The sequence below is a fragment of the Pseudomonas sp. MLB6B genome, assembly GCF_054508135.1.
The window spans coordinates 1,771,369-1,826,402 of record NZ_CP199313.1; the positions used below are offsets into that span (position 1 = coordinate 1,771,369).

Consider the following 55,034-nt stretch of genomic DNA (forward strand, 5'->3'; position numbering starts at 1 on the left):
GAGAAGCCGAGGTCGGCGGTGGTTTCGGTGAGCACGTCGGGGGTGTTGGTCAGGGCGATGCCGCGCTCATTGAAGTAGTCCACGTCGTAGTTGTCATAACCGACCGACACGCTCGACACCACCTCCAGCTTGGCCGCGCCTTCGAGCTGGCTGCGGCCCAGCTTGCGCCCTGCGCCGATCAGGCCATGGGCTTGGGGCAACGCTTCGTTGAACTGCGCCGCGATGTCGCCGCGTTTGGGGTCGGGCACGATCACGTTGAAATCGGACTGCAGGCGTTCGGCCATGGCGGGCGTGATGCGGCTGAAGGCCAGGACGGTTTTTTTCATGGGCGGCTTCTCTGCGGGGTGATTGGTTAGCAACCTAACATCGTCCGCCACCCCGATGCAGCCGCTTTTTCAATGGGCCACGTGCAACTCGTGGATCTTCAGGTCCGCGTCGTGGGCGGCGAGGATTTCCGGCAGGGAATTGCGCAGGTACTCCACCCAGGTCTTGATCTTGGCATCCAGGTACTGCCGCGACGGGTAGATCGCGTACAGGTTCAGCTCCTGCAAGCGGTAGTCGGGTACCACCCGCACCAGGCTGCCGTCGCGCAGGCCATCGATTGCGGTGTAGATCGGCAGCACGCCCACGCCCATGCCGCTGCGGATCGCGGTTTTCATGGCGTCGGCGGAATTGACCTGGAACGGCGAGGACGGCACGTTGATCACTTCCTGGCCTTCCGGGCCGTTGAACAGCCACTTCTCCAGCGCGATCACCGGGCTGACCATGCGCAGACAGGCGTGCTTGGCGAGTTCCGCCGGCTTTTGCGCGATGCCGTGGCGGGCCACGTAGTCGGGAGAGGCGCAGACGATGCTGTAGGTGATGCCCAAGCGCTGCGAAACGAAGCCCGAATCGGGCAGCTCGCTGGCCAGCACGATGGACACGTCGTAGCCCTCGTCGAGCAGGTCCGGCACGCGGTTGGCCATGGTCAGGTCGAAGGTCACGTCCGGGTGGGTTTCCCGATAGCGGGCGATGGCATCGACCACGAAGTGCTGGCCCACCCCGGTCATCGAATGCACCTTGAGCTGCCCGGCCGGGCGCGCATGGGCGTCGCTGGCTTCGGCTTCGGCCTCTTCGACGTAGGTGAGGATCTGCTCGCAGCGTGTCAGGTAGCGCTTGCCGGCTTCGGTCAGGGCGATGCGCCGGGTGGTGCGGTTGAGCAAGCGCGTTTGCAGGTGCGCTTCGAGGTTGGAGACGGCGCGCGACACGTTCGCAGTGGTGGTGTCCAGTTGGGCGGCGGCGGCGGTAAAGCTGCCCAGCTGCGCCACGCAGCTGAACGCGCGCATGTTTTGCAAGGTGTCCATGGGTCACTCTCGGGGTTGAGGGCGAAATTGTGACATGAAGCAACGGCGGAGGCGCTTCGACCAAAGCCGGATTATCGCTCTTTTGGTAACAAAGATTCGCACGAATATACGCTTATCGGCGTTCGCGCCGCCCCCTAGAATGGCGCCGCCCACCCCCCATGCCCCGGAAATCGCCGCTGTGCAGCGTCGCCTCGTTAGCGCACTTCGTGTGCTCAGTTGTTGTGTCATCAGCCTGAACATGTCGGGCTGTATCAATACCGCCGGTATCGCCCCGCACCAGCGCCCCGTGCAGCCCGACGCCTTGGCCATCGACGCGGCCATCCGCAGCGCCGAGCAGGATGCGCACTGGCCCCGCCAGCGCTGGTGGCAAGCCTATGGCGACCCGCAGCTCGACCGTCTGATCGACCAGGCCCTGGCCGGCAGCCCCAGCCTGGCCGCCGCCGTGGCGCGCCTGCACCAGGCCCAGGCGCTGGCCGGTGTTGCCGAGTCGGCCGAGCGGGTGCAGGGCAACGCCGAAGCCGCGCTGAACCGCCACGGCTGGCCGCAGGATCAGTTCTACGGCCCCGGCGGATTGTCCGGCGCCAGCACCTGGGACACCCACGCCGGCCTTGGCCTGAGCTATTCCCTCGACCTCTGGGGCCGTGAGCGCAATGCCAGCGAACAGGCCCTCGACGTCGCCCACCAGCGCGCCGCCCAAGCCCGACAGGCGCAGCTGGAATTGCAGAACAACGTGGCCAAAACCTATATCCAGCTGGCGCTGCACTATGCGCAGCGCGACATCGTCGAGCGCCAGCTAGCCCGCCAGGAACAGATCCTGGCCCTGACCCAGCGCCGCCTTGACGCTGGCATGGGTACCCACCTGGAAGTCAGCCAGGCGCAGGCGCCGCTGCCGGAAATCCACCGTCAGCTCGACGACCTCGACGAAGCCATGGCCCTGACCCGCAATCAGTTGATGGCTCTGGCTGGCCTCGGTCCGGGGCAGGGCGCCCGCCTGCAACGGCCGACCCTGGCTCTGGCCGCGCCCTTGCCGCTGCCGTCGCGGGTGCCGGCCGAACTGCTCGGCCAGCGCCCGGACGTGGTCGCCAGCCGTTGGCAGGTGGCCGCGCAAGCGCGAGGCATCGACGTGGCCCATGCAGATTTCCTGCCCAACATCGACCTGCTCGCCAACCTCGGCTTCATGGCCACCGGCGGCGCCGCCCTGAGCCTGTTCGACGCGCGCAAGCGCACCTATCAGGCAGGGCCCGCGCTGAGCCTGCCGGTGTTCGACGGCGGCCGCCTGCGCGCGCAGCTTGGCGCGGCGGCGGCCGGCTACGACCTGGCCGTGGCGCACTACGACCAGACCTTGGTGGAGGCGTTGAAAGCCATTTCCGACCAGCTGATCCGCCGCGAGTCGATGCAGGCCCAGGCGCGTTTGGCCGGCGAATCGGTGGCCGCCGCCCAGCGCACCTACGACATCGCCACCGTGGCCTTCCAGCGCGGGCTCACCGGTTACCAGGACGTACTCGACGCGCAGACCTTGCTGTTGCACCAGCAGCAGATCGAACAGCAGGTCTGGGCCGCGCGCCTGACCGTGCACGCCGAACTGGCCACGGCCTTGGGCGGCGGGCTGAACGCTGGCGAAGACACCCCCGACCCCTCGCGCGAAGCGGCGCCCTCTTTACCGGCCGCCCTGGCGTTGGGGCAACGCGGCGGGCCCGCGCGATGAGCACCGTGGGCCTGGCCTGGCACCGCCTCCAGGGCCTGGAGTGGCGACGCGGTTTCTTCACTTGGGCACGCACCGACGGCGTGACCTGGGTGTACATCCTCAAGGTGCTGATGGCGGCCTTCCTGACTCTGTGGCTGGCCATGCGCCTGGAGCTGCCGCAGCCGCGTACGGCGATGATCACCGTGTTCATCGTCATGCAGCCGCAGAGCGGGCACGTGTTCGCCAAGAGCTTCTACCGTGTGCTCGGCACCCTGGCCGGCTCGGCGATGATGGTGCTGCTGATGGCGCTGTTCCCACAGAACACCGAGCTGTTTCTGCCCAGCCTGGCGCTGTGGGTGGGCCTGTGCGCGGCCGGCGCCATGCGCTACCGCACCTTCCAGGCCTACGGCTTCGTGCTGGCCGGCTACACCGCGGCCATGACCGGTCTGCCAGTGCTCGAACACCCCGACCAGGCCTTTCTGGCGGCGGTGTGGCGGGTGCTGGAAATCGGCCTGGGCATCCTCGTCTCCACGGCGGTCAGCGCCGCGATCCTGCCGCAGTCGTCCAGCGCGGCCCTGCGCAACGCCCTGTACCAGCGCTTCGGCGTATTCGCCGGGGTGGCCGTGCAAGCGTTGCGCGGCGGCAACGCACCGGCCGACTTCGAAGCCAACAGCGTGCGCCTGGTGGCCGAAGCCGTGGGCCTGGAGAGCCTGCGCAACGTCACCGCCTTCGAAGACCCACACATGCGCCGGCGCAGCGGCCGGCTGGTGCGCATGAACAGCGAGTTCATGGGCGTGACCACGCGCTTCAACGCCCTCTACCGCCTGCTCGAACGCCTGCGCGCGCAGGGCTCGGCACCGATCAACGCGGCGCTCGCGCCGGGTGTGGCGAGCCTGATCGAGCTGTTCGAACCTTATGTGAACCGCTTGCTGACCGATGCCGACGCGCTGCGCCTGACCCTGGAGCTGGCCGCCTACCGCGACGGCCTGCAACAGCAGGTGCGCGAGCTGCGCGCCGCGTTCCTGGCCAGTGCGCCCAGCGAAGCCGAGCTGCTGGATTTCCATACCGCCTTCGAGCTGCTCTACCGCTTGATCGATGACCTCTACAACTACGCCCAGACCCACGCCTCGCTGGCGGCCCACAAGCACGCCCGCGAGCAGTGGCGCGAACCCTTCGTGGCCCGTACCACCTGGTGGGTCTCGGCGGCGGCCGGGGTACGTTCGGCGGTGGTGCTGTTGCTGCTGGGCAGCTACTGGCTGCTCAGCGACTGGCCCAGCGGCGCGATGATGACCTTGATCGCCACGGTCACCGCCGGGCTCTCGGCGGCCTCGCCCAACCCCAAGCGCATGGCCTTTCAGATGGCCTGCGGCACCTTGCTCGGGGCGTTCATCGGTTTTTTCGAAACCTTCTTCGTATTTCCGTGGATCGACGGCTTCGCCTTGCTCTGCCTGGTGCTCGCGCCGGTGTTCGTGCTCGGCGCGTTCCTCTCCTCGCGCCCGGCCTATGCCGGCTATGGCATCGGCCTGCTGGTGTTCTTCGCCACAGGTTCGGTGCCGAACAACCTGACCCAGTACAACCCTTACGTGTTCGTCAACGACTACATCGCCATGGTCATCGGCATGCTGGTCTGCGCGGCGGCGGGGGCGATCGTTCTGCCGCCCAACAGCCGCTGGTTGTGGCTGCGCCTGGAGCACGACCTGCGCGGACAGGTGCTGTTCGCCCTCGGTGGGCGTCTGCGCGGGTTGGGCTCGGCCTTCGAAAGCGGCACCCGCGACCTGTTGCACCAAGCCTATGGCCTGGCCGCCGGCACGCCCAAGGTGCAGGGCGAGCTGGTGCGCTGGATGTTCGCAGTGCTGGAGATCGGCCACGCCATCATCGAGCTGCGCAAGGAACAGGCGCAGGCCCCGGTGCACCCGGCCTACGCCGAAACCCAGCCTTGGCGCCAGGCCATCCGCGTCATGGGCCGGGCCCTGGCGCGCCTGTTCCTGCAACCGAGCGCCAGCCACCACGCGCGGGCGCTGGTGGCCGTGGACCACGCCATCAGCCGCGTGCAGGCCACCGACGAGCCATTCGCTCGGCATTTCGACACCTCGGTGCTGCGGCGGGTGCAGAGCTACCTGCACTTCATCCGCACCTCGCTCCTCGACCCCCAATCGCCGCTGGCACCCGCCCCAGGACTCGACCATGCCCCGTGAAATCGCCTTCCACGGCCTGTACCTGCCGACCCTGACCCTGCTGTTCCTGCTCGCCGCAGGGCTGGCCTGGGGCCTGGACCGGTTCATCGCCAGCGTCGATGGCTACCGCTTCTTCTGGCATCCGGCGCTGCTGCGCCTGTCGCTGTTCGTCTGTCTCTTCGGCGCCCTGGCGCTGACCGTCTATGGGTAAGCACCTGCGATGAAAAAGTTCTACAGCCTGATCGCCACCCTGTTGGTGCTGGCCGCCGCCGTGTTCATCGGGCGGCAGTTGTGGGTCGACTACATGACCACGCCCTGGACCCGCGACGGCCGGGTACGCGCCGACATCATCAACGTCGCCGCCGACGTGCCGGGCTACGTGCTGGACGTGCCGGTGCGCGACAACCAGCGGGTGAAGAAAGGCGACCTGCTGATCCAGATCGATCCGGCCCATTACCAGGTGGCGGTGGACCAAGCCAGGGCACTGGTGGCCTCGCGCAAGGCCACCTGGCAGATGCGCCAGGTCAACGCCCGGCGCCGCGCCGACCTGGACAACCTGGTGATCTCCCAGGAGAACCGCGACGACGCCCGCGACATCGCCGGCGCCGCGCTGGCCGACTACCAGCAGGCCCAGGCCCAGCTCGCCGCCGCCGAGCTGAACCTGGCGCGCACGCGCATCCTGGCCACGGTCGACGGCTACGTGACCAACCTCAACGTGCACCGCGGCGACTACGCGCGCACGGGCGAGGCAGTGATGGCGGTGGTCGACGAGCAGTCGTTCTGGGTCTATGGCTTCTTCGAAGAGACCAAACTGCCGCACGTGAAGGTGGGCGATCCGGCCGAGTTGCAGATGATGAGCGGCGAGCGCCTGCGTGGGCACGTCGAGAGCATCGCCCGTGGCATCTACGATCGCGACAACCCGCAGAGCCGCGAGCTGGTGGCCGACGTCAACCCGACCTTCAACTGGGTGAGGTTGGCGCAGCGGGTCCCGGTGCGGATTCATATCGACCAGGTGCCGGAGGGGTATCTATTGGCGGCGGGGACCACCTGTACCGTGGTGGTCAAGGGGCTCGACGATTGACGCAGGCGCGGTCGACCGGCTCAGGGGGCCTGCATCGGTGCCACCAGCACCGGCCATTGCCCCTGGTCGATCACCTTTGCGCTGACCGACGGATCAAGCAGTCGGCCCAACCGCGACAGATGGCGATGGCCCATGACGATCAATTCGCAGTCCAGCGTCCGCGCTGTGTCGAGAATCGCCTCCACCGGCACGCCCGGCACGGTGCGCCCCTGGCACTCGAAGCTTGCCGCGCGCAAGGTTTCGACCGCCTCGGCCACGGCCTGTTCGGCCAGTCGCTGCTCTTCGCAGGCGGCCGGGTACTGGTCGCGCTCTTGTTCGGTGTAGCCGGCCGGCGCAGCGTGCACGGCAAAGCTGGGGTCGATCACCAGCAGGATGTGCAGCGTTTGCTCCGCAGGCCGGCAATAACGTTGGGCCAATTCGAGGATGGCGCGGCGGGCTGGGGAGGCGTCGATGGCGATCAGGACTGGGCGCGGCATGGGGATTTCCTCGGCGGTGGAAGGGCAGGCCTGCATTCTCGACGCTTGCCGGCCCGCGGATAAAGCCCCTGGCACGCACGAGCCGATTGCGTCTGGCGCACGGATGCCAGCTGTTAAGATCACCGTTTCCCACAGCCTTCGCGGACATTACCCGATGCCACTGCCGGACATGAACCTGTTGGTCGCCCTCGACGCTTTGCTTGACGAAGGCAGCGTGGTCGGCGCGGCCCAACGCATGAACCTGAGCCCTGCCGCCATGAGCCGTACCTTGGGGCGCATCCGCGAGGCGCTGGGCGACCCGATCCTGGTGCGTGCCGGGCGCGGCCTGGTGCCGACGCCACGGGCGCTGGCCCTGCGCGAGCAGGTCAGCCACTTGGTGGAGCAGGCCGGCCAGGTGTTTCGCAGTGCCGAGAGCGTCGATCTGGCCAACTTGGACCGCGCCTTCAACATCCGCACCAACGACCTGTTCATCGCCCTCTATGGCGCGCAATTGTTGCGCATGATGCACGAGCAGGCGCCGCGCACCGTGCTGCGCTTCGTACCCGAAGGCGGCCAGGACGACGACGCGGTGCTGCGCGACGGGCGCACCGATCTGCTGATCAGTTCGAGCATCGACCTGGGCCCGGAGATCAAGGTGCAGCGCCTGTTCCACACCCTCTACATCGGCTTGGCCCGGCGCGAGCACCCGATCTTCGACGGCCCGATCACCCCCGAACGCTTCGCCGCCTACCCGCAGATCAGCGTCTCGCGCCGCGGCCGCGCCAACGGTCCGATCGACGCGGAACTGGCGCTGCACAAGGTGCAACGGCATGTGGCGCTGATCACGCCGAGCTTTCATTCGGCGATGTTTTCCCTGCCCGATTCCGACTTGATCCTGCCGATGCCGGCCAACATTCTCGCCAGCGTCAACAAGCTCGACCTGCCGCTACGGGCCTTCGACATTCCGCTGCCGATGGAGCGGGTGACGGTGATGCAGGCCTGGCATCCTCGCTACCACAACGACCCGGCGCATCGCTGGCTGCGCCAGACCCTCAAGGCTTGTTGCCAGATGGAGATGGGTGACGAGGGCCAGTGGGTCTGAAACCAACGCTGGCCGATTGCGTCGTACGCAAAGTAAAACTGCCGATAAGTCAGTTTTCGTAAGCATTCGATCTTTCTAGACTGCCCAGCATCAAATTATTGCTGGAGATTTCAGGCATGGCGGTGTCGCTCAACCCACCGGCGGCGCTCGCCTCTGCGCCGCCAGCGGCCGCGCCGGCGCAATCGGCGTTCGGTCCGCGTGTGGTGACCGGGTTGTTCGGCGTGTTGCTGGCGGTGCTGTGCGCCGGCCTCAACGAAGCGGTGACCAAGCTGTCGCTGGCCGACATCCGTGGTGGCATGGGCATCGGCGCCGACGAGGGCGCCTGGCTGCTGGCGGTGTACAGCGCCGCTTCGGTATCGGCCATGGCCTTTTCGCCCTGGTTGGCCACCACTTTTTCCCTGCGCCGTTTCACCCTGTGCGCCATCGCCCTGTTCGCCGCGTTCGGTCTGCTGCAACCTCTCGCGCCGAACCTGCACAGCCTGATGCTGCTGCGCATTCTGCAAGGGCTGGCGGCCGGCGCCTTGCCGCCGATGCTGATGAGCGTGGCGCTGCGCTTCCTGCCGCCGGGCATCAAGATCTACGGCCTGGCCTGCTATGCGCTGACCGCCACCTTTGGTCCGAATCTGGGCACACCGCTGGCGGGGCTGTGGACCGAGTACGTCGGCTGGCAATGGGCGTTCTGGCAGATCATCGGCCCGTCGCTGCTGGCCATGGCCTGCGTGGCCTGGGGCTTGCCGCAAGACCCTTTGCGCCTGGAGCGCTTCGCCCAGTTCAACTGGCGCGGTGTGCTGCTCGGGCTGCCGGCCTTGAGCTGCCTGGTGCTGGGTTTGTCGTTGGGCGATCGCTGGGGCTGGTTCGACTCGCCGCTGATCGCGGCGCTGCTGGGCAGCGGTGGCTTGCTGCTGGTGCTGTTTCTGTACAACGAGTGGTCGGAGCCGGTGCCGTTCTTCCAGTTGCGGCTGCTGTCGCGGCGCAATCTGGCCTTCGCGCTGGTGACCCTGGCCGGCGTGCTGGTGGTGCTGTCCGGTTCGGGCAGCCTGCCGTCGGCGTACCTGGCGCAGATCCACGGCTACCGGCCGGCGCAGACCAGCCCGCTGATGCTGCTGGTGGCGCTGCCGCAGTTGCTCGCGCTGCCGCTGACCGCGGCGCTGTGCAACCTGCGCGCCGTCGATTGCCGCTGGGTGCTGGCCGCAGGCCTGGGCCTGCTGGTGCTGTCGTGCCTGGGCAGCAATGGGCTGACCAGCGCCTGGATTCGCGATGACTTCTACCCGATCTACCTGCTGCAGGTGTTCGGCCAGCCCATGGCGGTGCTGCCGCTCTTGATGCTCTCGACCAACGGCATGAGCCCCCAGGAAGGGCCGTTCGCCTCGGCCTGGTTCAACACCGTCAAGGGCCTGGCCGCGGTGGTGGCCACGGCCGTGCTGGAACTGCTGGGCACCTGGCGCCGGCATTTCCATTCCAACCACCTGGTCGACAGCCTGGGCAACGCGCCCCAGCTCGACGACCGCGCCGCCGGGCTCGCCCAGCGCATCCACGAACAGGCCCAGGTGCTGACCTCGGCCGACCTGTATCTGGTGATGGCAGGGATCGGCGTTGCGCTGATCTGCCTGATTCCTTTCGTACCTACCCGGGTCTACCCGCCACGCGCGGTGGCCTGAACCTGTGACCGAGAACCGCTGACATGAAGGACAACCGCAAGACCCTGATCATCGCCGGCGTGCTCGCCATGGCGGCGCTGGCCGTGCTCGCCGGCCGCTGGCTGCTGGGCAGCGACCACCGGCAAAGCACCGAAGACGCCTACGTGGTGGCCGACTACACCGTGGTCGCGCCGAAAGTGGCCGGCTTCATCAAGCAGGTGCTCGTCGAGGACAACCAGCAGGTCAAGACCGGACAACTGCTCGCCAGCCTCGACGACCGCGACTATCAAGCCGCGCTGGACGCCGCCCTGGCCCGGCAGAGCGTGGCCCAAGCACAGCGCGCCAACGCCCAGGCGACCCTCGAGCGCCAGGCCGCGCTGATCGCCCAGGCCGAAGCGGCGGTGCGAGCGGCCAAGGCCGAGACGGCCTTCGCCGAGCATGAGGTGGGCCGTTACGGGCGCCTGGCCGAGCAGGGCGCCGGCACCGTACAGAACGCCCAGCAGGCGCGCAGCCGGGTCGAACAGGCACGCGCACAGCAGGCCAACAGCGCGGCGGCCTTGCTCGCCGCACGCAAGCAGGTGGATGTGCTCAGCGCTCAGCGCGACAGCGCCGAGGGCCAGTTCAAGCAGGCCGAGGCCGAGGTGGAAAAGGCGCGCCTGGACTTGTCGTACACGCGCATCACCGCACCCGTCGACGGCATGGTCGGCGAGCGCGCGCTGCGTGTCGGTGCCTACGTCAGCCCCGGCACGCGGCTGCTGTCGGTGGTGCCGCTGGCCGACGCCTACGTGGTCGGCAACTTCCTCGAGACGCAACTGACCCACGTGCAGCCCGGCCAGCCGGTGCAGTTGCGGGTCGACACCTTCGCCGGGCACAGCCTGCACGGCCACGTGCAGAGCATTGCGCCGGCCACCGGAGTGACCTTCGCCGCGGTCAAGCCCGACAACGCCACCGGCAACTTCACCAAGGTGGTGCAGCGCATTCCGGTGAAGATCGTCTTCGATGCCGACCAGCCCGGCTTGGAGCGGTTGCGCGTCGGCATGTCCGTCGAGGCCACCATCGAGACCGATGCCGACAGCCACGTCGATAGCCCCGCCGGCCGCGAGGTCAGCGCACGATGAGGGCCATGGTTCGTTTCAGCCCTTTGCTGCTGGCCGCAGCCCTGGCCGGGTGCAGCCTGGGCCCGGATTTCCAGGCGCCACACAGCCAGACCCCGGCGCAGTGGTCGGCGCCGCGCGGTGAGGCCGCGTCCAGCCAGCCAAGCGCCGACCCCCTCCAGCAGCGCTGGTGGGACAACTTCCACGACGCCCGTCTCAGTGCTCTGATCGAACAGGTGACGGCGCGCAACCTCGACCTGCAACTGGCCAGTGCCCGTGTGCTGCAGAGCCGCGCCGCGCGCAGCTCGGTGGCCGGCGAGGAGCTGCCGTCGGTAGACGCCGAGGCCGGCTACAGCCGTGCGCGCAACAGCGCTGAAGGCCTGAACGATCCGTCCGGCAACGCCGGCAAGTCCGCTTACAGCCTGTGGCAGGGCGACCTCACCGCCGGCTGGGAGTTGGACCTCTGGGGCCGCGTGCGGCGCCAGGTGGAGGCGGCCGATGCCAACGTGCAGGTGGCCGAGGACGATCGCCGCGGCGTGCTGCTGACGCTGCTCGGCGAAACCGCACGCGACTACATCCAACTGCGTGCCGTGCAGCGCACGCTGGGCGTCACCGAAGACAACCTCAAGCTCGCCCAGCACGGCCTGGAGCTGTCGCAAGACCGTTTGAACGAGGGGGTGGCGACCCAGTTGGACGTGGCCCAGGCCAGTGCGCAGGTCGCTTCCATAGAGGCGCGCCTGCCCACCTTGCAGGCCCGACGCGACGACCTGATCAACGCCCTGAGCCTGCTCGCCGCCGAGCCGCCCGGGCGCTTGCAGGCGCAATTGCTAGCGCCTGGGGCCGTGCCCGAGCCGCAACAGCGCTTCGCCATCGGTCTGCCGTCGCAACTGGCCGCACGCCGCCCGGACATCCGCCAGGCCGAAGCGCGCCTGCATGCCGCCACCGCCAGCATCGGCGTGGCCCAAGCCGACTTCTACCCGAGCATCCGCTTGTCGGGCAGCGTGGGCTTGCAGTCGCTGCAACTGGCCGACCTGGGCAGCTGGAGCGCGCGCCGTTTCGCCATCGGCCCGCAACTGTCGCTGCCGATTTTCGAGGGCGGGCGGCTCAAGGGCGTGTTGCAACTGCGCGAGGCGCAGCAGCAGGAAGCGGCGGTGAACTACCGCAAGACGGTGCTCGGCGCTTGGCACGAGATCGACGACGTGCTGCGCCTGTACAACGCCAGCCAACTGCGCCGTGACCACCTGGCCGAAGCCGTGCGGCAGAACCGTATCGCCTTGCACACCGCGCAGCGCCAGTACGTGGAAGGGGCGGTGGACTTTCTCAACGTGCTCAGCGTGCAGAGCGCGCTGCTGGCCAGCGAGGAGCAGTGGATCGACAGCTCGGCGGCGGTGGCCCAGGCCATGGTGGGCTTGTACAAGGCGTTGGGCGGGGGCTGGGAGGCGTTCGAGACGGCGTCTGCGTCACAGCCGTCGCAGTAACCCGAAACGCTTGCGCAGCGCCCAGTCCAGCAGGCGCCGCGGCACCAGCCTGGCGAGCAGGGGCAGGGCAGCGCTGCCATTGCCCAAGCGCACCACGGCCGGCAGCGGGCGCCGTTGCAGCGCGGCGAGCACGCCGCGGGCGAGCTGCGCAGCGGGAGTGGGATGGTCCTGGGAGGCCCGGGCACGCGCCTCGACCTGTGCACGCAAGGGCCACCACGGCGAGTCGGCCCGCAACACCTCGGACGCCTGACGCTGGGCAGTGCTGGCGAACTGCGAGGCGATGGCGCCGGGCTGCACTTGCATGACGGCGATGCCGAACGGTGACAGCTCCAGGCGTAGGGCGTCGCTCAAGGCGTGCACGGCCGCTTTGGAAGCGCAGTAGGCGCCGGCGAACGGCGTGACCAGCACGCCCGACACGCTGCCGACGTTGACCACCGTGCCTTGGCTGCGGCGCAGCAGCGGAAAGAACACCCGGGTCACGTCCACCAGGGCGAACACATTGGTTTCGAATTGCTGGCGCAGCGCCTCGGCGCCGCCGTCGAGCAGCGGACCCATGGCGCCGTAGCCGGCGTTGTTGACCAGCAGGTCGAGGCCTGCGCCGCTCGCCTGCATCTCATCGGCCAGGCGCAGCAGCGCAGGGCGGTCGTTGACGTCCAGCGTACGGGCGGTGAAACCCGCCGTTGCCAGGCGCTCGACGTCGCCGGCTTGCCGCGCCGTTGCCCAGACCTGGTAGCCCGCATCGCGCAAAGCGTCGGCCAGGGCGCGGCCGATGCCGCTGGAACAACCGGTGATCAAAGCAGTGGGCATGGCGTGGGACCGTGGCGAGGGCTGGGAGGGGGAGTCTGGCAGAGTGGGGCGGGCAATGCGCGCGGTCATGTGGTATTGCAGGCCAATGCCGGTCCGTTGAGCAATCGGAGCCGCAACGGCCTGTAAAGCAGGCCTGATGACTGCGATCGGTTGCGTCAGGTGCTCTACGATGCCTGCCTGAATAAAGCCTGCTGCGCAGGCCATCGCGGCTAAAGCCGTTTCGACAAATACTGATCGACTGCAAGACCTGCACCCAGCATACCTCCCAGAAATCCTGTTGGAGCGGCCGGTTCGCCGTTCCGATCAGCCCTAATCAATGCTGTTTAGCTCAATTGACTGGTACCAGGCATTGCAGACCCCCTTTGGAACGGTCGGCATGGCTTCGTGCCACCCTAAAGACCGTTCCACTCCAGGCGTCATCTAGACATCGACCCCCTTGGAGGCACCACCACATGGAAGGTTTATCGCGGCGTCGTCTCGTCAGTCTCGGTGCGGCCCTGCCGTTGCTCAGCCAGGTCAGCTGGGCACTGCCAGCGTCTACCGATCCATCACCCGTGCGGCTCAACTACAACGAGAGCCCGCATGGACCGAGCGCGGCGGCGCAAGCGGCCATGCAGGCAGGCATCGCTGGCTGTGGCCGCTATCCCTACCCATTGCAGTACCAACTGATCGAGGTGTTCGCGCGGCAGAACGGCTTGAGCGAAGACCAAGTGCAGGTGTTCTGCGGCTCCAAGCTGGCCCTGCAATACGCCGTGCATGCCTTCACCGGCCCGCGCAGTCTGGTGATGGCCGAACCCTCCTACGAAGCGCCGGTCGACACCGCTCAGGCGCGTGGCACCCAGGTGCACGCCATACCCCTGAATGCCCAGCACGCCCACGATGTGGACGCCATGCTGGCCGCCGACGCTGCTCCGGGCATGCTCTATCTGTGCAATCCCAACAACCCCACCGGCACCCTGACTCCTGCGGCAGCGCTGGAGCGGATCATCGCCAAGGCGCCACCCGACGCCGTGGTGGTGGTCGACGAGGCCTACATCCACTTCAGCGATGCGCCCAGTTGCATTCCGTTGATCGCCAAGCACCCCAATCTGCTGGTGCTGCGTACCTTCTCCAAACTGTACGGCATGGCTGGCGCCCGCGTGGGGTTGGCCATCGGGCAGCCCGCGCTGCTGGCGCGACTGGAGGCGTTCGACGGCTACAACGTCGCTGCCGAGCCCAGCCTGCGCGGCGCCTTGACCAGCTTGCAGGACGGCCCCCTGGTCGCGCAGCGCAAGCGCGACAACCAGCGCCTGCGCGACGCGACCCTGGCGCGGTTGCGAGAGGCAGGCTGGCGCTGCACGGCCTCGCAGGCCAACTGTTTCATGGTTGATGTGCGGCGGCCGGCCGAGGGTGTAGGGGAGGCGTTGGCCAAGGCGCAGGTGCTGGTGGGGCGGGTCTGGCCGAGCTGGCCGACCTGGCTGCGGGTCAGCGTCGGCGATGCGGGGCAAATGCGACGCTTCGAGGAGGCGTTCTTCCAAGTGATGAGCTGAGCCGGGCGCCTTCGGCCACGGGGCTTGGTTGTGGACGCCGGGCCTTCAGGCTCATGACGGAGTATTCCGGAAGCATAGGTAGGCGTTCGGCTCATCGCTCCCCGCACGCGCCGCTCAGTTGGCGAAGCGCCCTTGCAGGTGTTCGGCACGAAATTCCAGGGTCTGCGGGCGATAGCCACTGCGCAGTGGCGGTAGCGGCAGGCAGTCACTCCATTGGGCACCGGCCTGCAACTCGCCCGGCCCGCGGTAGCGCGGCGCGCTGTATGTGCTTTCGGCGAGGTTGACGGTGTCGCCCGGCGCATAGGCGGCGATGCGCCAGCGCAGTTCGCTCAGTGGCGCCGTGTTGGCGTTCTTCATCTGCACCTGCAAAGGCCGATCGGCCGGGCAATGATCGGGCGCATAGCTCAGTCGCAGATCGAGCCGCGCCAGTTGCGAGGCTTCGCGGCTGTCTTGCCAGGCGACCCAGGCTGCGACCAGACCCAGCCCCAGCACGGCTGCCAAAGACAGCGGCAGGGCCTTTTGCGGATAGCGCAACAGCAGGGCCAGCCAAGTGAGCAGCAGCAACGCGCCGATGAGCATGGAAATGCGAGCCTGGATGGGAAATGGTTTGGCCATGCTAGCGGTATTCATCTGGGGTTCAAAGCACCTTGAACGCTGTGTGCAGTGTGGGGCATGGGTCTGTGGCAGGACGCGGCTCGAGCACACAGCTGGCGGCGCGTGCGGTTCGGGCGCCTGGCATTTCTGCCAGTACAGATTGAGCGCCGTTGGTTCTACGGTAGTCGCCAAGCGCAGCCTGACAGGCAGCAACACTCCCCAACTACGACGCCATGCGCATAAGGAACTGACATGACTACTTCCGAGCACGCCATTCACGATCAAGGCTACATGAGCGCCACCATCGACGGTAAAACCACGTCCCTCACCACCACGATCGACCCATCCGGTGGGGTCATCGGCATTAATGACAGGGACCAGTTCATCTACATCGGTTTTCCCGAGGAGCTTGCCGACGGTAATTACAACATCGGCGAGCACGGCATCTCGGCCTATGTGGGCGGCGACCATTCGGGGGCGGCGGTACGCGGCAAACTCAAGGGTTTCAAACGGGGCGAGAGCGACCGGGTGATCATCCAGGGCAAGTTCGAATTTACGGCCGTCGACGAGAATGACCGTGAAATAGAAGTCAGGGATGGCGCGTTTTCGGTGACGGCGACACCGGCAGCGAAAGCCGGCGCTTCAGGTGTAGCGTCAGCCACCTTCGAGCCCGAACTGGCGACCAATGCAGGGTTCGTCGCCGACCACTTCAGCTATTCCGGCACGTCCGACAAACCGGGCTCGGTCTGGGTAAGGCAGGACGAGAACGTCCAGGGCGGCTTGAATTCGCTAGGTGCGTTGTTGACCTTGAATTATCAAGATCCTGCGAACCCGACCGTGGGCGACGTGTTTATGACCCTCCACCAGTCGGTCGTACCGGCCACGCTGTTCGTCCCTAGTAAGGTAACGTTCACACCTGGTCAGAGCATCGAGATCCAGTTTGAGGTGGAATTCTCGTACTTGAGCCAGCCCTACAGAAGCAAAGGCTCGCTGATGCTCGATCTGTAAACGCTCAATGTATCCATGCGCGCGCCGTTTGCGAGGAACGGGCGCGCGTGGCGTTGCCATCGCCTCAGACCGGCGCCTGGTCGCGCAAGAACACCAGATGGTCAGGCTTGGACTGCTCAGCGCTGTAGTAGTAGCCCTGTTCATCGAAGCCCTGCAGCTGTTGCGGGTCTTCGATGCGCTGCTGGATCACGAAGCGGCTCATCATGCCCCGCGCTTTCTTGGCATAGAAACTGATGATCTTGTGCTGGCCGTTCTTCAAGTCCTTGAAGTCGACGTCGATCACCCGGGCCTTGAGCGCGCTGCGTTTGACCGCGCCGAAGTACTCATTGCTGGCCAGGTTCAGCAGCAGGTCGTCGCCCTGGTCGGCCAGGGCCTGGTTCAGCCATTGGCTGATGCGCGTGTCCCAGAAGGCGTAGAGGTCCTTGCCACGCGGGTTGGCCAGCTTGGTGCCCATCTCCAGGCGATAAGGCTGCATCAGGTCGAGAGGGCGCAGTAGGCCATAGAGGCCCGAGAGCATGCGCAGGTGGTCCTGGGCATAGCTGAAGTCGTCTTCGCCGAGGCTTTCGGCATCCAGGCCCGTGTAGACGTCGCCCTTGAAGGCGAGCAGCGCCTGCTTGGCGTTGGCCGGGCTGAATTCGGCACTCCAGCTGCCGAAGCGCGCGGCGTTGAGGCCGGCGAGCTTGTCGGAGAGGTGCATCAGGGCGGCGATCTGCGCCGGGGTCAGCTCGCGCAGTTGTGCGATGAGCAACTCGGTGTGTTCGAGGTGCTGCGGCAGGGTGAAGCGCTCGATGACGGGCGGGGTGTCGTAGTCGAGGGTCTTGGCGGGGGAAATCACCGTCAGCATCGGTTCGGCTCCTGAAGTCGATGGGAGATTCTACGGCGCAGGTCGCGCCAGGCCAAATCGGCGTGGCGACGAACGCAGACCTCAGGCGGGGCAGAGGCTATAGTGCCGGCCATGTCTTTTGCGGAGTGATCGATCGTGCGCATTGCCTTGGGCCTGCTGACCGGCTTGTTGAGCCTGGCCGTACAGGCCGCGCCCGCCTCGCCCTACGTCAGCCTCGACCGCGCAGCGTGGCCCGAGCGGCTGGACAGCCCCGTGCTGTTTGACGTCGCGTCGCGTGCGGAAATCCTCTCTTTCGCGCGCGCGCTCAACGACAGCGAGCAGCTCGACGAAGCGGCGCTGGCGGCGCGCCTGGGCCTGCGCCAGGTCAACGTGCAGAAGGTGCGCGCCGTGCGCGCGCGGCTCTGGCAACGGCTGTGGATGAACTACCAGCAGGCGCAGCTGAGCTGCGAGCAGGACGCCTCGTTCTGCTATCCGCTGGAAAGTCTTGCCGAGTTACGCACCCAGGCCGCGCAATTCGCCGACGATGTCGGCGAGTTCTACAGCGGCTGGGTGGAACCGAGCTACCGCTTCCACCAGCGCTACCTCGACGAGCAGTTGCGCAAGGCAGCGCTGCTCGGCCAGACCTCCAGCGAAGTGGAGCGGCTCTCGGACGCCGAGCGCGATGGCGAAACCCTGAACGACCGGGTGTTCCTGCTGAGCTTCGTCGGCGGCCCGAGTGCGCCCGGCGGCGCCACCGACGGGCTGACCGACTACCTGCGGCGCCAGCGGGTCGAGGGGACCTTCTTCGTGCTCGGCAACCGCTTGCAGCAGCGTCGCGGCGCCAGCTCGGTCGAGGCGCTGCGCGCGTTGTATGCGCGCCAATGCGTCGGCATCCAGGGCTGGGAATACCGCTCCCATGCGCAGTGGCAGGGCTGGCAGGACTCGCTGCGGCGCAGCCAGGCGCGGGTGCAGAGCGATCTGCCGGCGCAGTACGTGCCGTTGTTCCGTCCGCCCTACGGGCAGCGGCGCAGCGATGGCGACGGCTTCATGGCCGGCCAGGGGTTGCAGGTATCGTTGTGGGACATCGACGCCCAGGACGACGGCACCCTCGACAGCCAGGCCTCGGCGCAGCGTGTGCTGACCTTGATGCTGTTGTGGCGCAAGGGCGTGGTGCAGTTCCACGACGGTCTGGACAAGGCACAGCCGGCCGTCGAGTGGTTGTTGGAGAACACCGCGCAGAGCGGTCTGGCCTGGGAAGACTGCCACGCCTATGGCATGTCGACGCGCTGAAGCGCGAGGGCGAGGCCTATCACTTTAGCCGTCGTTCGACCGTACGCAAGGTCGTTTGGGCGATCGGAAAAATAAACTTCATCTGCGCATGAAAGTGCTTTTTCCCGTCATGGGTTTTGCGGTATGAAAGAAGCCAGACAGCCGAATCCTGCAGCACAGGTGGCGTCATCCAGACGCCTCCTTGCCAGGTGCGCCCCCCGCCCGTAACGACGCGGATACGGGGAGAACGGCGGTCAATCTGTAGCGCAGCGGCACGTGCTACGTGGCTTCGATATAAGGTGACCGAGTATGGATGACCAAGGACGCACCCCTTCCTCCAGCAAGCCAATCCTCTATGTCCTCGATACCAATGTCCTGATTCACGACCCCAACGCGTTACTCAACTTCGAGGAGCACCACGTCGCCCTGCCGATGACCGTGCTGGAGGAACTCGACAAGCTCAAGACCGGCAAGCAATCGATCGCCGCCGACTGCCGCCAGGCCATCCGCCTGATCGACCAGACCCTCGGCGACGCCACGCCCAGTGCGGTGGAGCAGGGCGTGCCGATCCAGCGTGGCAAGAGTGGGCCGAAGGGCTTTCTGTCGATCCTGATGAGCCCGCGCAACGAAACGACCCATGTGCTGCCTGCGCACCTGAACGACAACATCATCATCAACCAGCTCCTGGAACTGCGCGCCAAGCGTACCGACCTCGACGTGGTGCTGGTCACCAAAGACATCAATATGCGCCTGAAGGCGCGCGCCTGCGGCATCGCCGCCGAGGACTACAGCACCGACCAGCTGGTCGACGACGTGTCCCTGCTGTCCAAAGGCTACCATTCGGTCAAAGGCTCGTTCTGGGACCGCGTCAGCAAGGTCGATACCCGCCAGGAGCGCGGGCGCACCTGGCACCGTGTGCAACTGGCCGAGGCCCTGCCGGCGGTGCACGTCAACGAATTCATCATCGACGAACAGGGCTTCGTGGGCTGGATCAAGGGCGCACGCGAGGGCGAGCTGCTGCTGCTCGACCTGCACCAGGAACCGCTGCTGCATCAGGAAGCCTGGGGTCTGAAGCCGCGTGACATCCACCAGAGCCTGGCGCTGTTCGCGCTGCTCGACCCCGATATCCACCTGGTCAATCTGACCGGTGCCGCCGGTTCAGGCAAGACCATCCTGGCCCTGGCTGCGGCCATCGAGCAGACCATGGTCAGCAAGCGCTACCGGCGCATCATCGCCACCCGCAGCGTGCAGGGCCTGGACCAGGAGATCGGTTTCCTGCCCGGCACCGAGGCCGAGAAGATGGAGCCTTGGCTGGGCGCCATCACCGACAACCTCGAAGCCCTGCATATGGACGACGAGAGCACCCACGGCAGCGTCGAATACATCCTCGAGCGGGTGCCGTTGCAGTTCAAATCGCTCAATTACATACGCGGGCGCAGCTTCCAGCAGAGCCTGATCCTGATCGACGAATGCCAGAACCTGACCCCGCACCAGATGAAAACCATCATCACCCGGGCAGGTGCCGGCTCCAAAGTGGTCTGTCTGGGCAACCTGGCGCAGATCGACACCCCCTACCTGTCTGCCACAAGCTCCGGCCTGACCTACCTCACCGAGCGCTTCAAGGACTTCCCCCACGGCGTGCACATCACCCTGCAAGGGGTGCCGCGTTCGGTACTGGCCGAATACGCCGAGTCGCACATGTAAGGTCGGACATCGGGCGGTACGCCGCCCGATTTTTCTCTGCGCAAGCCTGGCCCTGGGTTTACACTCGCCGCTCCCTTCACAGGAGCAGAGCAGTGCTGACACACCTTGATTCCCAGGGGCGGGCCAACATGGTCGACGTCACCGAGAAAGCCGTCACCGCCCGCGAAGCGGTGGCCGAGGCCCGCGTGCGCATGCTGCCGCAGACCCTGCGCATGATCGTCGAGGGCGAGCACCCCAAGGGCGACGTGTTCGCCGTGGCGCGTATCGCCGGCATCCAGGCGGCGAAGAAGACCAGCGACCTGATTCCCCTCTGTCATCCACTGATGCTGACCAGCGTCAAAGTCGAGTTGCGCGCCGAAGACGACGCCTGTGTGCTGATCCAAGCGCGTTGCAAGTTGGCCGGGCAGACTGGCGTGGAGATGGAGGCGCTGACAGCGGCCAGCGTGGCCGCGCTGACGATCTACGACATGTGCAAAGCGGTGGATAAAGGCATGGTCATCGAGCAGGTGCGCCTGCTGGAAAAGCGCGGCGGCAAGAGCGGCGACTTCATGGCGGGCGCCTCATGAACGTGCAGGTGGTGTATTTCGCTCGTTATCGAGAGCAGTTGGGCCTGGACGGCGAAGCCCTGGTAGGTGAGTTCGCTTGCGTCGACGATGTGCGTCAAGCCTTGATCGCCCGCGGCGAGGCCTATGCCGTGCTGGCCGAGCGGAACCTGATGTGCGCGCGCAACCAGGACCTGTGCCGGCTGGCCGAACCGCTCGAAGAAGGTGACGAGGTCGCATTCTTTCCACCCGTGACCGGAGGTTGAACATGGCCGTATGCGTGCAGGAAGGCGCTTTCGATCCGGGCCAGGCGGTCAACGCTATGCACGCGGCGAACGTCGGCGTGGGCGCGGTGGTGAGCTTCGTGGGCTACGTGCGTGACTTCAACGACGGTCGCGAGGTAGCAGGCATGTTCCTCGAACACTACCCCGGCATGACGGAGAAAGCCCTGGGCAAGATCGTGGCCGAGGCCGAACAGCGTTGGCCGCTGCTCAAGGTCGAGGTGTTGCACCGCATCGGCACATTGGCGCCGGGCGAGCCGATCGTCTTCGTCGGCGTGGCCAGCGCGCACCGTCAGGCGGCGTTCGCCGCATGCGACTTCATAATGGATTACCTGAAGACCCGTGCCCCATTCTGGAAGAAGGAAGCCACGGGCGAGGGACCGCGTTGGGTCGAGGGTAAACAGAGCGACCAGGATGCGGCACAGCGCTGGTGATCGCCTGGGAGCGGGCGGCGCCCGCTCCCAAGAGCCTAGGGTTTGCGCGCTACGGGTTTGAGCAACTCGTCAGGCGGCATTTCGCATTTGATCTTGCGCCCCAGCAGTTCCTCGATGGCCGGCAACTGGTACGAGTCGTCTTCCCCGGCAAAGCTGATCGACACGCCGTTGGCCCCGGCACGCCCAGTGCGGCCGATACGGTGCACGTAATCGTCCGGATCTTCGGGCAGGGTGAAGTTGATCACGTGGCTGATGCCGCCGATGTGGATGCCGCGGCCCGCCACGTCGGTGGCCACCAGCACGGTCACGCGGCCCTCACGGAAGTTTTCCAGGGTGCGGATTCGTTTGTGCTGCGGTACGTCGCCCGACAACTGCGCGGCGTTGATGCCGTCGCGCACCAGACGCTCTTCGATGCGCCGCACCTCGTCCTTGCGATTGGCGAAGACCATCACCCGCGACCAGCCGTTCTGTGTCACCAGGTTGTACAGCAGCTTGTACTTGTCGCTGCCGGCCACGGCGTAGACGTGCTGCTCGACGGTGTCGCTGGCCACGTTCTCCGGCTCGATCTCGACGATGGCGGGCTCGGTGGTCCACTGCTTGGCCAGGTTCATCACATCGTCCGTGAACGTAGCCGAGAACAGCAGGGTCTGGCGCTCCACCTTGGGCGGGGTCTGGCGGATGATCTGCCGTACCTGGGGGATGAAGCCCATGTCGAGCATGCGGTCGGCTTCGTCCAGCACCATCACTTCGACCATGTCCAGGTGCACCTCACCGCGCTGATGGAAGTCCATCAAGCGACCCGGCGTCGCTACCAGGATGTCGCAGTGGCGGGCTTCGAGGGCCTTGAGCTGCTTGTCGAAATCCATGCCGCCGACGAAGGTCATGACGTTCAGGCCGCTGTATTTGGTCAGCGCCGCCGCGTCCTTGGCGATCTGCACCACCAGCTCACGGGTGGGGGCGATGATCAGCGCGCGCGGCTCGCCCATGTAACGCTCCTTGGGCGGCGGCGTCTGTTGCAGCTGGGCGATGATCGAGATCAGGAAGGCTGCGGTCTTGCCGGTGCCGGTCTGCGCGCGACCGATGGCGTCCTGGCCGCGCAGGGTGTGCCCCAGCACCTGCGCCTGGATCGGCGTGCAGTACGGGAAGCCCAGGTCGTGGATGGCGTGCATCAGTTCGGGCGACAGCTTGAAGTCGTGAAAGCGCGTCTTGCCCTCGGCCGGCTCGACGACGAAATCTTCCAGCTTCCACAGCGAGGCCTGCGGCTTGGGCTTGCGCTCGCGACGGGCTTTGGGCTTGGCGGCAGCTTCGACAGGCTCGCTGACGGCCGTAGGCACGGGCGGAGTGACGTGAGTCGGCGCCGGAGATGGCGGGGAAGCCGGCGCAATGGCGGCCGGCGGCGGTTGCATCGCGGGGGCAGCGGGCGCGGCGGCCTGAGGGGCGGTCTCGTCCTTGCCGAATAGTTTCTTGAGTGCCTTGAGCACGGTCGTCTCATCAACTGATTAAGGAATATACGCCGGGCAGTGTAAAGCAAGTTCCATGCGCGGCGTAGTACGGTTCGCAGGCAACTACAAGGTGGCGGCGCCGATCAGCGCAGGCGCGCGGCCAGCCAATCGAAGATGTCCTGAATCTGCGCCGGTAGCACTTGGTGCTCCATCGGGTATTCCTTCCACTCTGCCGCCACGCCCCACTGCTTGAGGTATTCGAAAGCGGTACGGCCCATCGACGGGATCACCACCGGGTCGTGCACGCCATGCAGGCATAACGCCGGCGTACGCTGCTGGCAGGCGCTGAGCTGGTGTCCGTCGCCGAAGGTCGGGGCGTAGGTCGACAATGCCAGCACGCCGCCCAGGGCTTCCTGCCAGGCGACATAGGCGGTATGCAGGACCACCGCGCCGCCTTGGGAGAAGCCGGCGAGGAAGATGCGCGACAGGTCGATGCCCTTGCTGCGCTCGGCCTCGATCAGCGCCACCACCTGAGCGGCCGATTCGTCCAGCTGCGCCTCGTCGATGGCCCGTGCCGGGCTCATCGCCTTGATGTCGTACCAGCTGGGCATGGCGTAGCCGCCGTTGATGGTCACCGCGCGGGTAGGCGCCTGGGGCATGATGAAGCGCGTGCTGAGCAGGCCCCCCTGCAAGGCTTCGGCCACCGGCAGGAAGTCGTAGCGGTCGGCACCAAGACCGTGCAGCCAGATGACGCAGGCATCGGCGGTTTTTTGCGGTTCGAGAATCAACGGGTCGGTCATAGCGGCTCCATGAAGGGGGCGCTTTCCCGTTCCAGTGCGGGAAAGCGCCAGCCAGTGAGTGTGTGAGGTCTGTGCGAAAGTCTTGGGCACTCGCTCGTGCTGCGTTGGGAGCAGCTCGGTCGACGTTCGAGACTTCACGCTCAGGCCCAAGGGCGAACGCATCGCATCACCCTACAGGTTTTGACGCCGCCCTGCGTCGTCGTCTCGGCGGTTACTTCTCTTCCTGCTTGGCCACCGGCGCCGGTGGCGGGCGCAGACCGACCTCGGCGATAAGCTTGAGCTGCTTGCCGTTGCGCATCACTTCGATGGCCACCTTGTTGCTGGGTTTGATCCGCGCCACCTGGTTCATCGACTTGCGGCCATCGCCGGCCGGCTCGCCGTTGATGCTCAGGATCACGTCGCCGACCTGCAACCCGGCCCGCGCCGCCGGGCCTTCACGGAAGATCCCGGCGACGACGATGCCCGGACGGCCCTTGAGGCCGAACGATTCGGCCAGCTCCGGGCTCAGCGGCTGCACTTCGATGCCCAGCCAGCCACGAATCACCTGCCCATGCTCGACGATCGACTTCATCACCTCCAGCGCCAGCTTCACCGGAATGGCGAAGCCGATGCCCTGGGAGCCGCCGGACTTGGAAAAGATCGCGGTGTTGATGCCGGTGAGGTTGCCGTTGGCATCGACCAGCGCGCCACCGGAGTTGCCGGGGTTGATCGCCGCGTCGGTCTGGATGAAGTCTTCGTAGTTGTTCAGGCCCAACTGGTTGCGCCCGGTGGCGCTGATGATGCCCATGGTCACCGTCTGGCCGACGCCGAACGGGTTGCCGATGGCCAGCGACACGTCTCCGATGCGCAGGGTGTCGGAGCGGCCGATGGTGATGGCCGGCAGGTCCTTGAGGTCGATCTTGAGCACCGCCAGGTCGGTTTCCGGGTCGCTGCCGATCACTCGCGCCAGGGTTTCGCGGCCGTCCTTGAGGGCCACCACGATCTGGTCGGCGCCGCTGGTGACGTGGTTGTTGGTCAGCAGGTAGCCCTCGGGGCTCATGATCACCGCCGAGCCCAGGCTCGACTCCCAGCGCCGCTGCTTGGGCAGGTTGTCGCCGAAGAAACGGCGGAACTGCGGGTCTTCGAACAGGGGGTGGGCGGCGTTCTTGTTGAGCACCTTGGTGGTGTAAAGGTTGACCACCGCCGGGGCCGCGCGGGTCACGGCGTCGGCGTACGACACCGGCCCCTGGACCACTTGGCCGCTCTGCGGCGCCTGTTGCAGGTTGACGTCCTGGCTGGGCAGGCCCACCCATTGGGGGAAACGCTGGATCACCAGCAGCGCGATCATGATCCCGGTCAGAAGGGGCCAGCCGACGTAACGCAAAGCCTTGAGCATCGAACGAATCCTGGGAGTGGGGCGGGGGCCACAGCGTCGGGCACGTGCCGACAGGGCGCTGTGGCGAGCGGCGACCGCGGGCGGTGTTCGCGGGGCGGTCGGCGGCTCATAATGGCCGGCATTATACGGGCAGCGCGCCCGTCACCAAGGTCGATTTGAAGGAGTTTTTCCATGGCTGTCGCTCTCGATACGCTGGTCGCCGAAGCCGAACGCTACCTGGCCAGCAAGGGCTTTCAGGACTACTGCCCCAACGGCTTGCAGGTCGAAGGCCGACCACAGGTACGGCGCATCGTCAGCGGCGTCACCGCCAGTCAGGCGTTGATCGACGCCGCGGTAGAGGCCGAAGCCGACCTGCTGCTGGTGCACCATGGCTATTTCTGGAAGGGCGAGAACCCTTGCATCACCGGCATGAAACAGCGCCGGGTGAAGACCCTGCTGCAACACGACCTCAGCCTGCTAGCCTTCCACCTGCCGCTGGACGTGCACCCCGAGGTGGGCAACAACGTGCAGCTCGCCCGGCAATTGGGCATCACCGTCGAAGGCCCGCTGGACCCGGCCGACAAGCGTGTGGTCGGTCTGCTCGGCGCGTTGCCCGAGCCGGTCTCGCCGCGCGACTTCGCCCGGCACGTGCAGGAGGTGCTGGGCCGCGAGCCGTTGTTGATCGACGGCGAGCAGATGATCCACCGCGTGGGCTGGTGCACCGGCGGTGGCCAGGGCTACATCGACCAGGCCATCGCGGCGGGGGTCGATCTGTTCATCAGCGGCGAGGCCTCCGAGCAGACCTACCACAGCGCCCGCGAGCACGGCATCAGCTTCATCGCCGCCGGGCACCATGCCACCGAGCGTTATGGGGTGCAGGCCTTGGGCGATTACCTGGCGCGGCGATTCGCTGTCGAGCACCTGTTCATCGATTGTCCGAATCCGATTTGAGGCGGGCCTTAGCCAAGAAAGCACCGACGGCTAGCCCAAACCCCCAGTCATATCGTTAGGCCTTTTCGATCTATCCGGCCTTCTAAATAGAAGCAACCCCTGTGATAAAGTGCGCTGCTCGAACACGGCCCGTAGGCCGTCCATAAGATCGTTTTACGTGAGTAGCCATGGTCGACAAACTGACGCACTTGAAACAGCTGGAGGCGGAAAGCATCCACATCATCCGCGAGGTGGCCGCCGAGTTCGACAACCCGGTCATGCTGTACTCGATCGGCAAGGATTCCGCCGTGATGCTGCACCTGGCGCGCAAGGCCTTCTTTCCAGGCAAGTTGCCCTTCCCGGTGATGCACGTCGACACCCAGTGGAAATTCCAAGAGATGTACCGCTTCCGCGACAAGATGGTCGAGGAAATGGGCCTGGAGCTGATCACCCACGTCAACCCCGAAGGCGTGGCCCAGGGCATCAACCCCTTCACCCACGGCAGCGCCAAGCACACCGACATCATGAAGACCCAGGGCCTCAAGCAGGCGCTGGACAAGCATGGTTTCGACGCGGCCTTCGGCGGTGCCCGTCGCGATGAAGAGAAGTCGCGCGCCAAAGAGCGCGTCTACTCGTTCCGCGACAGCAAGCACCGCTGGGACCCGAAGAACCAGCGTCCCGAGCTGTGGAACGTGTACAACGGCAAGGTCAACAAGGGCGAGTCGATCCGCGTCTTCCCGCTGTCGAACTGGACCGAGCTGGACATCTGGCAGTACATCTACCTCGAAGGCATCCCGATCGTGCCGCTGTACTTCGCCGCCGAACGCGAAGTCATCGAGAAGAACGGCACCCTGATCATGATCGACGACGAGCGCATCCTCGAGCACCTGTCCGAGGAAGAGAAGGCTCGCATCGTCAAGAAGAAGGTGCGCTTCCGCACCCTGGGCTGCTACCCGTTGACGGGTGCCGTCGAGTCCGAGGCCGAATCGCTGACCGACATCATCCAGGAAATGCTGCTGACGCGGACGTCCGAGCGCCAGGGCCGGGTCATCGACCACGACGGTGCCGGCTCCATGGAAGACAAGAAACGCCAGGGCTACTTCTAATTTCAGGGTTACTCCATGTCGCACCAATCTGATCTGATCAGCGAGGACATCCTCGCCTACCTGGCCCAGCACGAGCGCAAGGAACTCCTGCGTTTCCTGACTTGCGGCAACGTCGACGACGGCAAGAGCACCCTGATCGGGCGCCTGCTGCACGATTCGAAGATGATCTACGAGGACCACCTCGAGGCCATCACCCGCGACTCGAAAAAATCCGGCACCACCGGCGAGGACATCGACCTGGCGTTGCTGGTCGACGGCTTGCAGGCCGAGCGCGAGCAGGGCATCACCATCGATGTCGCCTACCGCTACTTCTCCACCGCCAAGCGCAAGTTCATCATCGCCGACACCCCGGGCCATGAGCAGTACACCCGCAACATGGCCACCGGCGCCTCGACCTGCGACCTGGCGATCATCCTGGTCGACGCCCGCTACGGCGTGCAGACCCAGACCCGCCGCCACAGTTACATCGCTTCCCTGCTGGGCATCAAGCACATCGTGGTCGCGGTCAACAAGATGGACCTGAAGGGCTTCGACGAAGCCGTCTTCGAGTCGATCAAGAGCGACTACCTGGACTTCGCCGAGCGCATCGACCTGCAACCGTCGAGCCTGCACTTCGTACCCATGTCGGCGCTCAAGGGCGACAACGTGGTCAACCGCAGCGAGCGTTCGCCGTGGTACACCGGCCCTGCGCTGATGGAAATCCTGGAAACCGTGGAAGTGGCGGCCGACCGCAACTTCACCGACCTGCGTTTCCCGGTGCAGTACGTCAACCGCCCGAACCTGAACTTCCGCGGCTTCGCCGGCACCGTCGCCAGCGGCATCGTGCACAAGGGCGACGAAGTGGTGGTGCTGCCCTCGGGCAAGAGCAGCCGGGTCAAGTCCATCGTCACCTACGAAGGCGAGCTGGAGAATGCCGGTCCCGGCCAGGCCATCACCCTGACCATGGAAGACGAGATCGACATCTCCCGTGGCGACCTGCTGGTGCATGCCGACAACGTGCCGACGGTGGCCGACCAGTTCGACGCCATGCTGGTGTGGATGGCCGAAGAGCCGATGCTGCCGGGCAAGAAATACGACATCAAGCGCGCCACCAGCTACGTGCCGGGCTCGATCGCCAGCATCGCCCACAAGGTCGATGTGAACACGCTGGAAAAGGGCGCTGCCAGTGCCTTGCAGCTCAACGAAATCGGTCAGGTCAAGGTCAGCCTGGACAGCGCCGTGGCGCTGGACGGCTATGACAGCAACCGCACCACCGGTGCGTTCATCGTCATCGACCGCCTGACCAACGGCACCGTCGGCGCCGGCATGATCATCGCGCCGCCGGTCCTGCCCCATGGCGGTAACGGCCAGCATGGCAAGACTGCCCATGTCGCCACCGAAGAGCGTGCCCGGCGCTTCGGCCAGCAACCGGCCACCGTGCTGTTCAGCGGCCTGTCCGGCGCCGGCAAGAGCACCCTGGCCTATGCCGTGGAGCGCAAGCTGTTCGACATGGGCCGTGCGGTCTACGTGCTCGACGGCCAGAACCTGCGCCACGACCTGAACAAGGGCTTGCCGCAGGACCGCGCCGGTCGTACCGAGAACTGGCGCCGTGCCGCCCACGTGGCACGCCAGTTCAACGAAGCCGGCCTGCTGACCCTGGCGGCCTTCGTCGCCCCGGACGCCGAAGGCCGCGAACAGGCCAAGGCGCTGATCGGCCAGGACCGCCTGCTGACCGTCTACGTCCAGGCCTCGCCCCTGGCCTGCCGCGCCCGCGACCCGCAAGGGCTGTATGCGGCCGAAGGCGACAACATCCCGGGGGAAAGCTTCCCGTACGATGTGCCGTTGGACGCCGATGTGGTGATCGACACGCAGAACAGCAGCGTCGAGGAAGGCGTGAAGCAGGTGCTGGATGCGTTGCGTCGGCGTGGCGCGATCTAAGCGCTGAGGTTGTACAGAAAAACCCCGCTTCGGCGGGGTTTTTCGTAAATGGAAAATCCAGAGCATTTGTATTCAATACTTAAAGTTCTTTGAAACCTGTTTTGCCGTTTGCCTGCCGCCAGTCCTTCACAATTGTAAGTATTCGGTGAGGTGCTGCATCGCCTTCATTTTCCGGTTTGAATATAAGGTCATATCCTCTCGGGTGCTCGGTAATTTCTGAGAAGTGATAGAGGATAGAGCCTAAAATATGGTCTGGCTCATTACGGTTAGCCTGCTTAATTTGCTCAATGAGGTGCAGGAATTCACTTTCGGTGTAGTCAGTTAAGGATTTTTTTTGGTTCATTGTTTAACTCCGTAATGTATCGCGTGATGAACAGCTGGTGTAACCACTCTGATATTGTCAATATCATACACGCCTCCTCCCTCGTTTATTGGCAAGAGATGGTGAAGGACCAGTGTCGCATGGCGCTTGTAGCTATCTATAAAATCGACTCGTGGCGCATATCCCTCTTTTTTCATTCTGAAGAGATCATCCTCGCTGAAAAGCTCTGAAAATTCTACATCATTGGCTATGGTCTTCCAAAAGCGCTTTCTGAATGCATCGAACGTTTTGAATTCCATTCCTCTCAAGGCTTCCGCTATACGGTCTGGAATAGGGGCTCCATTAATGCTTGAAGTCGCTGCTCGCCAGGGTTCGGTTATCGCAGTGCCTTGTCCATGGGCAGTGCCTGGTTCATACCGTGGGCTTCTGAAGACCACGAGAATGGGAGGAAGACCAGAGTCCGTTGGAAAAGTAACAATCAGCCTGTCTTGATCTATAGCCTCATGACCAGGATAGTAATTTTTGAGGCTGTCAGTAGGCGTTAAACTGGCGCCCTCGTAAATAACTACGGTGGATGGTTCAGAAGGGAGGGGAGTTAGATTCCCTGTCTCGGTTCCAGGTGCTGTAGCGGGGGTCCAAGTCAAAATTCGTTGAGGTTTTTCTAACGCCAGACTGTAGAGTTGCCGTTCACTGTCGAACGCTGCTTCGCGAATGGCTATCGGCCCACTGCCGGGAACTACGTATAGGTCTAGATCTTCTTCATTTTCAATTCCTGCCATCCAATAGGGAAGATTAATGCTTGTCGAGGGTTGTATCTGTTGGACCAGATCGGACCTGTCTGCAGGGATGAGATTGCTCACCGGGACACTTATAAGATAGCGCCGCTCTCCGTTGCCCAAAGTTGACGGCCAAAGCATTGATAGTGTGCCCACGGCAAGTGACGGAAAAGTCGCTGAAATTAAGCTTGTGACCGCTGAGCTGATTGCTTCGCTCATTGCTAAATAAGCAGCCTCAGAGATTGCAAAGGTCGCTGCGCCGATAGGGACTATCCTCGGCGTCGAAGTGGCAATTTTTGAGTTATCGATATAAGAAATTTTTAGGCGCAGAGCGTCTTGTCTTTGTTGCTCTGCCTCGGCGGCCAGGCGTTCAGCCTCAGCTTGTCTTTGTTGCTCTGCTTCGGCGTGTCCCGTCCTGAATAAGGTTTACACCTCTAATCCCGAGTTTCTGGAGAGTCAGATGGAGCAAGGTGTAAAGCGCACACAGGGTGATTACTCGCTGTCTTTTAAATTGGCGGTGGTTGATCAGATTGAAAAAGGCGAACTGACTTACAAGCAGGCCCAGGTGCGGTTTGGCATCCAGGGTCGGTCGACGGTTCTGGTATGGTTGCGTAAGCATGGTCGGCAGGATTGGAGCCAGGGGGCCTCGATCCGCGACGAGAGGAGCTGCGCGATGTCTGACCTCAAACCGCTCACTCCAGAGCAGCGGATCAAAGAGCTTGAGCAACAGCTTGAGCTGATGAGCCATAAGGCCCAGTTCTTTGAAACGGTCGTTGATGTTCTGAAAAATGACTATGGCGTCTCGGTCGTAAAAAAGCGATCCGGCAAGTCCTCTCGCAAGGTCAAGTCGCAGGACTGAGCATTGCCAGGGCTTGTCAGTTTCTAGGCATCAGTCGTCAGGCTTACTACAAGCGCAACCGAGCTGCTGATAGAAAGGAACGCCAGGCAGATCGGGTGGTTGAGTTTGTGCAGCAAGTCCGGATGCGCCAGCCTCGTCTGGGTACACGCAAGCTGCACTATCTGCTGCATTGCCGGCCTGACAAACGATTCCAGGTCGGTCGAGATAGGCTGTTTCAGGTCTTGGGAGAGCGCCGTTTGCTGGTGCTGCCCAAGCGGGCCTATCACAAGACAACACAGAGTTTTCATCGATTCTACCGCCATCCCAACTTACTCAAGGCCGGCCCAAGCCAAGTCGTTCCGACAAGGCCGGAGCACGTCTGGGTTGCCGACATTACTTACCTGCCCGCGCGTAACGGCCCGCTGTACCTGAGTCTGGTAACGGATGCGTACTCCAGGAAAATTGTGGGTCACCACGTCCATGAAAGCCTACATGCCGAGTCAGTGGCACAAGCCTTCAAGCAGGCATTACGAAAGCGGCGTCGTCGCCAGCCATTAGTTCACCATTCGGATCGAGGCATCCAATATTGCTCGGCGCTATACCAGTCACTGCACCAACGGCACGATGTTCAGTGCTCCATGACTGATGGGTATGACTGCTACCAGAACGCGCTGGCCGAGCGAATCAACGGAATCCTCAAGATGGAGCTGCTGTTGAGCAGCCCTGAAGATCTTGAGCAAGCGAGGCAGATGGTTGACGAGGCGGTACAGATCTACAACACAGAACGGCCCCATACGGCCCTGAAAAACAAAACGCCCGATGCGGTGCATCGGGCGTTTTGAGGCCTGTCGGCCTACCTGAACAGGTGTAAACCTATTTCAGGACTAGACAGCGACGACTCAATGCTTCAAACCATAGCTCTCATCGAGCATGCCCGGCGAGTTCGGCGCTTTTGGTGCGTAGTCGCGTGGGGCATCGGCGCTGTCGCGTGGTGGGGTCAGGCGGTCGCGGTGGTGCTGCGGCGCTTCGGAGTGCAAGGCGGCGAGCAGACGCTGGCGGGTGAGATCGTCGAGCGCCAGGCGGTCGGCGCCTTCGGCCAGGTGGTCCTGCACGTCCTGATAGCTCTGGGTCAGGCGCTTGACCAGGGTGGCGGTGCTGTTGAAGTGCGTCACCACTTCGTTCTGGTAACTGTCGAAGCGTTGCTGGAGATCGTCCAGCTGACGTTGCGAGCTGTTGGGCGCGGCACGGGGCAGCAGACGGGCAGCGACAAAGCCGGCGACCACGCCGACCACCAATGCCAGGGTCGGCAACAACCAAACAAGGAGCGAGAGTTCCACGAGTCCTTCCTCTATAAACGGCTTTGCTTTACGTTAACGGCTCAGACCTGCGCTGTATACCGCGAGCGATCGCAACTATCTCAGAACAGAATTCAATCCGCTAGACGAATCGACCCCTCCCGAGGTCACGGAGTAGAGCCTTGCTTGTCCGCGAAACCCCTTGCGTCATCGACGGTCCGATCGGCCCCTTGGAAGGCCTGCACCTGGAACTGGAGAACGCCCGTGGCGTGGTGCTGATCTGCCACCCCAACCCGGTGCAGGGCGGCACCATGCTCAACAAGGTGGTCTCGACCCTGCAACGCACCGCCCGCGACGCCGGCTACAGCACGCTGCGCTTCAACTATCGCGGCGTGGGCCAGAGCGCCGGCAGCTCCGACATGGGGGCGGGGGAGGTCGACGACAGCGAAGCCGCCGCCCAATGGCTGCGCCAGCGTCATCCGCAGCTGCCGCTGGTGCTGATGGGCTTTTCCTTCGGTGGCTTCGTGGCCACGGCCTTGGCCGGTCGCCTCGAACGCCAGGGCGTCGACATCGCCCAGCTGTTCATGATCGCCCCGGCCGTGATGCGCCTGACCGAGCAGTTCGCGCTGCCGCAGCGCTGCCCGATCACCCTGATCCAGCCCGACGCCGACGAGGTCATCGATCCGCGCGTGGTTTACGAATGGTCTGACGCGCTGCCACGCCCCCATGCGTTGCTGAAAGTGGCAGAATGCGGGCACTTCTTCCATGGCAAGCTGACCGATCTGAAAGATCTGCTGTTGCCGCGCCTCTCGAACTGAGCCAAGCCTGACCAAGCGAACACCCATGACTACGCGTATCCTTACCGGCATCACCACCACCGGCACCCCGCATCTGGGCAACTTTGCTGGCGCCATCGGCCCGGCCATCCGCGCCAGCCAGCAGCCGGGCGTCGACTCCTTCTATTTCCTGGCCGACTACCACGCCCTGATCAAGTGCGACGACCCGCAGCGCATCCAGCGCTCGCGTCTGGAAATCGCCGCCACCTGGCTGGCCGGTGGCCTGGATCCGGACAAGGTCACCTTCTATCGCCAGTCGGACATCCCCGAAATTCCCGAACTCACCTGGCTGCTGACCTGCGTCGCCGGCAAGGGCCTGCTCAACCGCGCGCACGCCTATAAAGCCTCTGTCGACAAGAACCTGGAGAATGGCGAAGACCCGGATGCCGGCGTGAGCATGGGGCTGTTCAGCTACCCGGTGCTGATGGCCGCCGACATCCTCATGTTCAACGCCCACCGCGTGCCGGTCGGCCGCGACCAGGTGCAGCACGTGGAAATGGCCCGCGACATCGGCCAGCGCTTCAATCACCTGTTCGGCCAGGGCAAAGAGTTCTTCACCCTGCCGGAGGCGGTGATCGAGGAAAGCGTCGCCACGCTGCCGGGCCTCGATGGGCGCAAGATGTCCAAGAGCTATGACAACACCATCCCCTTGTTCGCCAGCGCCAAGGAGATGAAGGACGCCATTTCGCGCATCGTCACCGACTCGCGCGCGCCCGGCGAAGCTAAAGATCCGGACACCTCGCACCTGTTCACCCTGTTCCAGGCCTTCGCCACTCCGGCCCAGGCGCAAACCCTGCGCGACGACCTACTGCAGGGCCTGGGTTGGGGCGAAGCCAAGCAACGCCTGTTCCAACTGCTCGACGGCCAACTGGCCGCGCCCCGCGAGCGTTACCACGAGCTGCTGGCCCGTCCGGCAGACCTCGAAGACATCCTGCTCGCCGGTGCCGCCAAGGCGCGCCGCACCGCCACGCCGTTCCTCGAACAATTGCGCGAAGCAGTGGGCCTGCGTTCGTTCCGCAACATCGTCCAGGCCGCGCCCGAAGTGGCCAAGAAGGCCGCCAAGAGTGCCCGCTTCGTCAGCTTCCGCGAGCAGGACGGCAGCTTCCGCTTCCGCCTGCTGGCTGCCGATGGCGAGCAACTGCTGCTCTCGCGCACTTTCGCCGACGGCAAGAGCGCTGGCGCCGTCAGCAAGCAATTGCAGCAGGGCGGTGAGGCGGACGTGCACGTGGAAGGCCTGGGCTTCAGCCTCTGGCTGGAAGGCGAAGCGGTCGCCGAAGGCCCAACCTTCGCCGATGCGCAAGCGCGCGATGCAGCCATCGCCAGGCTGCGTGCGGCATTGCAGCCGGTCGAGGCCTGAGGCAGATTGACGCAAGTCTGATTGCCATTACTCAGGGCCGTCGCTACAGTGACGGCCCGGTTTTGTTGCCTCGCTAGCGAATTATGACGCCTCTAGAACGATACCAAGCAGATCTCAAACGTCCCGACTTCTTCCACGACGCAGCGCAGGAAACGGCGGTCCGTCACTTGCAGCGGCTGTACGACGACCTGCTGGCGGCGCAGAACAACAAACCGGGCATGCTCGGCAAGCTGTTCGGCCGCAAGGAGCAGACCCCGGTCAAGGGCCTGTATTTCTGGGGTGGCGTCGGTCGCGGCAAGACCTATCTGGTCGACACCTTCTTCGAAGCCCTGCCGTTCCCGCAGAAGATGCGTACGCACTTCCACCGCTTCATGAAGCGTGTGCACGAGGAAATGAAAACCCTCAAGGGCGAGAAGAACCCCCTGACCGTCATCGCCAAGCGTTTCTCCAACGAGGCGCGGGTCATCTGCTTCGACGAGTTCTTCGTCTCCGACATCACCGACGCCATGATCCTCGGCACCTTGATGGAAGAGCTGTTCAAGAACGGCGTCACCCTGGTGGCCACTTCGAACATCGTGCCGGACGGCCTGTACAAGGACGGCCTGCAGCGCGCACGCTTCCTGCCAGCCATCGCCATGATCAAGCAGTACACCGATGTGGTGAACGTCGACAGCGGCGTGGACTACCGTCTGCGCCATCTCGAACAGGCCGAGCTGTTCCACTACCCGCTCAACGACGCTGCCCACGAAAGCCTGCGCCAGAGCTTCAAGGCGCTGACGCCCGATTGCACGCAGGCGGTGGAAAACGACGTGCTGACGATCGAAAACCGCGAAATCCATGCCTTGCGCACTTGCGACGACGTCGCCTGGTTCGATTTCCGCGCCCTGTGCGACGGCCCGCGTAGCCAGAACGACTACATCGAGCTGGGCAAGATCTTCCACGCCGTGCTGCTCAGTAACGTCGAGCAGATGGGCGTAGCCTCCGACGACATCGCCCGTCGCTTCATCAACATGGTCGACGAGTTCTACGACCGCAACGTCAAGCTCATCATTTCGGCGGAAGTCGAACTCAAGGATCTCTACACCGGCGGGCGTCTGAGCTTCGAGTTCCAACGCACTTTGAGCCGCCTGCTGGAAATGCAATCCCACGAGTTCCTGTCGCGCGCGCACAAGCCTTAATACGGTACGTCGCAGCCTCCAGCCAATACGAAAAAAGCCGGCGCAGACCTGAGTCTGCCCGGCTTTTTCGTTGGTGGCGGTAGAGCGCCCGGGTTTACCTGCCGTTGGCCACGGCAGGCCGGTCGTTGTCCTGCATGAACTGCTGGCGGTATTGGTTGGGCGAGAGGTCGGTGTGCTGGCGGAACAGCCGAGCGAAGAAGCTGGCGTCGTCGTACCCGACTTCGTAACTGATGGTCTTGATGCTCTTGCGTGTGCTCGACAGCAGGCCCTTGGCGGTTTCGATGCGCAGGCGCTGCAGGTAGTGCAGGGGCTTGTCGCCCGTGGCGCCCTGGAACCTGCGCATGAAATTGCGAATGCTCATGCCATGGTTGCGGGCCACGTCCTCGAAGCGGAACTTGTCGGCGAAGTGGTCTTCCAGCCAGTGCTGGATCTGCAGGATGATCAGGTCCTGATGCAGCTTCTGGCCGCCGAAACCCATGCGCCCCGGCGTGTAGTTGCGTTGCACTTCGTAGAGGATGTCGCGGGCTACCGCTTGCGCGACGTTGGCGCCGCAGAAACGCTCGATGAGGTAGATGTACAGGTCGCAGGCCGAGGTGGTGCCGCCTGCGCAATACAGGTTGTCGGCGTCGGTCAGGTGCTTGTCCTGGTTCAGCCGTACCTTCGGGAAGCGCTCGGCGAAGCTGTTGAAGAAGCGCCAGTAGGTGGTCGCCTCCTTGCCATCGAGCAGCCCGGCTTCGGCCAGCCAGAACACCCCGCTGGCCTCGCCGCAGAGCACCGCGCCGCGGGCATGCTGCGCGCGCAGCCAGGGCAGTACCTGGGGCGACTTGGCCAGCAGCCGGTCGAAGTCGTCGGAAAAGGCCGGCAGGATGATCACGTCGGCATCGTCCAGGCCGCCGTCGACGGGAATGCGCACCTTGCTGAAGCTGTCGACCGCTTGGCCGTTGGGGCTGACCAGGCAGATCTCGAACATCGGCTGTGGGCTCAGGCCAAGCTGGCGGCTGTAGCGCAGGCTGGCCAGGTGGAAGAAATCCTTGGCCTGCATCAGGGTCGAGGCGAACACCTGATCGGTGGCCAGGATGCTGACGCGCTGCAAGTGAGCACGAGAGGAAATGGGCGTCATGGTCTTTGTTCTTATAGGGGTAAGTGGTCAATCCGTGGCTGGATCGTCTTACCTTTTTTCGTCGTTGTCTAGGGTGAAACGGCAGAGGAGGGCGCCGGAGCGCCCCACCGTGGTCAGGGAGCCGGGTTGGGTTGGTCCTGGTGGATGGCCTCGATGGCCGCGAGCAGTTCGTCGCTCAGGTTGAGGCGGCTGCTGTCGAGGTTGAGCTTGAGCTGTTCGAGGTTGGTCGCGCCGATGATGTTGCTGGTCACGAACGGCTGGCGGGTGACGAAGGCCAGGGCCATTTGCGCCGGGTCCAGGCCGTGTTCGCGGGCCAGCTGCACGTAGCGGCTGCAAGCGGCGACGGTCTGCGGGTTGGCGTAGCGGGCGAAGCGGCTGAACAAGGTCAGGCGTGCCCCTTCGGGGCGGGCGCCTTGCTCGTACTTGCCCGACAGCATGCCGAAGGCCAGAGGCGAATAGGCCAGCAGGCCGCATTGCTCGCGGATCGCCACTTCCGCCAGGCCGACCTCGAAGCTGCGATTGAGCAGGTTGTAGGGATTCTGGATCGACACCGCTCGTGGCCAGCCGCGGCTTTCGGCCAGTTGCAGGAACTTCATGGTGCCCCAGGGCGTTTCGTTGGACAGGCCGATATGGCGGATCTTGCCTGCGCGGACCTGTTCGTCCAGCGCCTCGAGGGTTTCTTCCAAAGGCGTGAAATGGTCGTGCGGCAGGTGCTGGTAACCGAGCTTGCCGAAGAAATTGGTGCTGCGTTCCGGCCAATGCAGTTGGTAGAGGTCGAGGTAGTCGGTGCCCAAGCGCTGCAAGCTGGCGTCGAGTGCCGCGACGATGTGCTGGCGGTTGTGCCTGAGCTGGCCGTCGCGGATATGGCTGATGCCGTTGCCCGGGCCTGCGATCTTGCTGGCCAGTGTCCATTGCTCGCGGTCGCCATGGCGGCGGAACCAGTTGCCGATGATGCGCTCGGTGGCGGCATAGGTTTCCGGGCGAGGAGGCACGGGGTACATCTCGGCGGTATCGATGAAGTTGACTCCGTGATCGCGGGCCATGGCGATCTGCTCGAATGCTTCGGACTCGTCGTTCTGCTCGCCCCAGGTCATGCTGCCCAGGCACAGGGCGCTGACCTCGAGCGCGGTGCCACCTAACTTGCGGTATTCCATGTGGGTCTGTCTCCTCTGGTAGAAAATGCTCGAAGCGGGTTGAAGTTTTCCTCGTAATCTGGATAATTACGCGCCTTCGTGCGCTGCGGAAGTGATGCACCGCGTTGTACGAGAAACCTTTGCCGAATCTGGACGCGCCGACCCGAGCCCCCTATAGCGTCCGTATGCGGCTGCGCGCTTGACTTGTCAAGTGATGCACTAACCAGTAAGATTCGCCGTCTTAATTTTCGCTGGGCGGCCTCTGAGGCTTTAGAGAATGAAAACTTTTACTGCTAAACCGGAAACAGTAACGCGCGACTGGTTCGTCGTCGACGCCGCTGGCCAGACCCTGGGTCGTCTCGCCACCGAAATCGCTCTTCGTCTGCGCGGCAAGCACAAGGCAGAATACACCCCTCACGTTGACACCGGCGACTACATCGTCGTCATCAACGCCGAGCAGGTACGTGTCACTGGTGCCAAAGCTACAGACAAAATGTACTACTCCCACTCCGGCTTCCCGGGCGGTATCAAGGAAATCAACTTCGAGAAGTTGATCGCCAAGGCCCCCGAGCGCGTGATCGAGACCGCGGTCAAAGGCATGCTGCCTAAGAACCCGCTGGGCCGCGACATGTACCGCAAGCTGAAAGTGTACGCGGGTGCAGCTCACCCACACACTGCTCAGCAGCCTCAAGAACTGAAGATCTAACGGGATAGTTCATTATGTCGGCGACTCAAAATTACGGCACTGGCCGTCGCAAGACCGCAACCGCTCGCGTGTTCCTGCGTCCAGGTACTGGCAACATCTCCATCAACAACCGTCCTCTGGACACGTTCTTCGGCCGCGAAACCGCTCGCATGGTTGTTCGCCAGCCGCTGGAACTGACCGAGAACCTCGAGAAGTTCGACATCTACGTCACCGTTGCCGGTGGTGGTGTCAGCGGTCAAGCCGGCGCAATCCGCCACGGCATCACCCGCGCTCTGATGGAATATGACGAAGCCCTGCGCCCAGCACTGCGCCGCGCTGGCTACGTCACCCGCGATGCTCGTGAAGTCGAGCGTAAGAAAGTGGGTCTGCGTAAAGCGCGTAAGCGTCCTCAGTACTCCAAGCGTTAATCGCGCTTCGGCAGTCGAGAAAAACCCGATTCCTTGGAATCGGGTTTTTTTTTGCCCGTGCGTTGGCCTTGTTCGTACCCGCTTCGTCTCGCCTTATAGACGTAGATCAAGCAATGCGAGTGTTGGCGCCGCCTCGCTGCTAATCACCTTGTCATTGTGTGGGCTTGTTTCTTACCATGGCGGCCAATTTTTGGTGCCACAGATATTGCCTGATGACAGGCCCGCAGAACGGGTCGTGAACGCTGATGGGGAGAGGACTGAATGAGTAATGACGGCGTCAATGCAGGGCGGCGCCGCTTCCTTGTAGCTGCCACTTCGGTGGTGGGTGCAGCGGGGGCAGTGGGCGCTGCGGTACCGTTCGTGGGGTCATGGTTTCCCAGCGCCAAAGCCAAGGCGGCGGGCGCACCGGTCAAGGTCAACATCGCCAAGATCGAGCCTGGTCAGCAGATGGTGGCCGAGTGGCGTGGCCAGCCTGTGTTCATCGTGCGCCGCACGCCGGAGATCCTGGGCAACCTGCAAAAGATCGTCGACGATCTGTCCGACCCACAGTCCAAGGCCTCCGATCAACCCACGTATGTCGACGCGCAGACGCGTTCCATCAAGCCGGACATTCTCATCCTCGTCGGGTTGTGTACCCATCTGGGCTGTTCGCCCACGTTCCGTCCCGAAGTGGCACCGGTCGACCTGGGCCCCAAATGGGTCGGCGGCTATTTCTGCCCTTGCCATGGTTCGCACTACGACATGGCGGGTCGCGTCTACAAATCGCAGCCAGCGCCTCTCAACCTGCCTGTGCCTCCCCATGCCTATGAGTCGGACGACATCGTCGTCATCGGCGTCGATCAGGAGAACGTGTGATGAGCAAGTTCATGCAATGGGTCGATGCGCGCTTCCCCGCGACCAAGATGTGGGAAGAGCACCTGAGCAAGTACTACGCGCCGAAGAATTTCAACTTCCTGTACTTCTTCGGCTCTCTGGCGTTGCTGGTGCTGGTCAACCAGATCGTCACCGGCGTGTGGCTGACCATGAGCTTCACGCCGTCGGCCGAAGAGGCGTTCGCATCGGTCGAATACATCATGCGCGATGTGGAATACGGCTGGATTCTGCGCTACCTGCACTCCACCGGGGCGTCGGCGTTCTTCATCGTGGTCTACCTGCACATGTTCCGCGGCCTGCTCTACGGTTCCTACCAAAAGCCCCGCGAACTCGTCTGGCTTTTCGGCATGCTGATCTATCTGGCGCTGATGGCCGAAGCGTTCATGGGCTATCTGTTGCCCTGGGGACAGATGTCGTACTGGGGCGCGCAGGTGATCATTTCGCTGTTCGGTGCCATTCCTGTGATCGGCGACGACCTGACCCAATGGATCCGCGGCGACTACCTGATTTCCGGTATCACCTTGAACCGCTTCTTCGCCTTGCACGTGGTGGCACTGCCCATCGTCATCCTCGGGCTTGTGGTGTTGCACATTCTGGCGCTGCACGAAGTGGGTTCGAACAACCCCGACGGCATCGACATCAAGAAACACAAGGACGAAAACGGCATTCCCCTCGACGGCATTCCGTTCCACCCGTACTACACGGTCAAGGATATCGTCGGTGTCGTGGTGTTCTTGTTCGTCTTCTGTTCGGTGGTGTTCTTCTTCCCGGAAATGGGCGGGTACTTCCTGGAAAAACCCAACTTCGAGCAAGCCAACGCTTTCAAGACCCCTGAGCACATCGCGCCGGTCTGGTACTTCACGCCTTTCTACGCGATCTTGCGCGCAGTGCCCGACAAGCTGATGGGGGTAATCGCCATGGGCGCGGCGATCGCAGTGCTGTTCGTGCTGCCCTGGCTCGATCGTAGCCCGGTGCGCTCGATGCGCTACAAGGGTTGGCTGAGCAAAGTGTTCCTGCTGGTGTTCTGCATCTCCTTCGTAATCCTGGGCGTGTTGGGCGTTTTAGCACCGACCCCTGGCCGCACCTTGCTCTCGCAGGTATGCACCGCGCTGTACTTCGGCTACTTCCTGCTGATGCCGTTCTATACCCGGCTCGAACAGACCAAACCGGTTCCGGAAAGGGTGACTGGCTGATGAATAAGTTGATTGTTGTACTGTTGCTGGCTTTCTTCCCACTGTTCGCCTGGGCGGCGGAGCATGGCGTTACGCTGGACAGGGTCGATGTCGACCTCTCCGACAAAGCCGCCCTGCAAGACGGCGCGCGCACCTTCGCCAACTACTGCATGGGTTGCCACAGCGCCAAATTCCAACGTTACGAGCGTGTGGCCGATGACTTGGACATCCCCCACGACGTGATGCTGGAAAACCTGGTGTTCACCGGTGCCAAGATCGGCGACCACATGAAGATCGGCATGCAGGCTCAAGATGCCAAGACATGGTTCGGTGCCGCGCCGCCCGACTTGACCTTGGTCGCCCGAGTGCGTGGCGAAGATTGGCTGTACAGCTACCTGCGCAGCTTCTATGCCGACCCGTCGCGGCCCTACGGCGTCAACAACAAGGTGTTCCCCAACGTCGGCATGCCCAATGTGCTGGCAGGACTGCAGGGCAATCAGGTGATCGGCTGCAAGCAGGTGCAGACCGTCGTCGAGGGCAAGAAACAATTTGACCCGCTGACTGGCAGTCCATTGACCCACGAAGCCTGCGATCAGCTGACCGTGGAGCCGAATTCCGGTACCCTGGCGCCCGAACAGTTCGACGAGAAGGTCAAGAATCTGGTGACCTTCCTGGCCTATTCGGCCAACCCGGTGAAGCTGGAGAGCCAGCGCATCGGCACCTATGTGCTGCTGTATCTGGCCGTCTTCTTCGTATTCGCCTATTTCCTCAAGCGCGAGTACTGGAAGGACGTGCACTGATCGCGCAGCCGTAGCGAGAAGTCGAACGCGCTCCGATGCGACGTTGGCAGTCAGCCAGCGCCGTCTCGGGGCGCGTTTGCGTTTAGGGTATTGCACACATGTTTATGCGAGGAGTCACGTGATGGACGTCATCAATGGGTTGGCTTGTTATTCCGACCCCGCTGACCATTATTCCCACCGGGTGCGTCTGGTGCTTGCCGAGAAGGGAATCAGCGTAAAGATCATCGACGTCGATGCCGCGCACCTGCCGCCGAAGCTGGTCGAGGTTAACCCTTATGGCAGTGTCCCGACTCTGGTGGACCGCGATCTGACACTGTACGAACCTACCGTGGTCGTGGAGTACCTCGAAGAGCGCTATCCGCATCCGCCGCTGATGCCGGTGTATCCGGTGGCGCGGGGTAACACTCGGCTATTGATGCACCGTATTCAGCGGGACTGGTGCGCGCTGGCCGATGTCGTTCTGGATTCGCGCAGTGCCAAGACCGCGAGCCTTGAGGCGCGCAAGAATTTGCGCGAGAGCCTGATCGGGGTATCAGCATTGTTCGGCGAGTTCAACTGTTTCATGAGCGAGGAGCAAAGCCTGCTCGATTGTTGTCTACTGCCCATCCTATGGCGTCTGCCGAGCATGGGCATCGAATTGCCGCGGCAAGCCAAGCCGTTGTTGGATTACATGGAACGACAGTTCGCTCGCCCGTCATTCATGGCGAGCCTGTCGTCCGCCGAGCGCGAAATGCGCAACGTTTAAGGAGCCGGTGATGAATTCCAGTCGCCCCTATCTGGTTAAAGCCCTCTACGAGTGGATCGTCGATAACGATTGCACGCCTCACATGCTGGTCAATGCCGAGTACCCGCAAGTCCAAGTGCCCGATGGTTTCGCCAGCGATGGTCAGATCGTCCTCAACATATCGCCCAGCGCCGTACGCAGCCTGCACATGGATAATCAAGCCGTGAGTTTCGAAGGGCGCTTCGGTGGCGTGCCACACAGCCTTTACGTGCCTACAGGCGCTATCCTGGGCATCTATGCACGGGAAAACGGCCAGGGCATGGTCTTCGAACTGGAGCCCTCTGCGGAGGAGGACGACCTGGCGCTCGACGAGGAAGGTTTCGGCACGGATGACGATTCCCCGGACGGCGGCGGCCAGCCACCCCGGCCAAGCGGGCGTCCCAGCCTGAAAGTGGTCAAGTAACGAAAAAGGCGATCCGCAGGGATCGCCTTTTTCATGGGGGCAGCAGGAATCAGTCGATGTATTCGAACAGTTTGACGATTTTCTGCACGCCGGATACACCCTGAGTGACGTTGGTGGCCGCAGTGGCTTCGCCGTTGGTTACCAGGCCCAGCAGGTAGACGATGCCGTTTTCGGTGATCACCTTGATGCGCGAGCTTGGCACGTTGGTGTCGGCGAGCATCTGTGCCTTGATCTTGGTGGTGAGCCACGCATCGTTGTTGCGCGCCAGAATCGAAGAAGGCTGCATGACTTGCAGTTCGTTGTGCACACGTTTGACGCGCTGCACTTGGCTGGCGGTTTGCTCTGCCAAGGCTTTGAGGTCGGCGCGTGGGGTCTGGCCGGCCAGCAGGACCACGCCGTTGTAGCTGCTGACGACGATGTGCGAGCCCTTGTCCAGGTCAGGGCTGGCCTTGCCGACGTTCACCGAAACCTTGGTTTCGATTAGCGAGTCGTCGATCTTGCTGCCGATGGTCCGCGTGCCGCGGTCATCGTCGATGGGGGCATTGCGTGCCGAGGACACGATGGAGCTGCAGCCCGAGATGCCCAGGCACAGGGTAAGGGCCGCCAGGCCCAGACGCTTGGAGATCATTCTTCACTCCCGAACAGTTGGCTGTCGATCAGGTCGCACAGGCAGTGGATTGCCAGCAGGTGGACTTCCTGAATGCGTGCGGTGACGTTGGACGGTACGCGGATTTCCACGTCCTCGGGAAGCAACAGTGAGGCCATGCCGCCGCCGTCGCGCCCGGTCAGGGCGACCACCACCATCTCGCGGTCGTGCGCGGCCTGGATCGCCTGGATCACATTGGCCGAGTTACCGCTGGTGGAGATGGCCAGCAGCACATCGCCGGGTTGCCCCAAGGCGCGGATCTGCTTGGAAAAGATTTCGTTATAGCTGTAGTCGTTGGCGATGGAGGTGATGGTCGAGCTGTCGGTGGTCAGCGCAATGGCAGGCAGGCTCGGACGTTCACGCTCGAAGCGGTTGAGCAGTTCTGACGAAAAGTGCTGGGCATCGCCGGCCGAGCCGCCGTTGCCGCAGGCGAGCATCTTGCCCTCGTTGAGCAGGGCATTGACCATGACCAGGCTGGCATGCTCGATATGCGGTGCCAGGACGTCCATGGCCTGTTGCTTGGTGTCGATGCTGGCCTGGAAGAGCCGGCAGATACGAGATTGCATGTCCATCGGGTGTGACCTTAAAAGGGGCGGTGGCCGGCGCGCGGCGCAACTAGGCTTTGTCTGAAAAGTCCTGATACTCGTCCATGCTGCGTTGAAAACCAGCTCGGAATGCTCATGTACTCCAGTACACTCCGCTTCCTCGCCGGTTTTCGCGGGGCCGCCATCGGCCTTGCCTGGCCTTCGTCTCAGAACTTTTCAGACAGACCCTAAGCACTGCCCGCGAAACATAGAGCTGAATAAGCGAATCAGGTTCAGCAGTCGAAGGCGTTTTTCAGCCATTGCAGCGGCTGACCGGCATGGCCGCTACCTTGCATCGCGATGACATCGAAGCGGCAAGGGTAGGTGGCCCAACGGGATTCTTGTTGCAGAAACAGATTTGCGGCCAGTTCCAGCTTTCGCTGCTTGCGCGAGTCGATGCTGGCGAGGGCGCCGCCATGGCTGGCATGCAGCCGGTAGCGGACTTCGACGAATACTACTGTATCGGCGTCGAGCATGACCAGATCAAGCTCGCCGCCGCGACACCGCCAATTGCGCGTTACCAGCTGCAAGCCATGCTCCTGTAGCCATTGCAGGGCATGGTCCTCGGCGGCAAAGCCTGCGCGAACGGGCGGTGCCGTGTTCATCAGCGTGGCGTATCGGGCAAGCGCTTGACCTGGCCCCCAGCGAATTCCGCCCAGGGCAATTGGCGTTCAATGCGCTGGTTGTCGTTGACGCTCAGGCTACCGGACAGGCCTTGGATGCGGTTGTCCGGCAAGGCTTTGAGTTGGCCCAGGCGGGGCGCCAGCGCATAGGCGTCAACACCCATGGCGTACAGACGGCCAAGGCTGCCAGCGGCTTGCGGCCATTGCTGCACGACCTGCTGGCGCAGAGCATTGCTGGTGTCGAGCAACCAGGGTGTTTCGCAGAAGCGCACGCCGGTCAGGTCGTTGTACTGGTTGACGTCGCCGCTGGCGCTGTAAAGGTTCGAAGTGGCGTAGACCGGGATATCGCCTGCGTACTGGAAGTTCAGGGTGGGTTTGATCTGCTGGGCTTGCTGCGGTGTGGCGGCCAGGAAGATGAAATCGATGTCCTGACGGCGCGAAGGCTGTGCGGCCACTTCACCGCCGACGGCGTTCTGCAGGCTCTGCGCACGGCCTTCGCTCTGGCGCAGTTGCAGCAGTTGGGCGATCTGCCCGGCCAGTTCTACTGGTTGACCGATGCGTTGAGCTGCCAGCAGCGTGCCGCCGTTGCTTTCCCAGTCCTGGCGGAAGGCCGCCAGAACACGGTCGCCCCACTCACCGGTAGGGACCAGAGCCACTGCGCGGGTCAGGCCATCGGCATGGGCGCGGCGCGAGACTTCGCGCGCTTCGTCTTCGGCGGCCAGGCCGAACTGGAACAGTTGGGCAGGCGCTTTCTGGCCGGCGTCGGCATAGTTCAGGGCAAGGGTAGTGATCGGCAGGTTGGGGTAGGCGGCCATCTGCTTGACCAATGGCTTCTCCAGCGGGCCTACGACCAGCTGCGCGCCGGCGGCTTGGGCCTGGCGATAGAAATCGTCGAGCGAACTCAGGCGCGAACTGTCGAACACCTGGATCTCAGGGGCCTGCTGGCCGCTCTGTCGGGCCTGGGCTTGAGCTGCCATGAAGCCATCGCGCAGGGCTTTGGCTACGTTCGCCAACGGACCTTCCTGGGGCAACAGCAGGGCGATTTTGGTCAGCGGTTGACTGGCCAGTTCCTTGAGCTTGAGCAGGGGCGTCGGCAGTTGCATGGCCGCCGGGTGCTCAGGGTGCTGCTGGCGCCAGGATTCGATCGCGGCTTGCTGCTGTTCGAGGGTGCCGGCGGTTCTCACTGCCAGGGCCAGGCTGGTCCAGCCCGAGACCGTGGCGTTGGCGGCAGGTTGCAGTTGCTCGGCCGGCAGCGACGCGACCAGGTTCCAGATTGCGTCACGGTTGGCGTCGGCTGCCTGATCCTTGAGCAGTGGCGCCAGCAGTACGCGCTGCTCCACGGCGGCGAGCGTTTGACCGTCGGCTTCGAACGCTGCGGCATGCACGCTGTATGTGCGCACTTGCTGGGCCTGGGGCAATTCGCCCAAATGTTGCAGGCTGGGGTGAGCAAGCGCCTGGACCGCCGCTTTGGGTTGGTTGCGGCTCATCGCCAGTTCCGCAGCCAGGGTGCTGGCGAAAATCTGCTGGGCCGGTTTGAGCGAGTCCAGCGGCACCTGCGCCAGGATGCTTGCAGCGCGTGGATAGTCCTTCTGTTGATAGGCCAGGTCTGCCGCGCTCAGGCGCAGCAAGGCGGTGTCTTCGGCAGACTTGCTGGCGCTGGCCTTGTCGAGCAACTGCTCGATGCTGGCATCCGGCGTGCGCGGTAATTCACCCAATTTGGATGAGGGCGAGCTGGCGCAGGCTGCGAGCAGGGCAGCGAGGCATAAGGCTGGAAGCAGCCGCAGGCAGGCGATCATGGAAGGATCCTGTTACATGGTCTAGGTGGGCGGCAATTGTACCCAAGCGGTGGCTGGGGCGCGATGTCGCATAAGTGCACGCATCAATATAGGCGGCGTGTCGTAGGGTGTAGACCAACTTCGTTGCGTATGATTGCAAGCGCTCGCGTTACAATGGCAGTTTTGTTCCAGACGAGTGGGTGAGTGCAGTGACCGATGCGGCAGAGTCGAAGAAATCCAAGGTAGGCACGCTGTACGTGGTCGCCACGCCCATAGGCAATCTCGACGACATGAGCGCGCGCGCCTTGAAGGTGTTGGCCGATGTCGCGCTCGTCGCTGCCGAAGACACCCGCCATTCCATCCGCCTGATGCAGCACTTCGGAATCGGCACGCCCTTGGCCGCCTGCCATGAGCACAACGAGCGTAACGAAGGCGGGCGCTTTCTCGAGCGTCTGTTGGCAGGCGATGACGTGGCTTTGGTGTCCGATGCCGGTACGCCACTGATCTCCGATCCGGGTTACCACCTGGTGCGCCAAGTGCGTGCGGCAGGCATTCCCGTCGTGCCGGTGCCGGGTGCTTGCGCGCTGATCGCCGCGTTGTCCGCCGCCGGGTTGCCTTCGGATCGTTTCATTTTCGAAGGTTTCCTGCCGGCCAAGGCGGTCGCCCGGCGCACGCGTCTGGAGTACGTCAAGGAAGAACCGCGCACCTTGATCTTCTATGAAGCCCCGCACCGTATCCTCGAATGCCTGGAAGACATGCAGGCGGTCTTCGGCGACGAGCGGCCTGCGGTACTGGCGCGCGAGATCAGCAAAACCTTCGAAACCATCCGCAGCTTGCCGCTGGGTGAGTTGCGGGCGTTCGTCGCGGGCGACGCCAACCAGCAGCGCGGTGAGTGCGTGGTTTTGGTCGGCGGCTGGAGCGCGCCGGAGGAGGGCGAGTTGGTCGACAAGCAAGCGCAGCGGGTGCTGGGTCTGTTGCTCGCCGAAATGCCGCTCAAAAAAGCAGCGGCGCTGGCGGCCGAGATCACGGGTGTGCGCAAGAACGTGCTGTATCAATTTGCCTTGTCGTTGCAGAAGGATCAGTAACTGCACATCGACATCGAGCACGATGTCGCTTGTGGTGAAGGCGCTCTGCCGTTACCCTTGGCGGCGGAGAGTCGGTTGGACAGTCGCTGCCTTCTTTTGTTCCGCAAAAGAGGGGGGAGGAAAGTCCGGGCTTCGCAGGGCAGAGTGCCAGGTAACGCCTGGGAGGCGCGAGCCTACGGAAAGTGCCACAGAAAATAACCGCCTACGTACTTCGGTACCGGTAAGGGTGAAAAGGTGCGGTAAGAGCGCACCGCACGGCTGGCAACAGTTCGTGGCTAGGTAAACCCCACTCGAAGCAAGACCAAATAGGGTTCCTTATGGCGTGGCCCGCGTCGGAACCGGGTAGGTTGCTAAAGGCGTCCAGTGATGGCCGTCGTAGAGGAATGACTGTTCTCGACAGAACCCGGCTTACAGACCGGCTCTCCACCTCCTTCCCCTGCCATCGACCGACGGCAGAGTGCGCATCGGTAATGCCGAAAAAATCTTAATCTTCATAAAACCCTTTAACTCGGTTCGCTATCTGCTTGAGTTGCACGGAGTTTTGCCGCGCCCAGGCACATTGGATTGTTTTTCCCTCTTCCTTTTGTACGCTAAATCGCCTTGCTCTAAGGGTTTTCCGTATGAACGCGCCTTGACGGTGCGGCGGGCGGATTCCTATAGTGTGCGCAAGTGGCGAAAAGTGGGGGAAAGTGGGTTTTTTGCCATCATCTAGCCAAGAATCAGAGGATTCTCACTCGTGTTTCGCGGAGCCAATGCCGTTAGCCTCGATGCCAAAGGCAGGCTCGCCATGCCGAGTCGGTACCGTGACGAGTTGAATTCGCGAAGTGACGGCCAACTCATCATCACCATCGATGCCGCTGACCCATGCTTGTGCGTTTACCCCCTCGATGAATGGGAACAGATAGAAACCAAATTGCGCGCCTTACCTTCGTTGCGTGAAGAGAACCGCCGCCTTCAGCGCCTGCTGATCGGCAATGCGGTCGATCTGGAACTCGACGGTAGTGGGCGCTTTCTAGTGCCACCGCGTTTGCGCGAATACGCCCGGCTCGACAAGAAGACGATGCTGGTGGGGCAACTGAACAAATTCCAGTTGTGGGACGAACAAGCCTGGAACGACGTTTCAGCGGCCGATCTCGCAGCTATTCAACAACCTGGCGCCATGCCCGACGATTTGCGTGACCTGATCCTGTGACTAAAGAAAGCGGCTTCAACCACATCACCGTGCTGCTCGACGAAGCGGTCGAAGCATTGGACCTGCGCGACGACGGTTGCTATGTCGATGGCACTTTCGGCCGGGGTGGACATAGCCGTCTGGTGCTCAGCAGGATCGGACCACAGGGGCGTCTACTCGGCTTCGACAAAGACCCTCAGGCAATTGCCACAGGACAAGCGCTGGCGGCCGAAGATGGCCGCTTCGTCATTGTGCAACGCAGCTTTGCCGAGATGGCCGATGAAATCGCCACCCAGGGCCTGGAAGGCAAGGTTGCCGGTGTGCTTCTGGACCTGGGCGTATCCTCGCCGCAGCTCGACGACCCCGCGCGTGGCTTCAGCTTCCTCAACGACGGCCCGCTGGACATGCGCATGAACCCCGACCAGGGCGTGAGCGCCGCCCAGTTCATCGCCCAGGCCGCGGAAGAAGAGATCGCCCGCGTGTTCAAGGAATACGGCGAAGAGCGGTTCGCCCGCCGCATGGCCAGGGCCGTCGTGCAACGCCGTGAAGAACAGCCGTTCACCCGTACCGCAGACCTGGCCGAAGTGCTCAAGGTCGCCAACCCCGCCTGGGAGAAGGGCAAGAACCCCGCGACCCGTGCCTTCCAAGGCTTGCGCATCCACGTCAATAACGAGCTGGGCGACCTCGAAACCGGGCTGCAAGCCGCTTTCGATGCGCTGCAGGTCGGTGGGCGCCTGGTGGTGATCAGCTTCCACTCGCTCGAAGACCGCATCGTCAAACTATTCATGCGCAAACTGGCCAAAGGCGAGGCGGACAACCTGCCGCGCAACCTGCCGGTACAGCACAAGGTCTTCGAACCGCGCGTGCGGCTGATCGGTAAAGCGCAGTTCGCCTCCGAAACCGAACTCAAGGCCAATCCGCGTTCGCGCAGTGCCGTGATGCGCGTTGCGGAGAAGTTGCGGTGAGCAAGCTTTTCGCCAAACCGCTGCCCGGCGGCAGTTTCTTCATGCTCTTGCTGTTCATCGGCGTGCTGGTCTCGGCCATCGCCGTGTCTTACAGCGCGCACTGGAACCGTCAGCTGCTCAATACGCTGTACGGCGAACTCAACGACCGCGACAAGGCCCAGGCGGAGTGGGGGCGTCTGATCCTCGAGCAAAGCACCTGGACCGCCCATAGCCGCATCGAGAACCTGGCCAGCGAGCAGTTGAAAATGCGCGTGCCCGCGGCCGACGAAGTACGGATGGTCGCGCCATGATGAAACTCGAAGGTGCGCTCTATCCCTGGCGTTTCCGTGTGGTGATCGCGCTGCTGGCCGTGATGGTGGGCGCCATCTGCTGGCGCATCATCGACCTGCAGGTCGTCGATCGCGATTTCCTCAAAGGCCAGGGCGATGCCCGTAGCCTGCGCCACATCCCCATTCCCGCACACCGTGGTCTGATCACCGACCGCAACGGCGAGCCGCTGGCCGTCAGTACGCCGGTTACCACCTTGTGGGCCAACCCCAAGGAAATGCAGGTGGCCAAGGACCGTTGGCCGCAATTGGCCGCAGTGATGGGGCAGAACCCGCAGCAATTGATCGAGCGCCTCACCCAGCAGGCTAACAAGGAGTTCATCTACCTGGTCCGCGGCCTGACGCCCGAGCAAGGGCAGCAGGTGCTCGACCTCAAGGTACCGGGCGTCTACGGCATGGAAGAATTCCGCCGCTTCTATCCGGCAGGCGATGTGACCGCGCACATGGTCGGCTTCACCGACCTCGACGACCACGGCCGTGAGGGTGTGGAGCTGGCCTATGACGAATGGCTGGCCGGTGTGCCGGGCAAGCGCCAGGTCATCAAGGACCGCCGCGGCCGCCTGATCAAGGACGTACAGGTGACCAAGAACGCCAAGGCCGGCAAGACCCTGGCCTTGTCCATCGACCTGCGTCTGCAATACCTGGCCACCCGCGAGCTGCGCAACGCCATCGCCGAACAGGAAGCCAAGGCCGGCAGCCTGGTGATCATGGACGTCAAGACTGGCGAAGTGCTGGCGATGGTCAACCAGCCCACCTACAACCCCAACAACCGCCGCAGCATGTTCCCTTCGGCCATGCGCAACCGGGCGATCATCGACGTGTTCGAGCCAGGTTCCACGGTCAAGCCGCTGTCGATGAGCGCGGCCCTGGAAAGCGGTCGCTGGAAGCCCACCGACAAGGTCGAGGTCTACCCCGGCAGCCTGCAGATCGGCCGTTACACCATCAAGGACGTGTCGCGCAGCGAAGGGCCGATCCTCGACCTGACCGGCATCCTGATCAACTCCAGTAACGTCGGCATGAGCAAGGTCGCTTTCGACATCGGTGGCGAAGCGATCTACCGGGTCATGTCGCAGCTGGGCCTCGGTCAGTACACCGGCCTGGGCTTCCCGGGCGAGCGCGTCGGCAACCTGCCCAACCACCGCGAGTGGCGCAAGGCCGAAACCGCGACCCTGTCCTACGGCTATGGCCTGTCGGTAACGGCCCTGCAACTGGTGCACGCCTACGCGGCCCTGGCCAACGACGGCAAGATGGTGCCGCTGTCGATCCTCAAGCTCGACAAGGAGCCCGAGGCCACCCAAGTGGTGCCCAAGGCCACCGCCGAGACCATCCAGGGCATGCTCCAGCAAGTGATCGAGGCGCCGCGCGGCGTCTACCGCGCGCAGGTGCCGTTCTATCACGTGGCCGGCAAGTCCGGGACCGCGCGTAAGGCCACCGTCGGCTCCAAGGGTTACACCGAGAACGCCTACCGTTCCTTGTTCGCAGGCTTCGGCCCGATGAGCGATCCGCGTTACGCCATCGTCGTGGTCATCGACGAGCCGAGCAAGGGCGGCTACTTCGGCGGTCTGGTCTCGGCGCCGGTGTTCAGCAAGGTCATGTCCGGTACGTTGCGTCTGTTGAACGTGCCGCCAGACAACCTGCCGCCACCGACCGAGCCGCAGCAGGCCAGTTCAGCACCCGCCAAAGGAGGGCGTGGATAATGACGATGCCACTGAGCAAACTGTTCGCCCACGCCAGCCATGATCCGCTGATCCGCGAACTGACCCTCGACAGCCGCCAGGTACGCCCTGGCGATCTGTTTCTCGCTGTGCCAGGCGCCAAGCTCGACGGCCGTGCGCACATCGCCGACGCGCTGGCCCGCGGCGCGGCGGCGGTCGCCTATGAGGAGCAGGGTTCGGTAGTGCTGCCGCTCACCGACGTGCCGCTGATTCCGGTCAAGGGCTTGGTGGCGCAGCTGTCGGAGATCGCCGGGCGCTTCTACGGCGAGCCCAGCCGTCAGCTTGACCTGATCGGCGTGACCGGTACCAACGGCAAGACCAGCGTCACCCAACTGGTGGCCCAGGCGCTCGATCTGCTGGGGCAACGTTGTGGCCTTATCGGCACCCTGGGTACGGGCTTCCATGGCGAGTTGCAAAGCGGCCGCCTGACCACGCCCGACCCGATCGCGGTGCAATCCACGCTGTACGACCTGAAGAAAGCCGGCGCCCGCGCCGTGGCGATGGAAGTCTCGTCCCACGCGCTCGACCAAGGCCGGGTCGCGGCTCTGGCCTTCGACATCGCGGTGATGACCAACCTGTCGCGCGACCACCTCGACTACCACGGCAGCATGCACGCCTACGAAGCTGCCAAGGCCAAGCTGTTCGCCTGGCCGGGGCTGCGCTGCCAGGTGGTCAACCTGGACGACGACTTCGGGCGGCGCCTGGCCGCCGATTTTGCCGCCATGCCGGGCCGCGAGCTCATCGAAACCCGTCTGATCAGCTACAGCCTGGAGCAGCCCGAAGCCTCGCTGTGCTGCCGCGCCGCCACCTTCAGCGACGACGGCGTGCACGCCACCCTGGTCACCGCCCAAGGCGAGCGGACCCTGCGCAGCCAACTGCTGGGCCGCTTCAACCTGAGCAACACCCTGGCCGCCGTGGCCACCCTGCTGGCCTTGGATTATGCGCTGGACGAAATCCTCGCGGTCGTCCCGCAACTGCAGGGTCCGGTAGGACGCATGCAGCGCCTGGGTGGTGGCGACAAGCCGCTGGTGGTGGTCGACTACGCTCATACCCCGGATGCTCTGGACAAGGTGCTCACGGCCCTGCGCCCGCACGCCCGCGGCAAGCTGCTATGCCTGTTTGGCTGCGGCGGCGACCGCGACCGCGGCAAGCGCCCGCTGATGGCCGAAGTGGCCGAGCGCCTGGCGGACCGCGTGGTGGTGACCGACGACAACCCTCGCCACGAAGTGCCCGCGTGCATCTTCGACGACATCCGCCCAGGTTTCAGTCGTGTCGAGGCGGTCGAATTCATCGACGGTCGCGGCCCGGCCATCGCCCGGTTGATCGCTTCCGCCGCCGTCGATGACGTCGTGGTACTGGCAGGCAAGGGACATGAGGACTATCAGGAGATCGCCGGCCAACGCCACGACTTCTCCGATCTGCAAGAAGCCGAACAGGCCCTGGCCCATTGGGGAGCGCAACATGCTTGAGGCCATGACCCTCAGCCAATTGGTCGAGCCGCTGCACGCCTCGCGCCTGGGCGCCGACGCGCGCTTCGACGGCGTGAGCATCGACAGCCGCTCGGTCGTGCCTGGCCAGTTGTTCGTCGCCCTCACCGGGCCGCGCTTCGACGGCCACGACTACCTGGCCGATGTCCAGGCCAAAGGCGCGGTCGCAGCACTGGTCGAACGTGAGGTGCCCGGTATCGACCTCCCGCAACTGCGCGTGGCCGACTGCCGTCTGGCCCTCGGTCAGCTCGGCGCACTGAACCGCGCCGCCTTCACCCAGCCGGTGGTGGCCATCACCGGCTCCAGCGGCAAGACCACGGTCAAGGAAATGCTCGCCAGCATCCTGCGCACGCGTGGCGAAGTGTTGGCCACCCGCGGCAACCTCAACAACGACCTGGGCGCGCCGCTGACGCTGCTGGAGATCGCGCCGCAGCACCGCGCTGCGGTCATTGAGCTGGGCGCTTCACGCCTGGGCGAGATTCGCTACACGGTGGGCCTGACCCAGCCGCACGTGGTGATCCTCAACAACGCCGGCACCGCCCATGTCGGCGAGTTTGGCGGCCCGGAAAAAATCGTCGAGGCCAAGGGCGAGATTCTCGAAGGCCTGGGCGAGGGCGGCGTCGCCGTGCTCAACCTGGACGACAAGGCCTACCCCATCTGGCATGAGCGTGCCGGTCGCCACCCGGTGCTCAGTTTCGCGCTGAACAATACCGCCGCCGACTTCCACGCCAGCGCCATCGAGCGCGATGCGCGTGGCTGCCCGGGTTTCACCCTGCACGCTGCTCAAGGCAGCGTGCCCGTACAACTGAACCTGCTCGGCGTGCACAACGTCGGCAATGCCTTGGCCGCCGCCGCTGCCGCGCACGCCCTGGGCGTGAGCCTGGCGCACATCGCGCAGGGTCTGAATGCCGTGCAACCGGTCAAGGGCCGTACCGTGGCACAACTGGCACCTAGCGGTGCATGCGTCATCGACGACACCTACAACGCAAATCCCACCTCGATGTGCGCGGCCATTGATATACTCGCCGGCTTTTCCGGTCGCACCGTCCTGGTGCTCGGGGATATCGGCGAGTTGGGGCAGTGGGCCGAGGAAGGCCACCGCCAGGTGGGCGCCTATGCCCGTGGCAAGGTCGACGCCTTGTACGCGGTGGGTAGCCACATGGCGCATGCCGTCGATGCGTATGGTCATAACGGCCACCACTTCGCTTCTCAAGCCGAGCTGATCGAGGCCGTCCGCGGCCAGGCCACCGGCAACACCACCATTTTGATCAAGGGTTCGCGCAGCGCTGCGATGGAAAACGTCGTGGCGGCACTGTGCGGTTCTAGCGGGGAGAAACATTAATGCTGCTGCTGTTGGCCGAGTATCTGCAACAGTTCCACAAAGGCTTCGCGGTCTTCCAGTACCTGTCCCTGCGCGGCATTCTCGGGGTGCTGACCGCGTTGTCGCTGTCCTTGTGGCTCGGGCCCTGGATGATCCGTACCTTGCAAATGCGTCAGATCGGCCAGGCCGTGCGCAATGACGGGCCGCAGTCGCACCTGTCCAAATCCGGCACGCCGACCATGGGCGGTGCGTTGATCCTCTCGGCCATCGGCGTCAGTACCTTGCTCTGGGCCGACCTCTCCAACCGCTATGTGTGGGTAGTGCTGATCGTCACGCTGCTGTTCGGCGCCATCGGCTGGGTCGACGACTACCGCAAGGTCATCGAGAAGAACTCGCGCGGCCTGCCAAGCCGCTGGAAGTACTTCTGGCAATCGGTGTTCGGCCTGGGCGCGGCGATCTTCCTCTATCAAACCGCGCCGACCAGCGTCGAAACCACGCTGATCGTGCCGTTCCTCAAGGACGTGACGATCCCGCTGGGCATCGGCTTCGTGGTGCTGACCTACTTCGTCATCGTCGGCTCCAGCAATGCGGTCAACCTCACCGACGGCCTGGACGGGCTGGCGATCATGCCGACCGTGATGGTCGGAGGCGCGCTGGGCATCTTCTGCTACCTGTCGGGCAACGTAAAGTTCGCCGAATACCTGCTGATCCCGTACGTACCCGGCTCGGGCGAGCTGATCGTGTTCTG

General features: G+C 63.9%; 56 protein-coding genes and 1 other RNA gene (2 of these 57 only partly in view). 38 read left to right on the top strand and 19 right to left on the bottom strand.

Going from position 1 to position 55,034, the window contains the following annotated elements:
* Together ACSMEV_RS07645 and ACSMEV_RS07650 are read right to left on the bottom strand one after the other, a co-directional pair.
* Window positions 1–326, bottom strand: partial view of a 2-hydroxyacid dehydrogenase gene (locus tag ACSMEV_RS07645; RefSeq protein WP_459207885.1) — the beginning only. Its footprint begins 649 nt before the window's first position; the window shows 326 of its 975 coding nt (coding positions 1–326); its start codon is at window positions 324–326; its stop codon lies off the left edge, out of view.
* Between the two features lie 69 nt (window positions 327–395).
* Window positions 396–1,343 carry a LysR family transcriptional regulator gene (locus tag ACSMEV_RS07650; protein WP_296264553.1) on the bottom strand — a complete coding sequence of 316 codons (948 nt, stop codon included), beginning with the start codon at window positions 1,341–1,343 and terminating at the stop codon, window positions 396–398.
* 139 nt (window positions 1,344–1,482) lie between these two features.
* Here ACSMEV_RS07650 and ACSMEV_RS07655 point away from each other — a divergent pair, with 139 nt between their 5' ends.
* From ACSMEV_RS07655 to ACSMEV_RS07670, 4 genes are read left to right on the top strand one after another with little or no spacing between them, the layout of a single operon-like run.
* Window positions 1,483–3,048 carry an efflux transporter outer membrane subunit gene (locus tag ACSMEV_RS07655; protein ID WP_459207886.1) on the top strand — a complete coding sequence of 522 codons (1,566 nt, stop codon included), beginning with the start codon at window positions 1,483–1,485 and terminating at the stop codon, window positions 3,046–3,048.
* Entirely contained in the window at window positions 3,045–5,222 is a 2,178-nt protein-coding gene (locus tag ACSMEV_RS07660) for an FUSC family protein (protein WP_459207887.1), read from the top strand. Before ACSMEV_RS07655 ends, ACSMEV_RS07660 begins: the two co-directional genes overlap by 4 nt.
* A complete protein-coding gene (locus ACSMEV_RS07665) occupies window positions 5,212–5,412 on the top strand; it encodes a DUF1656 domain-containing protein (RefSeq protein ID WP_413048807.1) in 201 nt (66 codons plus the stop codon). Before ACSMEV_RS07660 ends, ACSMEV_RS07665 begins: the two co-directional genes overlap by 11 nt.
* A 9-nt stretch (window positions 5,413–5,421) precedes the next feature.
* Window positions 5,422–6,282, top strand: coding sequence for an efflux RND transporter periplasmic adaptor subunit (locus ACSMEV_RS07670; RefSeq protein ID WP_459207888.1), 861 nt, complete (start codon window positions 5,422–5,424; stop codon window positions 6,280–6,282).
* A 20-nt stretch (window positions 6,283–6,302) separates the two neighbouring features.
* Here ACSMEV_RS07670 and ACSMEV_RS07675 read toward each other — a convergent pair whose 3' ends face one another.
* Window positions 6,303–6,758, bottom strand: coding sequence for a universal stress protein (locus tag ACSMEV_RS07675; protein ID WP_459207889.1), 456 nt, complete (start codon window positions 6,756–6,758; stop codon window positions 6,303–6,305).
* Between the two features lie 154 nt (window positions 6,759–6,912).
* Between ACSMEV_RS07675 and ACSMEV_RS07680 the strand changes: the two genes are divergently transcribed.
* The 4 genes from ACSMEV_RS07680 to ACSMEV_RS07695 all read left to right on the top strand — a co-directional run bounded on the left by ACSMEV_RS07680 (window position 6,913) and on the right by ACSMEV_RS07695 (window position 12,048).
* Window positions 6,913–7,839 (top strand): LysR family transcriptional regulator, encoded by a 927-nt coding sequence (locus ACSMEV_RS07680; RefSeq protein ID WP_459207890.1) that lies wholly within the window; start codon window positions 6,913–6,915, stop codon window positions 7,837–7,839.
* Window positions 7,840–7,955: 116 nt separating this feature from the next.
* On the top strand, window positions 7,956–9,497 hold the full coding sequence (locus ACSMEV_RS07685) for an MFS transporter (protein WP_459207891.1): 1,542 nt from the start codon (window positions 7,956–7,958) through the stop codon (window positions 9,495–9,497).
* A gap of 23 nt (window positions 9,498–9,520) precedes the next feature.
* Window positions 9,521–10,594 (top strand): HlyD family secretion protein, encoded by a 1,074-nt coding sequence (locus ACSMEV_RS07690; RefSeq protein WP_459207892.1) that lies wholly within the window; start codon window positions 9,521–9,523, stop codon window positions 10,592–10,594.
* Window positions 10,591–12,048 (top strand): efflux transporter outer membrane subunit, encoded by a 1,458-nt coding sequence (locus ACSMEV_RS07695; protein WP_459207893.1) that lies wholly within the window; start codon window positions 10,591–10,593, stop codon window positions 12,046–12,048. The genes ACSMEV_RS07690 and ACSMEV_RS07695 overlap by 4 nt, the downstream gene beginning before the upstream one ends.
* Here the strand turns inward: ACSMEV_RS07695 and ACSMEV_RS07700 are convergent.
* On the bottom strand, window positions 12,031–12,855 hold the full coding sequence (locus ACSMEV_RS07700) for an SDR family oxidoreductase (RefSeq protein ID WP_459207894.1): 825 nt from the start codon (window positions 12,853–12,855) through the stop codon (window positions 12,031–12,033). The genes ACSMEV_RS07695 and ACSMEV_RS07700 overlap by 18 nt on opposite strands.
* Before the next feature lie 452 nt (window positions 12,856–13,307).
* Here ACSMEV_RS07700 and ptaA point away from each other — a divergent pair, with 452 nt between their 5' ends.
* A complete protein-coding gene (gene ptaA / locus ACSMEV_RS07705; protein WP_459207895.1) occupies window positions 13,308–14,384 on the top strand; it encodes a pyoverdine biosynthesis transaminase PtaA in 1,077 nt (358 codons plus the stop codon).
* 114 nt (window positions 14,385–14,498) lie between these two features.
* Here ptaA and ACSMEV_RS07710 read toward each other — a convergent pair whose 3' ends face one another.
* Entirely contained in the window at window positions 14,499–14,963 is a 465-nt protein-coding gene (locus ACSMEV_RS07710; RefSeq protein ID WP_459208307.1) for a multidrug transporter, read from the bottom strand.
* A gap of 267 nt (window positions 14,964–15,230) precedes the next feature.
* Here ACSMEV_RS07710 and ACSMEV_RS07715 point away from each other — a divergent pair, with 267 nt between their 5' ends.
* Entirely contained in the window at window positions 15,231–15,986 is a 756-nt protein-coding gene (locus ACSMEV_RS07715; protein WP_459207896.1) for a hypothetical protein, read from the top strand.
* Window positions 15,987–16,050: 64 nt separating this feature from the next.
* Here ACSMEV_RS07715 and yaaA read toward each other — a convergent pair whose 3' ends face one another.
* The gene (gene yaaA, locus ACSMEV_RS07720; protein ID WP_459207897.1) at window positions 16,051–16,830 is read right to left on the bottom strand and encodes a peroxide stress protein YaaA; all 780 of its coding nucleotides are present in this window, start codon (window positions 16,828–16,830) and stop codon (window positions 16,051–16,053) included.
* Window positions 16,831–16,965: 135 nt separating this feature from the next.
* On the opposite strand from yaaA, the gene ACSMEV_RS07725 reads away from it, so the two are divergent.
* Window positions 16,966–18,099, top strand: coding sequence for a polysaccharide deacetylase family protein (locus ACSMEV_RS07725; RefSeq protein WP_459207898.1), 1,134 nt, complete (start codon window positions 16,966–16,968; stop codon window positions 18,097–18,099).
* A 19-nt stretch (window positions 18,100–18,118) separates the two neighbouring features.
* Here ACSMEV_RS07725 and ACSMEV_RS07730 read toward each other — a convergent pair whose 3' ends face one another.
* Window positions 18,119–18,268, bottom strand: coding sequence for a hypothetical protein (locus ACSMEV_RS07730; protein ID WP_459207899.1), 150 nt, complete (start codon window positions 18,266–18,268; stop codon window positions 18,119–18,121).
* Window positions 18,269–18,387: 119 nt separating this feature from the next.
* On the opposite strand from ACSMEV_RS07730, the gene ACSMEV_RS07735 reads away from it, so the two are divergent.
* From ACSMEV_RS07735 to moaE, 4 genes are all read left to right on the top strand, one after another.
* Window positions 18,388–19,782, top strand: a complete 1,395-nt coding sequence (locus tag ACSMEV_RS07735) for a PhoH family protein (protein ID WP_296264572.1) — start codon at window positions 18,388–18,390, stop codon at window positions 19,780–19,782.
* A gap of 92 nt (window positions 19,783–19,874) precedes the next feature.
* Window positions 19,875–20,348, top strand: coding sequence for a cyclic pyranopterin monophosphate synthase MoaC (moaC, locus tag ACSMEV_RS07740; RefSeq protein WP_459207900.1), 474 nt, complete (start codon window positions 19,875–19,877; stop codon window positions 20,346–20,348).
* Window positions 20,345–20,590, top strand: a complete 246-nt coding sequence (locus ACSMEV_RS07745; RefSeq protein WP_459207901.1) for a MoaD/ThiS family protein — start codon at window positions 20,345–20,347, stop codon at window positions 20,588–20,590. The genes moaC and ACSMEV_RS07745 overlap by 4 nt, the downstream gene beginning before the upstream one ends.
* A gap of 2 nt (window positions 20,591–20,592) precedes the next feature.
* Window positions 20,593–21,039 carry a molybdopterin synthase catalytic subunit MoaE gene (gene moaE, locus ACSMEV_RS07750; RefSeq protein ID WP_459207902.1) on the top strand — a complete coding sequence of 149 codons (447 nt, stop codon included), beginning with the start codon at window positions 20,593–20,595 and terminating at the stop codon, window positions 21,037–21,039.
* A gap of 35 nt (window positions 21,040–21,074) precedes the next feature.
* Here moaE and rhlB read toward each other — a convergent pair whose 3' ends face one another.
* From rhlB to algW, 3 genes are all read right to left on the bottom strand, one after another.
* The gene (rhlB, locus tag ACSMEV_RS07755; protein ID WP_459207903.1) at window positions 21,075–22,520 is read right to left on the bottom strand and encodes an ATP-dependent RNA helicase RhlB; all 1,446 of its coding nucleotides are present in this window, start codon (window positions 22,518–22,520) and stop codon (window positions 21,075–21,077) included.
* Between the two features lie 104 nt (window positions 22,521–22,624).
* A complete protein-coding gene (locus tag ACSMEV_RS07760; protein ID WP_459207904.1) occupies window positions 22,625–23,281 on the bottom strand; it encodes an alpha/beta hydrolase in 657 nt (218 codons plus the stop codon).
* Between the two features lie 211 nt (window positions 23,282–23,492).
* Window positions 23,493–24,656, bottom strand: coding sequence for a Do family serine endopeptidase AlgW (algW, locus tag ACSMEV_RS07765; protein ID WP_459207905.1), 1,164 nt, complete (start codon window positions 24,654–24,656; stop codon window positions 23,493–23,495).
* A gap of 171 nt (window positions 24,657–24,827) precedes the next feature.
* Between algW and ACSMEV_RS07770 the strand changes: the two genes are divergently transcribed.
* From ACSMEV_RS07770 to cysN, 3 genes are all read left to right on the top strand, one after another.
* A complete protein-coding gene (locus ACSMEV_RS07770) occupies window positions 24,828–25,586 on the top strand; it encodes a Nif3-like dinuclear metal center hexameric protein (RefSeq protein ID WP_459207906.1) in 759 nt (252 codons plus the stop codon).
* Between the two features lie 167 nt (window positions 25,587–25,753).
* Window positions 25,754–26,671: a sulfate adenylyltransferase subunit CysD gene (gene cysD / locus ACSMEV_RS07775; RefSeq protein ID WP_296264582.1), complete on the top strand. Its 918-nt coding sequence runs from the start codon at window positions 25,754–25,756 to the stop codon at window positions 26,669–26,671.
* Window positions 26,672–26,686: 15 nt separating this feature from the next.
* The gene (gene cysN, locus ACSMEV_RS07780; RefSeq protein ID WP_459207907.1) at window positions 26,687–28,588 is read left to right on the top strand and encodes a sulfate adenylyltransferase subunit CysN; all 1,902 of its coding nucleotides are present in this window, start codon (window positions 26,687–26,689) and stop codon (window positions 28,586–28,588) included.
* 79 nt (window positions 28,589–28,667) lie between these two features.
* Here the strand turns inward: cysN and ACSMEV_RS07785 are convergent, their stop codons facing one another.
* Together ACSMEV_RS07785 and ACSMEV_RS07790 are read right to left on the bottom strand one after the other, a co-directional pair.
* Window positions 28,668–28,931, bottom strand: coding sequence for a bacteriocin immunity protein (locus tag ACSMEV_RS07785; protein WP_459207908.1), 264 nt, complete (start codon window positions 28,929–28,931; stop codon window positions 28,668–28,670).
* Window positions 28,928–29,770, bottom strand: a complete 843-nt coding sequence (locus tag ACSMEV_RS07790; protein WP_459207909.1) for an S-type pyocin domain-containing protein — start codon at window positions 29,768–29,770, stop codon at window positions 28,928–28,930. Before ACSMEV_RS07790 ends, ACSMEV_RS07785 begins: the two co-directional genes overlap by 4 nt.
* 376 nt (window positions 29,771–30,146) lie before the next feature.
* On the opposite strand from ACSMEV_RS07790, the gene ACSMEV_RS07795 reads away from it, so the two are divergent.
* Window positions 30,147–31,366 (top strand): IS3 family transposase gene (locus ACSMEV_RS07795; RefSeq protein WP_459207910.1). Its coding sequence is split into 2 segments (ribosomal slippage): window positions 30,147–30,495 and window positions 30,495–31,366, totalling 1,221 coding nucleotides; the frame shifts between segments, so codons are not numbered across the junction.
* A gap of 57 nt (window positions 31,367–31,423) precedes the next feature.
* On the opposite strand, the gene ACSMEV_RS07800 is transcribed toward ACSMEV_RS07795, so the two are convergent.
* Window positions 31,424–31,861: a Z-ring associated ZapG family protein gene (locus tag ACSMEV_RS07800; protein ID WP_296264594.1), complete on the bottom strand. Its 438-nt coding sequence runs from the start codon at window positions 31,859–31,861 to the stop codon at window positions 31,424–31,426.
* A gap of 140 nt (window positions 31,862–32,001) precedes the next feature.
* Between ACSMEV_RS07800 and ACSMEV_RS07805 the strand changes: the two genes are divergently transcribed.
* The 3 genes from ACSMEV_RS07805 (at window position 32,002) to zapE (ending at window position 35,190) form a co-directional block, all read left to right on the top strand.
* Window positions 32,002–32,637, top strand: a complete 636-nt coding sequence (locus ACSMEV_RS07805; RefSeq protein ID WP_459207911.1) for an alpha/beta hydrolase — start codon at window positions 32,002–32,004, stop codon at window positions 32,635–32,637.
* A 25-nt stretch (window positions 32,638–32,662) separates the two neighbouring features.
* On the top strand, window positions 32,663–34,012 hold the full coding sequence (locus ACSMEV_RS07810) for a tryptophan--tRNA ligase (protein WP_459207912.1): 1,350 nt from the start codon (window positions 32,663–32,665) through the stop codon (window positions 34,010–34,012).
* Window positions 34,013–34,095: 83 nt separating this feature from the next.
* Window positions 34,096–35,190 carry a cell division protein ZapE gene (zapE, locus tag ACSMEV_RS07815; protein WP_459207913.1) on the top strand — a complete coding sequence of 365 codons (1,095 nt, stop codon included), beginning with the start codon at window positions 34,096–34,098 and terminating at the stop codon, window positions 35,188–35,190.
* Window positions 35,191–35,284: 94 nt separating this feature from the next.
* Here zapE and ACSMEV_RS07820 read toward each other — a convergent pair whose 3' ends face one another.
* Together ACSMEV_RS07820 and ACSMEV_RS07825 are read right to left on the bottom strand one after the other, a co-directional pair.
* Complete coding sequence (locus ACSMEV_RS07820; RefSeq protein WP_459208308.1) at window positions 35,285–36,208, bottom strand: GlxA family transcriptional regulator; 924 nt, start codon at window positions 36,206–36,208, stop codon at window positions 35,285–35,287.
* Between the two features lie 215 nt (window positions 36,209–36,423).
* Window positions 36,424–37,464, bottom strand: coding sequence for an NADP(H)-dependent aldo-keto reductase (locus ACSMEV_RS07825; RefSeq protein ID WP_459207914.1), 1,041 nt, complete (start codon window positions 37,462–37,464; stop codon window positions 36,424–36,426).
* A 256-nt stretch (window positions 37,465–37,720) separates the two neighbouring features.
* On the opposite strand from ACSMEV_RS07825, the gene rplM reads away from it, so the two are divergent.
* The 7 genes from rplM (at window position 37,721) to ACSMEV_RS07860 (ending at window position 42,588) form a co-directional block, all read left to right on the top strand.
* Entirely contained in the window at window positions 37,721–38,149 is a 429-nt protein-coding gene (gene rplM / locus ACSMEV_RS07830) for a 50S ribosomal protein L13 (RefSeq protein WP_413048781.1), read from the top strand.
* A gap of 14 nt (window positions 38,150–38,163) precedes the next feature.
* Window positions 38,164–38,556, top strand: coding sequence for a 30S ribosomal protein S9 (rpsI, locus tag ACSMEV_RS07835; protein ID WP_028696599.1), 393 nt, complete (start codon window positions 38,164–38,166; stop codon window positions 38,554–38,556).
* Window positions 38,557–38,817: 261 nt separating this feature from the next.
* Window positions 38,818–39,411: a ubiquinol-cytochrome c reductase iron-sulfur subunit gene (petA, locus tag ACSMEV_RS07840; protein ID WP_459207915.1), complete on the top strand. Its 594-nt coding sequence runs from the start codon at window positions 38,818–38,820 to the stop codon at window positions 39,409–39,411.
* Entirely contained in the window at window positions 39,411–40,622 is a 1,212-nt protein-coding gene (locus ACSMEV_RS07845) for a cytochrome b (RefSeq protein ID WP_459207916.1), read from the top strand. Before petA ends, ACSMEV_RS07845 begins: the two co-directional genes overlap by 1 nt.
* Complete coding sequence (locus tag ACSMEV_RS07850) at window positions 40,622–41,401, top strand: cytochrome c1 (RefSeq protein ID WP_459207917.1); 780 nt, start codon at window positions 40,622–40,624, stop codon at window positions 41,399–41,401. The genes ACSMEV_RS07845 and ACSMEV_RS07850 overlap by 1 nt, the downstream gene beginning before the upstream one ends.
* A gap of 121 nt (window positions 41,402–41,522) precedes the next feature.
* Window positions 41,523–42,146, top strand: a complete 624-nt coding sequence (locus ACSMEV_RS07855) for a glutathione S-transferase N-terminal domain-containing protein (RefSeq protein ID WP_459207918.1) — start codon at window positions 41,523–41,525, stop codon at window positions 42,144–42,146.
* Between the two features lie 10 nt (window positions 42,147–42,156).
* A complete protein-coding gene (locus ACSMEV_RS07860; protein WP_459207919.1) occupies window positions 42,157–42,588 on the top strand; it encodes a ClpXP protease specificity-enhancing factor in 432 nt (143 codons plus the stop codon).
* 49 nt (window positions 42,589–42,637) lie between these two features.
* On the opposite strand, the gene ACSMEV_RS07865 is transcribed toward ACSMEV_RS07860, so the two are convergent.
* The 4 genes from ACSMEV_RS07865 to ACSMEV_RS07880 all read right to left on the bottom strand — a co-directional run bounded on the left by ACSMEV_RS07865 (window position 42,638) and on the right by ACSMEV_RS07880 (window position 46,237).
* Entirely contained in the window at window positions 42,638–43,216 is a 579-nt protein-coding gene (locus tag ACSMEV_RS07865; protein ID WP_459207920.1) for a BON domain-containing protein, read from the bottom strand.
* The gene (locus ACSMEV_RS07870; protein WP_313739218.1) at window positions 43,213–43,806 is read right to left on the bottom strand and encodes a phosphoheptose isomerase; all 594 of its coding nucleotides are present in this window, start codon (window positions 43,804–43,806) and stop codon (window positions 43,213–43,215) included. The genes ACSMEV_RS07865 and ACSMEV_RS07870 overlap by 4 nt, the downstream gene beginning before the upstream one ends.
* Window positions 43,807–44,051: 245 nt before the next feature.
* On the bottom strand, window positions 44,052–44,423 hold the full coding sequence (locus tag ACSMEV_RS07875; RefSeq protein ID WP_459207921.1) for a YraN family protein: 372 nt from the start codon (window positions 44,421–44,423) through the stop codon (window positions 44,052–44,054).
* Window positions 44,423–46,237 (bottom strand): penicillin-binding protein activator, encoded by a 1,815-nt coding sequence (locus ACSMEV_RS07880; RefSeq protein WP_459207922.1) that lies wholly within the window; start codon window positions 46,235–46,237, stop codon window positions 44,423–44,425. The genes ACSMEV_RS07875 and ACSMEV_RS07880 overlap by 1 nt, the downstream gene beginning before the upstream one ends.
* Window positions 46,238–46,425: 188 nt before the next feature.
* Here ACSMEV_RS07880 and rsmI point away from each other — a divergent pair, with 188 nt between their 5' ends.
* From rsmI to mraY, 9 genes are all read left to right on the top strand, one after another.
* A complete protein-coding gene (gene rsmI / locus ACSMEV_RS07885; protein WP_459208309.1) occupies window positions 46,426–47,301 on the top strand; it encodes a 16S rRNA (cytidine(1402)-2'-O)-methyltransferase in 876 nt (291 codons plus the stop codon).
* Window positions 47,302–47,368: 67 nt separating this feature from the next.
* Window positions 47,369–47,728: RNase P RNA component class A (gene rnpB / locus ACSMEV_RS07890), an RNA gene on the top strand.
* A gap of 309 nt (window positions 47,729–48,037) precedes the next feature.
* Window positions 48,038–48,493, top strand: coding sequence for a division/cell wall cluster transcriptional repressor MraZ (gene mraZ, locus ACSMEV_RS07895; protein ID WP_296264623.1), 456 nt, complete (start codon window positions 48,038–48,040; stop codon window positions 48,491–48,493).
* Window positions 48,490–49,437: a 16S rRNA (cytosine(1402)-N(4))-methyltransferase RsmH gene (rsmH, locus tag ACSMEV_RS07900; protein WP_459207923.1), complete on the top strand. Its 948-nt coding sequence runs from the start codon at window positions 48,490–48,492 to the stop codon at window positions 49,435–49,437. Before mraZ ends, rsmH begins: the two co-directional genes overlap by 4 nt.
* Window positions 49,434–49,727: a cell division protein FtsL gene (gene ftsL, locus ACSMEV_RS07905; RefSeq protein ID WP_459207924.1), complete on the top strand. Its 294-nt coding sequence runs from the start codon at window positions 49,434–49,436 to the stop codon at window positions 49,725–49,727. The genes rsmH and ftsL overlap by 4 nt, the downstream gene beginning before the upstream one ends.
* A complete protein-coding gene (locus ACSMEV_RS07910) occupies window positions 49,727–51,460 on the top strand; it encodes a peptidoglycan D,D-transpeptidase FtsI family protein (protein ID WP_459208310.1) in 1,734 nt (577 codons plus the stop codon). Before ftsL ends, ACSMEV_RS07910 begins: the two co-directional genes overlap by 1 nt.
* Window positions 51,460–52,947: a UDP-N-acetylmuramoyl-L-alanyl-D-glutamate--2,6-diaminopimelate ligase gene (locus tag ACSMEV_RS07915; RefSeq protein ID WP_459207925.1), complete on the top strand. Its 1,488-nt coding sequence runs from the start codon at window positions 51,460–51,462 to the stop codon at window positions 52,945–52,947. Before ACSMEV_RS07910 ends, ACSMEV_RS07915 begins: the two co-directional genes overlap by 1 nt.
* Complete coding sequence (locus ACSMEV_RS07920; RefSeq protein ID WP_459207926.1) at window positions 52,940–54,307, top strand: UDP-N-acetylmuramoyl-tripeptide--D-alanyl-D-alanine ligase; 1,368 nt, start codon at window positions 52,940–52,942, stop codon at window positions 54,305–54,307. The genes ACSMEV_RS07915 and ACSMEV_RS07920 overlap by 8 nt, the downstream gene beginning before the upstream one ends.
* Window positions 54,307–55,034: the 5' portion of a phospho-N-acetylmuramoyl-pentapeptide-transferase gene (gene mraY, locus ACSMEV_RS07925; RefSeq protein ID WP_296264632.1), read on the top strand. 355 nt of this gene lie beyond the right edge of the window; 728 of the gene's 1,083 nt are visible here — the first part of the coding sequence; the start codon lies at window positions 54,307–54,309; its stop codon lies beyond the right edge, outside the window. Before ACSMEV_RS07920 ends, mraY begins: the two co-directional genes overlap by 1 nt.

Excerpts from the sequence above, each read along its gene's own strand:
- ACSMEV_RS07650 (WP_296264553.1), bottom strand. The coding sequence starts at position 1,343 with ATGGACACCTTGCAAAACATGCGCGCGTTCAGCTGCGTGGCGCAGCTG.
- ACSMEV_RS07655 (WP_459207886.1), top strand. The coding sequence starts at position 1,483 with ATGGCGCCGCCCACCCCCCATGCCCCGGAAATCGCCGCTGTGCAGCGT.
- ACSMEV_RS07660 (WP_459207887.1), top strand. The coding sequence starts at position 3,045 with ATGAGCACCGTGGGCCTGGCCTGGCACCGCCTCCAGGGCCTGGAGTGG.
- ACSMEV_RS07665 (WP_413048807.1), top strand. The coding sequence starts at position 5,212 with ATGCCCCGTGAAATCGCCTTCCACGGCCTGTACCTGCCGACCCTGACC.
- ACSMEV_RS07670 (WP_459207888.1), top strand. The coding sequence starts at position 5,422 with ATGAAAAAGTTCTACAGCCTGATCGCCACCCTGTTGGTGCTGGCCGCC.
- ACSMEV_RS07675 (WP_459207889.1), bottom strand. The coding sequence starts at position 6,758 with ATGCCGCGCCCAGTCCTGATCGCCATCGACGCCTCCCCAGCCCGCCGC.
- ACSMEV_RS07680 (WP_459207890.1), top strand. The coding sequence starts at position 6,913 with ATGCCACTGCCGGACATGAACCTGTTGGTCGCCCTCGACGCTTTGCTT.
- ACSMEV_RS07685 (WP_459207891.1), top strand. The coding sequence starts at position 7,956 with ATGGCGGTGTCGCTCAACCCACCGGCGGCGCTCGCCTCTGCGCCGCCA.
- ACSMEV_RS07690 (WP_459207892.1), top strand. The coding sequence starts at position 9,521 with ATGAAGGACAACCGCAAGACCCTGATCATCGCCGGCGTGCTCGCCATG.
- ACSMEV_RS07695 (WP_459207893.1), top strand. The coding sequence starts at position 10,591 with ATGAGGGCCATGGTTCGTTTCAGCCCTTTGCTGCTGGCCGCAGCCCTG.
- ACSMEV_RS07700 (WP_459207894.1), bottom strand. The coding sequence starts at position 12,855 with ATGCCCACTGCTTTGATCACCGGTTGTTCCAGCGGCATCGGCCGCGCC.
- ptaA (WP_459207895.1), top strand. The coding sequence starts at position 13,308 with ATGGAAGGTTTATCGCGGCGTCGTCTCGTCAGTCTCGGTGCGGCCCTG.
- ACSMEV_RS07710 (WP_459208307.1), bottom strand. The coding sequence starts at position 14,963 with ATGCTCATCGGCGCGTTGCTGCTGCTCACTTGGCTGGCCCTGCTGTTG.
- ACSMEV_RS07715 (WP_459207896.1), top strand. The coding sequence starts at position 15,231 with ATGACTACTTCCGAGCACGCCATTCACGATCAAGGCTACATGAGCGCC.
- yaaA (WP_459207897.1), bottom strand. The coding sequence starts at position 16,830 with ATGCTGACGGTGATTTCCCCCGCCAAGACCCTCGACTACGACACCCCG.
- ACSMEV_RS07730 (WP_459207899.1), bottom strand. The coding sequence starts at position 18,268 with ATGACGCCACCTGTGCTGCAGGATTCGGCTGTCTGGCTTCTTTCATAC.
- ACSMEV_RS07735 (WP_296264572.1), top strand. The coding sequence starts at position 18,388 with ATGGATGACCAAGGACGCACCCCTTCCTCCAGCAAGCCAATCCTCTAT.
- ACSMEV_RS07745 (WP_459207901.1), top strand. The coding sequence starts at position 20,345 with ATGAACGTGCAGGTGGTGTATTTCGCTCGTTATCGAGAGCAGTTGGGC.
- moaE (WP_459207902.1), top strand. The coding sequence starts at position 20,593 with ATGGCCGTATGCGTGCAGGAAGGCGCTTTCGATCCGGGCCAGGCGGTC.
- ACSMEV_RS07760 (WP_459207904.1), bottom strand. The coding sequence starts at position 23,281 with ATGACCGACCCGTTGATTCTCGAACCGCAAAAAACCGCCGATGCCTGC.
- algW (WP_459207905.1), bottom strand. The coding sequence starts at position 24,656 with ATGCTCAAGGCTTTGCGTTACGTCGGCTGGCCCCTTCTGACCGGGATC.
- ACSMEV_RS07770 (WP_459207906.1), top strand. The coding sequence starts at position 24,828 with ATGGCTGTCGCTCTCGATACGCTGGTCGCCGAAGCCGAACGCTACCTG.
- cysD (WP_296264582.1), top strand. The coding sequence starts at position 25,754 with ATGGTCGACAAACTGACGCACTTGAAACAGCTGGAGGCGGAAAGCATC.
- cysN (WP_459207907.1), top strand. The coding sequence starts at position 26,687 with ATGTCGCACCAATCTGATCTGATCAGCGAGGACATCCTCGCCTACCTG.
- ACSMEV_RS07785 (WP_459207908.1), bottom strand. The coding sequence starts at position 28,931 with ATGAACCAAAAAAAATCCTTAACTGACTACACCGAAAGTGAATTCCTG.
- ACSMEV_RS07810 (WP_459207912.1), top strand. The coding sequence starts at position 32,663 with ATGACTACGCGTATCCTTACCGGCATCACCACCACCGGCACCCCGCAT.
- zapE (WP_459207913.1), top strand. The coding sequence starts at position 34,096 with ATGACGCCTCTAGAACGATACCAAGCAGATCTCAAACGTCCCGACTTC.
- ACSMEV_RS07825 (WP_459207914.1), bottom strand. The coding sequence starts at position 37,464 with ATGGAATACCGCAAGTTAGGTGGCACCGCGCTCGAGGTCAGCGCCCTG.
- rplM (WP_413048781.1), top strand. The coding sequence starts at position 37,721 with ATGAAAACTTTTACTGCTAAACCGGAAACAGTAACGCGCGACTGGTTC.
- rpsI (WP_028696599.1), top strand. The coding sequence starts at position 38,164 with ATGTCGGCGACTCAAAATTACGGCACTGGCCGTCGCAAGACCGCAACC.
- petA (WP_459207915.1), top strand. The coding sequence starts at position 38,818 with ATGAGTAATGACGGCGTCAATGCAGGGCGGCGCCGCTTCCTTGTAGCT.
- ACSMEV_RS07845 (WP_459207916.1), top strand. The coding sequence starts at position 39,411 with ATGAGCAAGTTCATGCAATGGGTCGATGCGCGCTTCCCCGCGACCAAG.
- ACSMEV_RS07850 (WP_459207917.1), top strand. The coding sequence starts at position 40,622 with ATGAATAAGTTGATTGTTGTACTGTTGCTGGCTTTCTTCCCACTGTTC.
- ACSMEV_RS07855 (WP_459207918.1), top strand. The coding sequence starts at position 41,523 with ATGGACGTCATCAATGGGTTGGCTTGTTATTCCGACCCCGCTGACCAT.
- ACSMEV_RS07860 (WP_459207919.1), top strand. The coding sequence starts at position 42,157 with ATGAATTCCAGTCGCCCCTATCTGGTTAAAGCCCTCTACGAGTGGATC.
- ACSMEV_RS07865 (WP_459207920.1), bottom strand. The coding sequence starts at position 43,216 with ATGATCTCCAAGCGTCTGGGCCTGGCGGCCCTTACCCTGTGCCTGGGC.
- ACSMEV_RS07870 (WP_313739218.1), bottom strand. The coding sequence starts at position 43,806 with ATGGACATGCAATCTCGTATCTGCCGGCTCTTCCAGGCCAGCATCGAC.
- ACSMEV_RS07875 (WP_459207921.1), bottom strand. The coding sequence starts at position 44,423 with ATGAACACGGCACCGCCCGTTCGCGCAGGCTTTGCCGCCGAGGACCAT.
- ACSMEV_RS07880 (WP_459207922.1), bottom strand. The coding sequence starts at position 46,237 with ATGATCGCCTGCCTGCGGCTGCTTCCAGCCTTATGCCTCGCTGCCCTG.
- ACSMEV_RS07910 (WP_459208310.1), top strand. The coding sequence starts at position 49,727 with ATGAAACTCGAAGGTGCGCTCTATCCCTGGCGTTTCCGTGTGGTGATC.
- ACSMEV_RS07915 (WP_459207925.1), top strand. The coding sequence starts at position 51,460 with ATGACGATGCCACTGAGCAAACTGTTCGCCCACGCCAGCCATGATCCG.
- ACSMEV_RS07920 (WP_459207926.1), top strand. The coding sequence starts at position 52,940 with ATGCTTGAGGCCATGACCCTCAGCCAATTGGTCGAGCCGCTGCACGCC.